This is a genomic window from Streptomyces sp. NPDC001796 (assembly GCF_042892355.1).
Lineage (GTDB): Bacteria > Actinomycetota > Actinomycetes > Streptomycetales > Streptomycetaceae > Streptomyces.
The window spans coordinates 201028-256309 of the sequence record NZ_JBIAUC010000006.1; the positions used below are offsets into that span (position 1 = coordinate 201028).

Consider the following 55282-nt stretch of genomic DNA (forward strand, 5'->3'; position numbering starts at 1 on the left):
CGTGATGACCGTCCAGTCGTCCGACAGGACCTCGGTCTTCGGGGTGCCGAGCGACACCATCGGCTCGATCGCCAGGCAGAAACCGGGCACCAGCTTCGGGCCCTTGCCGCGGCGCCGGTCGACGTAGTTCAGCAGGTGCGGGTCCATGTGCATCTCGGTGCCGATGCCGTGGCCGCCGTAGTCCTCGATGATCCCGTACCGGCCGCCGCCCGGCTTCGGCTGCCGGCGGATGTACGTCTCGATGGCCCGGGAGACGTCGACGAGGCGGTTGCCCTGCTTCACCGCGGCGATGCCGGCCCACATGGACTCCTCGGTCACCCGGGACAGCTCGATGAGTTCGGGGGCGTGGCCGGAGCCGACGAACGCGGTGAACGCGGCGTCGCCGTGCCAGCCGTCCACGATCGCGCCGGCGTCGATGGAGATGATGTCGCCGTCCTTGAGGACCACCTCGTCGGAGGGGATGCCGTGGACGACGACCTCGTTCACCGAGGTGCAGATGGTCGCGGGGAAACCGCCGTAGCCCAGGAAGTTCGACTTCGCCCCGTGCTCGGCCAGCACCTTGCGGGCGACCTCGTCCAGGTCCTTCGTCGTGGCGCCCGGCACGGCCGCCTCGCGCGTGGCCGCGTGCACGGCGGCGACGACCAGCCCCGCCTCACGCATCTTGGCGATCTGCTCGCGGGTCTTGATCTGCACCATGGGGGCTGCGGCCTTTCTGGACCGGGGAGAGACGGACACCAACAAAGATACGGGGCCGCACGTCCAGCCCGTCCGGCGCTTCAGGACGGGCCGTCGGGCGGCACCCGCGTCCGGGGGCGCACCCCGGAAGCAGCGGCACCCCACACGACGGCCGCGGCCCCCGTCAGGGAACCGCGGCCGTGAAGCGCCCGGCGGGAGCGACTACCTGTTGCCCGCCTTCTGCTGGAGCGCCTCCATGGCGCGTGCCGTGACCTCTTCCACCTTGCCGAGGGCCGAGATCGTGACCACCAGGCCCTGGGCCTTGTAGTAGTCGATGATCGGCTCGGTCTGCGTGTGGTAGACCTCGAGTCGCTTGCGGACCGTCTCCTCGGAGTCGTCGTCCCGCTGGTACAGCTCCCCGCCGCAGACGTCGCACACGCCTTCCTGCTTCGGCGCCTTGTACGACACGTGGAACACGTGCGACGAGTCGTTGCGGCACACGCGGCGGCCCGCGATGCGCTTGACGACCTCGTCCTCGGGGACCTCCAGGTCGAGCACCGCGTCCAGCTTCATGCCTTCGCTCTCGAGCATGTCGTCGAGCGCCTCGGCCTGCGAGACGTTGCGCGGGAAGCCGTCCAGGAGGAAGCCGCCCTGGGCGTCCTGCTGCTCCATGCGGTCCTTGGCCATCGCGATGGTGACCTCGTCGGGCACCAGGTTGCCCGCGTCCATGTAGGACTTCGCGAGTTTCCCGAGCTCCGTCTGCCGGCTGATGTTGGCGCGGAACAGGTCGCCCGTGGAGATGTGCGGGATCGACAGGTTCTTGGCGAGGAACGCGGCCTGCGTTCCCTTGCCGGCACCAGGCGGCCCGACGAGCACGATTCGCATCAGCGGAGGAACCCTTCGTAATTGCGCTGCTGGAGCTGGCTCTCGATCTGCTTCACCGTCTCGAGGCCGACACCCACGATGATCAGGATGCTGGTGCCACCGAACGGGAAGTTCTGGCTCGCCCCGAAGCCCACCAACGCCATTGTCGGTACGAGAGCGATCAGACCCAGGTACAGCGAACCCGGCCAGGTGATCCGGTTGAGCACGTACGACAGGTACTCAGCCGTGGGCCGACCGGCCCGGATGCCCGGGATGAAGCCACCATACTTCTTCATGTTGTCCGCGACTTCCTCGGGGTTGAACGAGATCGCCACGTAGAAGAACGCGAAGAACACGATCAGCAGGAAGTAAAGGGTGATGTAGATCGGGTGGTCACCCTTGGTGAGGTTCTGCTGGATCCAGGACTTCCACCCGGAGTTGCCCCCGGCGAACTGCGCGATCAGCGCCGGGATGTAGAGCAGCGACGACGCGAAGATGACGGGAATCACACCCGCCTGGTTGACCTTGAGCGGGATGTACGTGGACGTGCCGCCGTACGAACGGCGGCCGATCATCCGCTTGGCGTACTGCACGGGGATGCGCCGCTGGGCCTGCTCGACGAAGACCACCAGGCCGACCATGACCAGGCCGACCAGGATGACCGTGCCGAACTCGATCCAGCCGCCGGCCAGGGTGCCCTGCTTCTTGATCGCCCACAGCGCGGACGGGAAGGTCGCGGCGATCGAGATGAACATGAGGATGGACATGCCGTTGCCGATGCCGCGGTCGGTGATCAGCTCGCCGAGCCACATGACGACGGCGGTACCGGCGGTCATGCAGATGACCATCGTGATGGTGGTGAAGATCGACTGGTCGGGCACGATCGAGGACGCCACCGGGCAGCCCGAGAACAGGGCGCCGCTGCGGGCGGTGGCCACCAGACCGGTGCCCTGGAGGATCGCCAGGGCCACCGTCAGGTAACGGGTGTACTGCGTGATCTTCGTCGTACCCGCCTGGCCCTCCTTCTTCAGGGCCTCGAGGCGCGGGATGACCACGGTCAGCAGCTGGAGAATGATGCTCGCCGTGATGTACGGCATGATGCCCAGCGCGAAAACCGTGATCTGCAGCAGCGCGCCGCCGCTGAACATGTTGACCAGTCCGAACAGGCCCTGCTGTCCCTTGGCCACGTCGATACAGGTCTGAACGCTCTTGTAGTCGACGCCGGGGATCGGAATGTGCGTACCGACCCGGTAGAGCACGATGATCCCGAGCGTGAAGAGCAGCTTCTTGCGCAGGTCGGGCGTCCTGAACGCCCGGGCGAACGCGGTGAGCACGGTGCCTCCTGCGACCCCCGCGCAACTGCGTCAAGGGTGACGGTCTGAGTTTCCGACTGAACAAGGACAACAACGACATACGTAACGGTCGACTGCCGCCCCGGGTGCCCGAACCGCGACACCCGGTGAAACTGGGCAGTGCAGGCCACCATACCGGCGAGACTGCCCCCCTTGGAACGACCGACCGGGGATACCCCTGTGTGAGGTATCCCCGGTCGGGATCGTTCAGGTCATCGAGACGCCCGAAAGTTTCAGACGAGCTCGGTGACGGTACCGCCGGCGGCGGTGATCTTCTCCTTGGCGGAGCCGGAGACGGCGTCGACCGTCACCTGCAGCGCCACGGAGATCTCGCCCTGGCCGAGCACCTTGACGAGCGCGTTCTTGCGAACGGCACCCTTGGCCACCAGACCCTCGACGGTGACCTCGCCGCCCTCGGGGTAGAGCGCGGCCAGCTTGTCGAGGTTCACGACCTGGTACTCGGTCTTGAACGGGTTCTTGAAGCCCTTCAGCTTCGGGAGGCGCATGTGCAGCGGCATCTGGCCACCCTCGAAGCGCTCCGGAACCTGGTAGCGGGCCTTCGTGCCCTTGGTACCACGACCGGCCGTCTTACCCTTCGACGCCTCACCACGACCGACACGGGTCTTGGCGGTCTTGGCGCCCGGGGCGGGACGGAGGTTGTGGACCTTGAGCGGGTTCTGCTCCGCCATGATCAGTCGACCTCCTCGACCGTCACGAGGTGGCGGACGGTGTGCACCATGCCGCGGAACTCGGGGCGGTCCTCCTTGACGACCACGTCACCCAGGCGCTTGAGGCCCAGGGAACGCAGGGTGTCGCGGTGGTTCTGCTTGCTGCCGATGTAGGACTTGACCTGCGTGATCTTGAGCTGCGCCATGATTACGCACCCGCCCCGGCACGCGCACGCAGCAGGGCCGCGGGGGCGACGTCCTCGAGCGGCAGACCGCGGCGGGCCGCGATCTCCTCGGGACGCTGCAGGCCCTTCAGGGCCTCCACGGTCGCGTGCACGATGTTGATCGCGTTGTCGGAGCCGAGCGACTTCGACAGCACGTCGTGGATACCGGCGCACTCGAGCACGGCACGCACCGGACCACCGGCGATAACACCGGTACCGGGCGAGGCGGGCTTGAGCAGCACGACGCCGGCAGCCTTCTCACCCTGGATCGGGTGCGGGATGGTGCCCTGGATCCGGGGGACCTTGAAGAAGTGCTTCTTGGCCTCCTCAACGCCCTTGGCGATGGCGGCCGGCACCTCCTTGGCCTTGCCGTATCCGACACCCACGGTGCCGTCACCGTCGCCCACCACGACCAGCGCGGTGAAGCTGAAGCGACGACCACCCTTCACAACCTTGGCGACGCGGTTGATCGCGACGACGCGCTCAACGTACGCGGTCTTCTCGGCGGCAGCAGCGCCGCCGTCACGGCCCTTCCGGTCCCGCCGCTCGCCGCCACCGGCACCGCTTCCGCGGCGCTGGGGTCCAGCCATTGGATTACCTCTCTCTTTCCGCTAGCTACAAGCGGCTCAGAACTTGAGCCCGGCTTCGCGGGCGGCGTCCGCCAGGGCGGCGATGCGCCCGGCGTACTGGTTGCCACCACGGTCGAACACGACGGCCTCGACACCGGCGGCCTTGGCACGCTCGGCGACCAGGGCGCCGACCTGCTTGGCCTGCGCGGACTTGTCGCCCTCGCCACCGCGGATCGAGCTGTCCAGCGTGGACGCCGACGCCAGGGTGTGACCCTTCAGGTCGTCGATCACCTGCGCCACGATGTGGCGGTTGGAGCGGGTCACGACCAGACGGGGACGCTCCGCCGTACCGGAGATCCGCTTGCGGATCCGGATGTGACGGCGCTTGATCGCGGCGCGCTTGTAGGCGTCGCCCTTGAGGATCTTCTGCCCGTATGCCATGGCTTACTTACCCGCCTTTCCGACCTTGCGGCGGATGACTTCGCCCTCGTACTTGACGCCCTTGGCCTTGTACGGGTCGGGCTTGCGCAGCTTGCGGATGTTGGCCGCAACCTCGCCGACCTTCTGCTTGTCGATGCCCTCGACCGAGAAGCGGGTCGGGGTCTCCACCTTGAAGGTGATGCCCTCAGGCGCCTCGACGGTGATCGGGTGGCTGTAGCCGAGCGCGAACTCGAGGTTCGAGCCCTTGGCCGTCACGCGGTAACCGACACCGCTGATCTCGAGCTTCTTCACGTAACCCTGGGTCACGCCGGTGATCATGTTCGCCACCAGCGTGCGGGACAGGCCGTGCAGGGCCTTGTTCTGACGCTCGTCGTTGGGGCGGGTCACCTGCAGGGTGCCGTCCTCGCCCTTGGCGATGTCGATCGGCGCGGCAACGGTGTGGGTCAGTTCGCCCTTGGGGCCCTTGACCGAGACCGTACGGCCGTCGATGGTGACGTCCACGCCGGCGGGAACCGCGATGGGGAGCTTGCCGATGCGCGACATAGCTGTTTCCTCCGTTCCCTTCTGCTACCAGACGTAGGCGAGGACTTCCCCACCCACGCCCTTCTTGCCGGCCTGCTTGTCGGTGAGGAGCCCGTGAGACGTGGAGATGATCGCCACGCCGAGGCCGCCGAGCACCTTCGGCAGGTTGGTGGACTTCGCGTACACCCGGAGACCGGGCTTGGAGATCCGCTTGATGCCCGCGATGGAGCGCTCACGGTTGGGGCCGAACTTCAGCTCGAGGACGAGGTTCTTGCCGACCTCGGCGTCCTCGACGCGCCAGCCCGTGATGAAGCCCTCCTGCTGGAGGATCTCCGCGATGTGCGACTTGATCTTGGAGTGCGGCATCGTCACGGTGTCGTGGTACGCCGCGTTCGCGTTCCGCAGACGCGTGAGCATGTCTGCGATCGGATCAGTCATGGTCATGAATTGGCCTTCGGCCTCTCTCGCCGGGGTTTCCTGGTGCGCCATCCCTCTCCCCGATCCGAGACGGGACGGGTGCGGCGCGGTGGACCTACGGCGTAGTAAGTCGTAAGGGCGGCGACAGACGCCCAACCCCACAAGCCTAAGGCATGTGAGCTGGGCGTCCTGCCGCCCCAGTTGCTTACCGAGAGCCCTGGGACATCCCCAATTGGGGGATTACCAGGAGCTCTTGGTCACGCCCGGCAGCTCGCCACGGTGAGCCATCTCACGAAGGCACACGCGGCAGAGGCCGAACTTGCGGTACACGGAGTGCGGACGGCCGCAGCGCTGGCAGCGGGTGTACGCGCGCACACCGAACTTGGGCTTGCGAGCAGCCTTCGCGATGAGAGCCTTCTTCGCCATCTCGCTCACGCCTCCTTGAACGGGAAGCCGAGGTGACGGAGAAGGGCACGGCCCTCTTCGTCGTTGGTCGCCGTGGTGACCACGGTGATGTCCATACCCCGGACGCGGTCGATCTTGTCCTGGTCGATCTCGTGGAACATGACCTGCTCCGTGAGACCGAAGGTGTAGTTGCCACGGCCGTCGAACTGCTTGGGGGACAGGCCGCGGAAGTCGCGGATGCGCGGCAGCGCGAGCGACAGGGTGCGGTCCAGGAACTCCCACATGCGGTCACCACGGAGCGTGACGTGGGCACCGATCGGCTGACCCTCACGCAGCTTGAACTGCGCGATGGACTTGCGGGCCTTGGTGACGGCCGGCTTCTGACCGGTGATCGTGGTGAGGTCGCGGATGGCGCCCTCGATCAGCTTGGAGTCGCGGGCGGCGTCGCCCACACCCATGTTGACCACGATCTTGACGAGGCCCGGAACCTGCATGACGTTCTCGTACTTGAACTGCTCACGCAGCTTCTGGACGATCTCGTCGCGGTACTTCTGCTTCAGACGCGGAGTCACGGTGGTGGTCGTCATCAGATGTCCTCACCCGTCCGCTTGGCAACGCGGATCTTGTTGCCGTTCTCGTCGAAGCGGTAGCCGACGCGGGTCACGACCTTGTTGCCGTCCTTCTCCACGACCAGCTGAACGTTGGACACGTGGATGGGGGCCTCGGTCGTGATGATGCCGCCGGCCTGCGAGCCGCGAGCGGTCGGACCAGCCTTGGTGTGCTTCTTGACCCGGTTGACACCCTCGACCAGGACGCGCTCCTCGCGCGGGTAAGCGGCAATGACCTTGCCCTGCTTGCCCTTGTCCTTGCCGGTGATGACCTGGACCAGGTCGCCCTTCTTGATCTTCATGCTTACAGCACCTCCGGCGCGAGCGAGATGATCTTCATGAACTTCTTCTCGCGCAGCTCACGGCCGACCGGGCCGAAGATGCGGGTGCCGCGAGGGTCGCCGTCGTTCTTCAGAATGACGGCGGCGTTCTCGTCGAAGCGGATGTACGAGCCGTCCGGACGGCGGCGCTCCTTGACGGTGCGAACGATGACCGCCTTGACGACGTCACCCTTCTTCACGTTGCCACCGGGGATCGCGTCCTTGACGGTGGCGACGATGACGTCACCGATGCCCGCGTAGCGGCGACCGGAACCACCGAGCACACGGATGCAAAGGATCTCCTTCGCACCAGTGTTGTCGGCGACACGCAGTCGCGACTCCTGCTGGATCACGTCTATCTCCTGATCGTCTGCCGGTTCCCTCCGGAGTCGAACCGGAGAGCCTGGCGGAACTGTCCTGCGAGGTCTGCCCCGCAGGAATTACTTGCGCCTCTACAGGCGGAAACCGACGCCGGGGGCCGGGCACCGGGCGGTGCGGCCCCCAGCGGGGGTCAGCGGGGGCTGGAGCCCCCGCTTGTTACTTCGCCTTCTCGAGGATCTCGACGACGCGCCAGCGCTTGGTCGCGGACAGCGGCCGGGTCTCCATCAGGAGGACGCGGTCGCCGACACCCGCGGCGTTCTGCTCGTCGTGCGCCTTGAGCTTGTTCGTACGGCGGATGACCTTGCCGTACAGGGCGTGCTTCACGCGGTCCTCGACGGCGACGACGACGGTCTTGTCCATCTTGTCGCTGACGACGTAACCCTCACGGGTCTTGCGGAAGCCGCGCGCCTCAGTGTTCTCAGTCACGTTGTTCTCGCTCATCAGGCGTTCTCCACCGTTTCGATGCCCAGCTCACGCTCGCGCATCAGGGTGTAGATCCGCGCGATGTCCTTGCGGACCGCCTTCAGACGGCCGTGGTTCTCGAGCTGGCCAGTCGCCGCCTGGAAGCGGAGGTTGAACAGCTCTTCCTTGGCCTCGCGGAGCTTGCCCAGAAGCTCCTCGTTGCCCAGCTCGCGCAGCTCGGACGCCTTGGTACCGGCCGACATCACGCTTCACCTGCCTCGCGCTTGACGATCCGGCACTTCATCGGCAGCTTGTGGGCCGCACGAGTGAGGGCCTCACGCGCAATCTTCTCGTTGGGGTACGACAGCTCGAACATCACGCGTCCGGGCTTGACGTTGGCGATCCACCACTCCGGAGAACCCTTACCGGAACCCATGCGGGTCTCGGCGGGCTTCTTGGTGAGCGGACGGTCCGGGTAGATGTTGATCCAGACCTTGCCACCACGCTTGATGTGACGCGTCATGGCGATACGAGCGGCCTCGATCTGACGGTTCGTCACGTACGCCGGGGTGAGCGCCTGGATGCCGTACTCGCCGAACGCGACCGTCGTGCCACCCTTGGCCGCACCGTCGCGCTTGGGGTGGTGCTGCTTGCGGTGCTTGACCCTACGGGGGATCAGCATGTCGGTCAGGCCTCCGTTCCGGTGCTCTCAGCCGGAGCGGCAGGGGCCTCGGCCTTGGGGGCCTCGGCGCCGGCAGCCTGCTGCGGCTTGCGACCGCGCCGCTCGCCACCGCGGCCACCACGGGCCGGGCGGTCGGCACCACCGCGGGCCGGGCGGTTGCCCGCACGGGCGGCGGCGTTCTCGGCGCGGACCTCGGCGATGTTCTTGACGTCGCCCTTGTAGATCCAGACCTTCACACCGATGCGGCCGAAGGTCGTCTTGGCCTCGAAGAAGCCGTAGTCCACGTTCGCGCGGAGCGTGTGCAGGGGCACACGGCCCTCGCGGTAGAACTCCGAGCGGGACATCTCGGCGCCGCCGAGGCGGCCACCGCACTGGATCTTGATGCCCTTGGCGCCCGCCTTCATCGCCGACTGCATGCTCTTGCGCATGGCGCGGCGGAAGGAGACACGGGAGGACAGCTGCTCGGCAACGGCCTGGGCCACGAGCTGAGCGTCGGTCTCGGGGTTCTTGACCTCGAGGATGTTCAGCTGGACCTGCTTGCCCGTGAGCTTCTCGAGGTCGCCGCGGATGCGGTCGGCCTCGGCGCCACGGCGGCCGATGACGATGCCCGGACGCGCGGTGTGGATGTCCACGCGGACGCGGTCACGGGTGCGCTCGATCTCCACCTTGGAGATGCCGGCGCGCTCCATGCCGGACGTCATCATCCGACGGATGGCGACGTCTTCCTTGACGTAGTCCTTGTAGAGCTTGTCGGCGTACCAACGCGACTTGAAGTCGGTCGTGACACCGAGCCGGAACCCATGCGGGTTTACCTTCTGGCCCATTACCGGGTTCCTTCCTTGCTGCTGACGACCACGGTGATGTGGCTGGTCCGCTTGCGGATCCGGTAGGCACGGCCCTGGGCACGCGGACGGAACCGCTTCAGGGTCGGGCCCTCGTCGACGTAGGCCTCGGAGATGAAGAGGCTGTCGACATCGGTGTGGTCGTAGTTGTGCGCGGCGTTGGCGATGGCGCTGTCCAGCACCTTGCCGACCGGCACGGAGGCTGCCTGCGGAGCGAATCGCAGGACGGCCTGGGCCTCCGTGGCGTCCATGCCACGGATGAGGTCCACCACGCGGCGGGCCTTCATGGGCGTGACGCGGATGTACCGCGCCTGGGCCCTGGCTTCCATGGTTGTCCCTTCAGTTACTTACGTGTCTGAATGCGATCCGCTTAGCGGCGCTTCGACTTCCGGTCTTCCTTGACGTGGCCCCGGAAGGTGCGGGTCGGCGAGAACTCGCCGAGCTTGTGGCCGACCATCGACTCGGTGACGAACACCGGGATGTGGGTCTTGCCGTTGTGCACCGCGATCGTGTGGCCCAGCATGGCCGGGACGATCATCGAGCGACGGGACCAGGTCTTGATGACGTTCTTGGTGCCGGCTTCGTTCTGCGAGTCCACCTTCTTCATCAGGTGGTCGTCGACGAAGGGCCCCTTCTTCAAGCTACGAGGCATCTCAACCCGTCCTTAGCGCTTCTTGTTCGTCTTGCGGCGGCGGACGATGTACTTGTTGCTCGCCTTCTTGGGAGAACGCGTACGACCTTCCTTCTGGCCCCACGGGGACACGGGGTGACGGCCACCGGAGGTACGGCCCTCACCACCACCGTGCGGGTGGTCGACCGGGTTCATGACGACACCACGGACGGTCGGGCGAACGCCCAGCCACCGCTTGCGGCCCGCCTTGCCCCAGTTGATGTTGCTCTGCTCGGCGTTGCCGACCTCGCCGACGGTGGCGCGGCAGCGGACGTCGACCAGGCGGATCTCACCGGACGGCATGCGCAGGTGGGCGTAGGCGCCCTCCTTCGCGAGCAGCTGCACGGAGGCACCGGCGGAGCGGGCGAACTTGGCGCCGCCACCGGGACGGAGCTCGATCGCGTGGATCGTGGTACCGACCGGGATGTTGCGGAGGGCCAGGTTGTTGCCCGGCTTGATGTCGGCCCCGGGACCGTTCTCCACGGTGTCGCCCTGCTGCAGGTTGCGCGGGGCGAGGATGTAGCGCTTCTCGCCGTCGGCGTAGTGCAGCAGCGCGATGCGCGCGGTGCGGTTGGGGTCGTACTCGATGTGCGCGACCTTCGCCGGCACGCCGTCCTTGTCGTGACGACGGAAGTCGATCACGCGGTAGGCGCGCTTGTGGCCACCGCCCTGGTGGCGGACGGTCACACGACCGGAATTGTTACGGCCGCCCTTGCTGTGCAGGGGACGGACCAGCGACTTCTCCGGCGTGGACCGCGTGACCTCGACGAAGTCGGCGACGCTGGCGCCACGACGGCCCGGCGTAGTCGGCTTGTACTTGCGGATACCCATTTCTCAGTCCTCGTCCGATATCGGACGATCCGGACCGCCCTTAGGCGGTCGGACCGCCGAAGATGTCGATACGGTCGCCCTCGGCGAGGGTCACGATCGCGCGCTTGGTGGCCGCACGCTGACCGAAGCCGGTGCGGGTCCGCTTGCGCTTGCCCTGGCGGTTGATCGTGTTGACCCCGGTGACCTTGACCGAGAAGACCGCCTGGACGGCCTGCTTGATCTGGGTCTTGTTGGCGCTCGGGTCCACGACGAACGTGTACTTGTTCTCGTCGAGGAGCGCGTAGCTCTTCTCGGAGACGACCGGCTTGATCAGGACGTCACGGGGGTCCGTGTACGACTTGCTCAGCGGGGTCTCGACGGTGTTCTTGCCCTCGGCGGCGTGACGGCGCGCCTTGGCGACGCGCGCGGCCTTGGCGGCCTTGGCGGCCTTCGAGGCAATGGCGGGGTGACGGATAGCCATCAGACCTCGCTCCCTTCGGTGTCAGTGGCCTTCGGGCCGGACACGAAGGACTCGAAAGCGGCCTGGGTGAAGACCACGTCGTCGGAGACGATCACGTCGTACGTGTTCAGCTGGCCCGGCTCCAGGATGTGGACCTGGGGCAGGTTGCGAGCGGACAGCACGGCCTTCTCGTTCTCGCGGTCGACGACCAGCAGCACGTTCTTGCGCTCGCTGATCTTGGCGAGGAGAGCCTTGGCGGCCTTGGTGGAGATGTCCGACTCGACCACGTCGGTCACGACGTGGATGCGGTTGTTGCGGGCCCGGTCGGTGAGGGCGTGGCGCAGGGCCGCGGCCTTCATCTTCTTCGGGGTCCGCTGCGAGTAGTCGCGCGGCACGGGACCGTGCACGACGCCACCACCGGCGAACTGCGGCGCGCGGGTCGAACCCTGGCGGGCGCGACCGGTGCCCTTCTGGCGGTACGGCTTCTTGCCGCCACCACGGACCTCGCCACGCGTCTTCGTCTTGTGCGTGCCCTGGCGGGCAGCGGCCAGCTGCGCGACGACGACCTGGTGGATCAGCGGAATGCTGACCTTCTCAACGCCGAAGATCTCCGCGGGGAGCTCGACGGAACCGGCCTTCTCGCCCGCCGGCGAAAGGATGTCAACAGTGCTCATCGGTTACCTCAGGCCCCCTTGGCCGCGGTGCGGACCAGGACGAGGCCGCCGTTCGGACCGGGAACCGCGCCCTTGATGAGCAGCAGACCCTTCTCCGCGTCAACGGCGTGGACGGTCAGGTTCTGGGTGGTGACCCGCTCGTTGCCCATGCGACCCGCCATGCGGAGGCCCTTGAACACACGGCCCGGGGTGGCACAGCCACCGATGGAGCCGGGGGAGCGGTGCTTGCGCTGGGTGCCGTGACCGGCGCCGAGGCCCTTGAAGTTGTGACGCTTCATGACACCGGCGAAGCCCTTGCCCTTGCTCTTGCCGGTGACGTCGACCTTCGTACCGGCCTCGAACACCTCAGCGGTGATCTCCTGGCCGAGCGTGTACTCGGAGGCGTCCGCGGTGCGGATCTCGACGAGGTGACGACGGGGGGTGACGTCGGCCTTGGCGAAGTGACCCTTGAGGGGCTTGTTCACCTTGCGCGGGTCGATCTCGCCGAAGGCGATCTGGACGGACTCGTAGCCGTCGACGTCGTTCGTACGGACCTGGGTGACGACGTTCGGCCCGGCCTTGACGACGGTGACCGGGACAACGCGGTTGTTGTCGTCCCACACCTGCGTCATACCGAGCTTCTCGCCCAGGATGCCCTTGATCTGCTTAGCCATCTCTTCAGATCACCGGCCTCAGAGCTTGATCTCGATGTCGACGCCGGCCGGGAGGTCGAGTCGCATCAGAGAGTCAACGGTCTTGGGGGTCGGGTCGAGGATGTCGATCAGGCGCTTGTGCGTGCGCATCTCGAAGTGCTCGCGCGAGTCCTTGTACTTGTGCGGCGACTTGATGACGCAGTACACGTTCTTCTCAGTGGGCAGCGGCACCGGGCCCGCGACCGACGCACCAGTGCGGGTCACCGTCTCGACGATCTTCTTCGCCGAGGAGTCGATGACCTCGTGGTCGTAGGCCTTGAGCCGGATGCGGATCTTCTGTCCCGCCATGGCTACTTCGTAGTCCTGTCTCTCTTACGCTCTGGAACCCGGCGTTCTCTACCTCGGTCTCCGACCCACGCGGTCGGGCGTGTCGCGCTCCCGCTGACACAGATGTCCCTTGTTCGAACATCCCTGCGGGATTGCGCACGGCCCTGCGAACCGCACCGACCGGGACCGAAAGGCCCACCGGGCGCCTGGTCGGCGCCGCGCCCACGCTTCCCGGAAGATTCCCGTACGTCCGCCCCAGCGCTGCCGTGAGGCAGTTAGGACGACGAGTACTGTGGGACTCGCTTCCGGTCCTCCCGGCGGGAGGCGCGCAGCATCAACACTCGACCGAGCAACTCCGACAGTTTGCCATATGGGGCGGGGGCCTGGCCAATCGGGCCGGAGAGAATACCCCCGGGGTGACGTGGGTCAAACCCACGTGCCTTGACCGCCCCCTCGAAGCAGCCTCCCAGGTGCCACCAGCCGCTCTCACCTCGGTAACGGTGTCCCGGCCGCAGTGGAGCCCTACTCATCTCCGCTCTACTCTGTGCCGGCTGCTGAACACGGAGCGCATGGGGATGCGCTGGGGTGGGGGTACAACATGACATCGAGGCTGCGCGGATCCGGCAGATGGCTGCCGCGTACCAGTATGGTCATCGGCACTGCCGTACTGATGCTGGGGCTGCTTCCGGTCACGGCCGAGGCACACCGCGATGGATGCCACCGCTGGCATTCGTGTCCTTCGGACACCGGCTCGTACGTGTGCGGAGATCTGGGGTACGACACGTACTGCGGCGGGTCGGACGGTAGCGATCCTTCCGCCTCCGTGGACATCACGGCCCCCCGTCAGCCCGAGGTCGCCCGGCCGCACGCAGGCAAAGGCGGCAGGGTCAGCCTGACGGTCACCGCCGAGCGGGGGGCGCGGATCGAGGTCACGGAGACCGACGAGTACGGCACCGCCGGTCGCACCGTCGCGAAGGCCACGGCGACCGGAAGCGCCCAGACGGTCACTTTCACTGCCGCCAGCGGCTCACACACGTACACCGTCACGGCCACCGACGCCGCCGGCAACACCAGCGACGAGTCCGACGACATCGCGATCGACATCGACGCGGACGCTCCGGCCATCAGTGGCTTCTCCGTCGCGGATCCGGACGCGGCGACCGCGACTTCTCGGGTCGCGTTCGCTTCCGAGGCGGGTGCGGCGTACGAGCTCACCGTCTCGGGCCGCAAGGAGCGGATCACCGGCACCGTAGGCAGCGACGGGCATCTCTCGGACGCGGGTCTCGTCCTGCCGAACGGCAGCTACACCGCCCGGCTGGCAGTGACCGACGAGGCGGGCAACGTCCGTCGCGCGGAGCGGAGCGTGCGCGTCGACCTCTATGCCCTCACCCCGCGCCTGAGCGCCGACCGGGCACGCGGCTCGGACCAGGTGCGGTTCACGGTCACGGCCCCGCCGCGCAGCAAGGGCCGCCTCACGGTCGGTGACGCAGTGGACCGCGTCTTCACGACGGACGGGGACGGCCTGGCCACGATCAGCACACCGATGGCGGACGGACGGTACCCGGCACCGGTCGTCACGGTCGCCGACCCATACGGACGGACCGGCCGTACGGTGGGCCGGAACCTGGTCGTCGACACCGCTTCCCCGGCGGTGAAGGTCACGTCGGACAGCGATCGCGCAGCTCACGGCGACCTGTCCCTCACCGTGACCACCGAGGAACATGCCGAGGTCACGGTGGCGTACGGCTCCGGCGCTCACGACGGTTTCACCTCGACCGGGCACGCGGCGACCGTCATCAAGGCGCTCACCGCGGGCACCTACCGGGTCAGGGTCACCGCCACCGACGCGTACGGCAACACCACGACCAAGCAACTGAACGTCGCGGTGGACGACCAGCTGACCACGGCCGAGTGGCTGGTGCTGCTGGTGAAGGTGCTCCTCGTCCTCGCACTGCTCGTTGCGGCCTGGTACGTCCACCGCCGCACTCGACCCGCCCGTGAGGCCCGGAGGGCGAGGCGCGCGGCAGAGCAGTACGAGCGCGAGCTGCGGGCATGGGAGCAAGAGCGCGAGAGGCTGGTCGAACTCGCCGAGTTCGCGGCGGAGTTGGGGGACGGCGAAGGAACCGGCAGTGGATGGCCGGCGGACTGGGGCAAGCGGAAGCGCGGCGAGTCGGCGTGGTGGGTGATCGACGCCGAGATGGTGGAGCGTTCCGCAGGCGGTCAGGACGTCGCCGTACGCGACTCCGGAACGCTGGTGGTCACCGCCCAGCGGGTGCTGTTCGTCGGCAGGAGCAGGCGTGAGTGGCTCTTCGGCAAGCTTCTGCGGGTCGAGCACTCGGGCCAGGACATCACGTGGATGCAGGTGGCCAACCGCGCCAACGTCTCCGGCGTCCGCTACCGACGAGAGCCCGAGAAGACGCGCATCGCCGTCGAGTCGGCCATCGCCGAGGCCCCGTCCGGCCAGGCCCCCGAACTCGGCGCGGGCCGCGGAGCCCTCCTGGCCCGGCTGCGACAGGCCATCACGGCCCACGACCGGAAACGGCCGTCTCAGCCCGAGCCGCCCACACCGACGCCGCGGACCGGGGCGGCGCCATCGGTCACGACGAACGCCGTGCCCTGACCTCGGTAACCGACACCGTCCTCACGGTTGCTCCAGGCGCACGGCTCAGCCTCTCGAGGCGTACATCACGAAGCCGGTCCAGGCGGACGGCGTGAGCGCGAGCTGGGGGCCGCCGAGGTTCTTGGAGTCGCGGACGTGGATGGTGAGCGGGGCTATGGCGATCTCGACGCAGGAGTCGCCCTCGGTCCCGTCGCTGTAGCTGCTCTTGAACCACGCCAGCTTGGAGGTGTCTCCGGCGGAGGCTTCGGGGATCATGCTTCTCCTAGTACTTGCTCGATGAACGCGAGCGACTCGTCTGGCGTGAGAGCCTGGGCCCGGATGATGCCATAGCGCAGTTCCAGGATCCGGAGCTGTTTCGGGTCGGAGATCGGGCGGCCGTTGAACGCGCCGTCCGAGCGTCCCACGGCCGTTCCGTCAGCGAACTTCAACACCTCGATCTTGCCGTCCACTCCGGGGTGGGCGTCCGTGTCCGTCGGCATCACCTGGAAGGTCACGTTGCGCAACTGCGCCACCTCCAGCAGGTGTTCGAGTTGGCGACGCCGCACCATTGTGCCTCCGACGCGGCGTCGCAGCAGGGCCTCTTCCAGCACGAAGCTGAGCGACGGACCAGGAGAGCGCTCGAAGATCGTCTTCCGTGCCATGCGAGCAGCCACCATGCGCTCCACCTCGTCTTCCGAGTAGGGAGGCTGGCGCGCCTCGAACAGTGCTCTGGCATGCTCCTCGGTCTGCAACAGGCCGTGAACGCTCAGCCCGACGTACGCCCCGATCTCGACGGCCTGCGCCTCCAGCTTCGCCAGCTCCCGCACCTTCTTCGGGTATCGGACCTTGGCCACGTCCTCCTTCATCGCCGAGAGCAAGCCACCCGCCCCGAGCACCTCGTCCGCCCTGTCCAGATACTCGGGCCGAGGAATTCGCTTCCCGCCCTCGATCTTGTAGACCAGGTCCTCGCCGTACCCGACGGCCTTCCCGAAGTCGGCAGCTCGCATCCCCACCGCCTCGCGCCGCAGCTTCAGCTGCCTCCCCACGGTGGCGATCACCGCCAGGCCCCACTCGTCGTCCGGATCCACCTCCCACCCAGGCTCGTCGGCCTCCCCCTTGAGCCGACCGGCTTCACCGTCCACGAGCATCCCGCGCCCCTCCCTCTCCCGACAGCCCGGACACCACCGGACAACCTCCGGACAGTCACCGTACGCAACGGCGTCGTCACTGTTCACAGTAGGCAGGTACGGCCACTCTGAGTGATGTGAATCAGGAAACCGCCGAATCCACCGCCCAACTCGACTGCGCCATCCGCAACTTCACCGTGCTGCTTTCCTCGACCCCGCGCGGGGCCCGTCTCGCCCGGCTCCTGGCAACGGAGCAACTGCGGACCTGGGGAATGCCGTTGGAGGCACCGGGCCATGTCGTCGCCGAGCTGGCGGCCAACGCGGTCACCCACGGCCGCGTCCGGGGACGGGACTTCCGCCTCACCCTCTACGTGGTCGGCGACACGCTCCGCATCGAGGTCACCGACACCCGCTGTGAACGGCTCCCCCAGCTCCGAGAGCCGGCCGCCGGCTCCGAGTCCGGCCGGGGCCTGGTCCTCGTGGACGCACTCGCGGACCGCTGGGGCGTACGGGAGGACCGCTTCCCGCGCAAGACCGTATGGGCGGAACTGCGCTGCTCAGAGCCGGAACCCGCCCCTACGGGCCGCGGTGGCGCAGGCGATTCCCACTCAAAGAACCCGGGGTAGAAACGACCCCGCCAAGCCCCACCCCTCCGCCCGAGGCTCACGCTCACTCGGGCGGGTGAACATCCCCGGCTCGGCTGGAATTCGCGGCCCCCAACTCCCCTACTCTCAGCGCAAACAGCCGCACACATGCATCGGCCCCCGGCCGGGAGTAGCGATCCCGATCGAGGGCCTGGCCACCGAGGAAGTAGGGCTTCCCGATGGGTACCCCCGACCCTAGCGTGCCCCCGCACGCCCAGTCAGCCGTTGCCGCGAACGAACCCCACTCCCGGGCGAATGCACGCACGCGTGCCCGCCGCAGCGCCTACGGCGTCATCCACGAGAACACCCGCCACACCACCCGCTTCACGGTGATCGGCAACCACCTCGCCCAGCACCCGGAACTGTCGCTGGTCGCCATCGCGCTGGCCGTGCACATCCAGTCCCTGCCGAGCAACGCCCCCGTGGACATCAAGACGCTCGCCGAACGCTTCCCGGAGGGACGCGACCGCATCGCCGCCGGACTGCGCGAGCTGGAGACCCACGGCTACCTGCGCCGCGTACGCGAACGCACCCCCACCGGCCGGATCGTCACCCGCACCATCAGCTGCAACCAACCGAAGGCCCCGCAACACCGGAAGCCCGCCCAGGCACCCGTTGCGGTCGCCTCCACAGGGATGGTGGACCCGCCGAACTGCAACACTCCCGGGAAATCTGTCGCACCTGCGGAGTCGGCCCCCGCGGAGCACACCTCCCACAGCAAGCCCCGCGAACCACGCAAGAAGCACCCCCTCCCGCCCGTCCCCCAGCCGGCGTACCCCTCCCCCACCCTCCTCCGGACGGCCACCGACCTCCTCGCCACCTTGCATCAGCAGGACCCCCGCCTGCTGCTCAGCGCCTGCGACACCACTCACCTGGCCCCGGGAGTCGCCGCCTGGCTGCAACGCGACGTACCCCCCACCGCCGTACGCCACGCGCTGACCACCGACCTCCCACCCGAGGGCCTGCGCCGCCCGGCCGCCTTCCTGGCCCACCGCCTCGCCGTCCAGCTGCCGCCCCCACCCCCGTTCCGCGCACCAACCGAGCCGCTACCCGCCCGGCATCCCCTCCAGAACTGCGAGGGCTGCGACCGCGCCTTCCACGCACCCGAGCCCGGAGCACGCTGCCGCGACTGCCGCACAGCAACAGCCGACTCGACTGGCACTCCAACCGATACCGACCCCTCGTCCATCCCCTGACCAGGAGAAATGAGCGTCAATGTTCGCGCCCCAGTACCGCAGGCGTCCCGGCCGACTAACCTGGCCAATGCACTCCCGGGAGGACTCCATGAGCACGCAGGCCGATCACGGACACGAGCTGGTCCCGCGCCCCGAGCAGACCCCGGACGCCCTGCGGGCCGCCCTCTCCGTCGTCGATCCCGGGCGTCTGCCGGAGATGCAGCGCACGAAGGACGAAGCGTTCGCCAAGGCCGTTGAGTGGCAGTCCCTTAGCCCGGTGCGGAGCTGGGTTCTGGCCTGGGCCAGGGACATCGAGATCGCTCGCCGCCCCGACCTCGCCGCCCGGCACTCCCGCGCCAAGGGCAACCTGGAGCATGAGGACGCTGCCGTCGCCCGTGAGGCCCTGCGGGAGCTGAGCGCGGTCCTGGACGAGGCGATGAAGGCAGTACGCGGTTGAGCTGGAGCTGGGAGTATGCCTTCGGCGCTGAGGAATCCGCCCGCACTGCCCCGCCCGCGTTCCTCGCCGAGGTGGAACGCGAGGCCGCCGAGGTGCTGAGAGCGGCGGAGGCACTGTACGTACACGGCCGAAGCCATGAGGAAGACGATCCGAAGGGTGGGGACGTCGCCGTTCCCGGCGGCATGTTCACGTACCAGATCGTCGTGCGGAGCGAACGGGTCTACGTCGTGCAGCTCACTTACCTCGGCTGATGAGCAGCGGCCCACCCGAGCTCCCCGCTCTGACACTCCGGCCCCTCGTCGCAGCAACCGCCCGGCCAAGCACCTCTGGAGGAACCTGGTGGCCGTGGACCTCTCCTTCTACAAGTCCTACATCTCCGAAGAGATCCGCGACGAGGGCCGCGTCCAGGGCCGCGCCGAAGACATCCTGGTCGTCCTGGAACAACGCGGCCTCGACGTCTCCGACGACGTTCGCAGGCGCATCACGGACTGCACCGACCCGGACGTCCTCCGCCGCTGGCTCATCCGCGCCGTCACCGCTGCGAAGGCCGAAGAGATCTTCGAAGAAGAGTGACCGAACCCGTTCCGCGTCCCGAGCAGACCCCGGACGCCTAGCCTCCCGCCAACCTCTCCCCCAGCCAGTCGAACACCACTTCGCAGTGCTGCCGCGGAGCCATCGGTGAGCAGTGAAGTTGGGCGCCCGTCGCCGCCGCGAGCTTCACGTAGTCCTTGGGTGCCCTCAGCCTGTCGTACATCTGGGCCGCCTGGCCCGGGTAGAACTGCTCGTCCTGGTAGTCGAGGACCAGGGTGGGGGCCTTGATGCGGCCCACCACGTCCGTGATCGTCAGGGATCGGATGAGGCTCGCCGGGGTGTGGAAGTCCGTGAACATCCTTCCCTTGCGGGCCGCCAGCATCGCCGGGGCCGAGAACGGCTCGAAGCGTTTCTTCAACGTCGCCGCGTCAGCCGGGGACAGCTCCGGTACGACCTGCTTGTTCCAGACCGCGTCGGTCTCCGCCTTGTTCGGGGTGAGGATCTTCCGCAGCTCCGGGGGGAAGCCGAGCCAAGGCTCCAGGCAGCCGGGCATCGCCACCAGGGCCGCGATCCGCTGCTCGAAGGCCGCCGCGCGGGGAGCCAGACAGCCACCCATGCTCAGCCCGGTGAGGGCGATTCTGCGGGTGTCCACGTCGGAGCGGGCGACCAGCCAGTCGACGAGCGGCCTGACCACGTTCTCCCAGCGCGGGGTGAACACCACCTGGTCGATGAAGATCAGCCGGCCCTGGCCCGGTCCTTCGTACACGAGGGCGTTCCACCCCCGGTCCAGCGCGGTGGACACGCCGTAGGTCCACATGTCGACGTTCTGTCCGTCGCTGCCGTTGGTGAGGATCACGGTGGGGCGGGGCCGTCCCGATGCGTCCGGGCGGAACAGCCACACGGGCAGCGGGGTCCTTCCGTACGGGACGTTCGCCGTCACCGGTGCCGGGTCGCACAGTCCGCAGAAGGTGTCCCAGGCGCCGCGCCCGGCCCGGTACAGCGCCTCCTCGCTGCCGGGGTCATTGGAACCGAGGACGAAGAACAGCGCCTGGGCGTAGTACTGCGAGGCCCGCAGGGCACGGAAGCACCGGGTCTCCCGGTCGGGTCTGCCGCCCTCGGGCGCCTTCATCAGCTGGTCGCCGAGGTTCCTGAAGGTCTGGACGTACGTCTGTGCGGAGAGGCCGGCCTTGTTGATCGCGTTCACGGCGGTGAGCACCTCGCCCACCTCGCTGCTGCGCTGACCGGCCGCGCCGAGCGCCAGGAGTCCGCTGAAGTTGAAATCCGGGTTGTCGAAGAGCGTCATCGCACCAGGGGCCGGGACCTCGGCCGTCGCGGAGGCCGACGCCCCCGCCACCGGCGCGCGCCCGGACGAGGTGTCCTTGGCCGTGCATCCGGCGGCCAGCAGGACCCCCGTCGCTCCGGCGAGCCCGGCCAGGGTGCTGCGCCTGCTGGGTCCGGTCCCCGGGGCAGCCATTGGGTTCTCCATGCCGCAGGAAGGTAGGACCGCGCCCGTCCCGCCTCTCCGTACGACACCTGCCGTTCCCCCGAACAGCCTCGGGGATCAGCTCCGCCAGGGCACCGTCGAGGCGAGGGCGACCGGGCGGGGTCGTGCTGCGCACGCAACGCGAAGAGGCCCGCACGACCGAAGTCGTGCGGGCCTCTTCAGGTCAGCTGACCCAGGGGGTCAGACCATCGAGCAAGCGGAACTTACTTGACGATCTTGGTGACCTGGCCGGCGCCCACGGTCCGACCACCCTCACGGATGGCGAACTTGAGGCCCTCCTCCATGGCGACGGGCTGGATGAGCTCCACCTTCATCTCGGTGTTGTCACCCGGCATGACCATCTCGGTGCCCTCGGGGAGGGTCACGACGCCGGTCACGTCCGTCGTACGGAAGTAGAACTGCGGGCGGTAGTTGTTGAAGAACGGCGTGTGGCGGCCACCCTCGTCCTTGGACAGGATGTAGGCCTGCGCCTCGAACTCGGTGTGCGGGGTGACCGAGCCCGGCTTGATGATGACCTGGCCGCGCTCGACGTCCTCGCGCTTGATGCCGCGGAGCAGCAGACCGACGTTCTCACCGGCCTGGCCCTCGTCGAGCAGCTTGCGGAACATCTCGATGCCGGTGACCGTGGTGGAGGTCTTCTCCGGCTTGATGCCGATGATGTCGACGGTCTCGTTGACCTTCAGGACACCGCGCTCGATACGGCCGGTGACGACCGTACCACGACCGGTGATCGTGAAGACGTCCTCGATCGGCATCAGGAACGGCTTGTCGACGTCACGCTCGGGCTCCGGGATGGAGGTGTCGACGGCGTTCATGAGGTCCAGGACCGACTGGGTCCACTTCGGGTCGCCCTCGAGCGCCTTCAGAGCGGAGACCTGGACGACCGGAACGTCGTCGCCCGGGAACTCGTACTCGGTGAGGAGCTCACGGACCTCGAGCTCGACGAGCTCCAGGATCTCCTCGTCGTCCACCATGTCGGCCTTGTTCAGGGCGACAACGATGTACGGCACGCCGACCTGGCGGGCCAGGAGCACGTGCTCCTTGGTCTGCGGCATCGGGCCGTCGGTGGCGGCGACCACCAGGATGGCGCCGTCCATCTGCGCCGCACCGGTGATCATGTTCTTGATGTAGTCCGCGTGACCCGGGCAGTCGACGTGGGCGTAGTGACGCGACTCGGTCTGGTACTCGACGTGCGCGATGGAGATGGTGATACCGCGCTGGCGCTCCTCAGGAGCCTTGTCGATGTTGTCGAACGGGGTGGCCTCGTTCAGGTCCGGGTACGCGTCGTGCAGCACCTTGGTAATGGCGGCCGTGAGGGTCGTCTTACCGTGGTCGATGTGACCGATGGTGCCGATGTTGACGTGCGGCTTAGTCCGCTCGAACTTCGCCTTCGCCACTGGGGTCCTCCTGTGGAGTGGTTCTGTACGCCTTACTCATCGGCGCCAGGTGATCTTTGCTGGGGTGCCGGCCGCCGGGGTCGCTCCCACCCGGGTGAATCGGGGGTTTGAAACCCCGGCGGTCGGTGTCAAGCCTAAAGCGTGTGAACGGGGTGCGTTACTCGCCCTTGGCCTTCGCGATGATCTCCTCGGCGACGTTCCGCGGAACCTCGGCGTAGGAGTCGAACTGCATCGAGTAGCTCGCGCGACCCGACGTCTTGCTGCGGAGGTCGCCGACGTAGCCGAACATCTCCGACAGCGGAACCAGGCCCTTCACGACACGGGCGCCGGCACGCTCCTCCATGGCCTGGATCTGACCACGGCGGGAGTTGATGTCACCGATGACCTCACCCATGTAGTCCTCGGGCGTGGTGACCTCGACGGCCATCATCGGCTCGAGCAGCACGGGCTTGGCCTTGCGCGCGGCCTCCTTGAAGGCCTGCGAACCGGCGATCTTGAAGGCGAGCTCGGAGGAGTCGACCTCGTGGTAGGCACCGTCGAGCAGGGTGACGCGGACGCCGGTCATCTCGTAGCCCGCGAGGATGCCGAACTGCATGGCCTCCTGGCAGCCGGCGTCGACCGAAGGGATGTACTCCTTCGGGATACGACCACCGGTCACCTGGTTCACGAACTCGTACGACATGTCGCCGCTCTCGATCGGCTCGATCGAGATGATGACGCGACCGAACTGGCCGGTACCACCCGTCTGCTTCTTGTGGGTGTACTCGACCTTCTCGACCTTCTGGCGAATGGTCTCGCGGTACGCGACCTGCGGCTTGCCGACGTTGGCCTCGACCTTGAACTCGCGGCGCATACGGTCGACCAGCACCTCGAGGTGAAGCTCGCCCATACCGCCGATGACGGTCTGGCCGGTCTCCTCGTTGGTGTGCACCTGGAAGGAGGGGTCCTCCTCCGCGAGACGCTGGATGGCGACACCCAGCTTCTCCTGGTCACCCTTGGACTTGGGCTCGATCGCGACCTCGATGACCGGCGCCGGGAAGTCCATGGACTCCAGGATGACCGGGTTCTTCTCGTCGCAGAGCGTCTCACCGGTGGTGGTCTGCTTCAGGCCCATGACGGCGACGATGTCGCCGGCGCCCACCGACTCGATCTCCTCACGCTTGTTGGCGTGCATGCGGTAGATCTTGCCGATGCGCTCCTTGCGGCCCTTGACGGAGTTCAGCACGGCGGTGCCGGACTCCAGGCGGCCGGAGTACACGCGGACGAAGGTGAGCTTGCCCAGGTGCGGGTCGCTCATGATCTTGAACGCCAGCGCGGACAGCGGCTCGTCGTCGGACGGCTTGCGCTTGATGACCGTCTCCGAGTCCTTGACGTCGTGGCCCTCGATGGCCTCGATGTCGACCGGGGACGGCAGGTAGCGCACGACCGCGTCGAGCAGGGGCTGGACGCCCTTGTTCTTGAACGCGGTGCCGCAGAACACCGGGGTGACGGTGGTGCCGGTGCCCTTGCCGGACGCGATGGTGATACGACGGATCGCCGCGTACAGCTGCTCCTCGGTGGGCTCCTCGCCCTCGAGGTACAGCTCCATCAGCTCCTCGTCGTTCTCCGCGACGGCCTCGAGCAGCTTGCCGCGCCACTCCTCGGCGGCCTCGGTGTGCGTGGCCGGGATGTCGACGACGTCGTACATCTCGCCCTTGGTCGCCTCCGCGGACCAGACCAGGGCCTTCATGCGGACCAGGTCCACAACGCCCTTGAAGTCGGCCTCGGCACCGATCGGCAGCTGCATGACCAGCGGCTGCGCGCCCAGACGGTCGGAGATCATGTCGACGCAGCGGTGGAACTCGGCACCGGTGCGGTCGAGCTTGTTGACGAAGCAGATGCGGGGAACGCCGTAGCGGTCCGCCTGACGCCACACCGTCTCGGACTGCGGCTCAACGCCGGCAACGCCGTCGAACACCGTCACGGCACCGTCGAGCACGCGCAGGGAGCGCTCCACCTCGACCGTGAAGTCGACGTGGCCCGGGGTGTCGATGATGTTGATGGTGTGGTCGACGTTCTCCAGCGGCCAGTGACAGGTGGTGGCAGCAGAGGTGATCGTGATGCCACGCTCCTGCTCCTGCTCCATCCAGTCCATGGTGGCAGCGCCGTCGTGGACCTCACCGATCTTGTACGAAACGCCGGTGTAGAACAGGATCCGCTCGGTGGTGGTCGTCTTGCCCGCGTCGATGTGGGCCATGATGCCGATGTTGCGCACCCTGGCCAGGTCAAGCGAAGTGGTAGCCATAAGGCTTCAGTCTTCTCTCGGTTCTCGATGGGGTAGCGACTACCAGCGGTAGTGCGCGAAGGCCTTGTTGGACTCGGCCATCTTGTGCGTGTCCTCGCGCTTCTTCACAGCGGCGCCGAGGCCGTTGGACGCGTCGAGGAGCTCGTTCAGCAGACGCTCGGTCATGGTCTTCTCGCGACGGGCGCGGGAGTAACCGACCAGCCAGCGCAGCGCCAGGGTGTTGGCGCGGCCGGGCTTGACCTCGACCGGGACCTGGTAGGTGGCGCCACCGACACGGCGGGACTTGACCTCGAGGGTCGGCTTGATGTTCTCGAGAGCGCGCTTGAGCGTGATGACCGGGTCGTTGCCGGTCTTGTCGCGCAGGCCCTCCATGGCGCCGTAGACGATGCGCTCGGCGGTGGAGCGCTTGCCGTTCAGCAGCACCTTGTTGATCAGGGAGGTCACCAGAGGAGAGCCGTAGACCGGGTCGATGATGACCGGACGCTTCGGGGCGGGGCCCTTACGAGGCATTCTTACTTCTCCTTCTTGGCGCCGTAACGGCTGCGGGCCTGCTTGCGGTTCTTGACACCCTGGGTGTCGAGGGAGCCGCGGATGATCTTGTAGCGAACACCCGGCAGGTCCTTCACACGGCCGCCGCGCACGAGCACGATGGAGTGCTCCTGCAGGTTGTGTCCCTCACCCGGAATGTAGGCCGTGACCTCGATACCGCTGGTCAGACGCACACGCGCGACCTTGCGGAGGGCCGAGTTCGGCTTCTTCGGGGTGGTCGTGAACACACGCGTGCAGACGCCACGACGCTGAGGGGAACCCTCGAGTGCGGGCGTCTTGTTCTTCTCGACCTTGTCCTGCCGGCCCTTGCGGACCAGCTGCTGGATCGTAGGCACTACTTCTCCGGTTTCTGTGTGCCGATGGGTACAGCTAACCTGGAACGTCGCCGACCCACGCGGTCGGGTGTGTCGAATCCCGCAGATTCCCGCCGCGAGGCGAAAAGGGCGCAGATTACGGTGGCCGGTCACGGCTCCCGGTGCGGTGTGAAGGCACGCACGAGAGCCAGGGCACACCCCAGGCACAAGGTCTGAGCGTACCTATCGCACGGACTTCGGTCAAAACAAATGGAGTGCCTCACGACACGCCGGATTTCTCACCTCGCCGCCTGCGATTCCTCCCGGCTTGTCCGGTGGTGCGAGGACGACCCTTCAACGATGTCCCCGGCCAGGTCGGAGGCCGTGCGCAACGCTCCGGACACCGATGGCCGAATCGCGCTCTTTCACGCCCCGCGGTCTTGCGCTTTCAGTACGTTGATCCGTCCGCCGCGGCGCATGGTGAACGGGCGGAGTGATGGGGGGTGGGCATTGACAACGACCTGGACGGCGGCGTACTCGCCGGACGACGGCGGGCTGGACGACAGGGTGCCGTTCCTGGCGCGGCTGGAGGCCGAGGACCGGTCTGCGCTGCTGTCGCTCGGGCGCGAGCTGACGTTCACCCCGCGAATGGTTCTGATCCATCAGCACGAGCCGTCGTCCCACGTCCTCTTCCTGGTGAACGGCTGGACCAAGGTCACCGCCTCGGCGGCCAACGGCTACGAGGCGCTGCTCGCGCTGCGCGGGCCCGGCGACGTGGTCGGCGAGTCGGCGGCGCTGACGGGGCGGCCCCGGTCGGCGACGGTGACCGCACTGGAGGCGGTGCGGGCGGTGGCGGTGGAGCACGAGAAGTTCAGGGGCTTCCTGGGCGACCGGCCGGCCGTCTCGTTCGCGCTGCTCGGCCTGACCGCGGACCGCACGCGCGCGGCGGACCGGCGCCGGCTGGAGTTCGCGTCGATGAGCGTGCGGGAGCGGTTCGCCGTGCTGCTGCTGGACCTGGCCCGGATGCACGGCCGGCGCACCGCCGAGGGCATCGAACTGTCCGTCCCCCTGAGCAAGCAGGAGTTGGCGGGCTCGGTGGGGGCGTCGCGGGAGATGGTGCAGCGGCTGCTGCGCGAACTGCGCGACAAGGAGGCGGTGGCCACGGGGCGGCGGACGCTGCTGATCCTCCGGCCGGACGTCCTGCGCAGGATCGCGGCGGCGGGCCCGGCGACGGGGGTCCCCTCGCCGCCGGGGCCGCGGGAGCAGTGAGGGAGGGGTTTCGCCCCCGCCGCCCCTACCCGTCCCTCCCCCAGGGGCTCCGCCCCTTCGACCCACCAGGGGCTCCGCCCCTGGAACCCCGGCGGGGACTCGTCCCCTACACCCTTCACGGGCTCCGTCCCTCCACCCTCGGGGCTCCACCCCGCGCCCCGTTGGGGCTCCACCCCCGCAACCCCGTTGGGGCTCCCCTCCAGACGCCCGTTTCGGGGGCCGGCCCTCGGACCCCCGCTCCTCAAACGCCGGAGGGCTGGTTCTTCAGCGCCGGAGGCGCCGATTTCCAGCCCGGTCGGCATCAACCAGCCTGTCCGGCGTTTGAGGACGAGGCCGTTCAGGCCGACAGCGGGGGTCTGGGGACGGCAGCCCCCAGGGACGGGACGGGTAGGGGCGGCGGGGGCGAGAAACATGCCCGGCACCCGGAGCCCGCCGCGCCCCCGCCACCCCGGCAAGCCCTTCTGTGCATACGGTCACACTTCTACTGCGTCATCCGCCCTCACCGCGGTGCTGCGCGGGCCGCCACGCTGCTGCCCTGCACGGCGATCCCCCTCGAGAGGCGACCATGACCGACCCCGTCAGCCGCACCATCCTTCTGTTGGACATCGAGAGGTTCAGCGACCGGGACGACGTGGAGCAGGCGTATCTGCGCCGGATGCTCCACGACATCACCGACCGCACCCTCGACGGCGCCGGCATCGACGAGACCCGGCGGCTGCGGGCCGACCGCGGTGACGCCGTCATGGAGCTCATCGACGCGAACGCCCCGGTCACCGCCCTGCTGCGGGCCCTCCTCAACGACGTGCCCGCGCACCTGCGCACGGTCAACCGCATGGCCTCCAGCTCCGCGCAGATCCGTCTGCGCGGGGTCCTGGCCACGGGATACGTCGCGGTCGACAAAGACGGCGGCTGGGTCGGCTCCGACCTCAACCACGCCTGCCGACTGCTGGACGCCGGCCTGTTGCGCGACGCCCTGCGCGAGCGGCCGGACGACTTCGCGCTGTGCGTGTCCGACGGGCTGTACCTGGGCGTCGTACGCCACGACCACGCCGGCGTCCCGGCCGACGCCTTCCACCCGGTGACGGTGGACAGCAAGAACGGGCCCCTCAAGGCATGGCTGCACGGCCCGCTGCCCGGCGGTGCGGCCACGCCGCACCAGGAGGACCACGGTGACACGGGGGCGGGGGAGGCGCCGGGCGGTTCGGGGGACCGCCCGGCGCCGCGGGTGCCCCCGCAGGGCCGCCCGGCGCCGGCCGGATCAGGGGGAGCCCCGGCGCCGGGCCCCGTCATCAACATCCACGGCGGCACCTTCAGCGGCGGCCTGATCGGCGGCGCCCAGTACGGCGGCATCAGCGGCGGCCACTTCTCCGGCGACGTCTTCCTCGGCGAGGGCGGCGGCGACCGCGAACGGGGTGAGCGCCCATGAGCAGCCCCGAGGCCGAGGCGCCCGCGCGTCCGGCCCCCGCGAACGGGCCTTCGGCAGATCACCCCCCGGCCGAGTCCGCAGCCGCGGACGACACCGGACAGGCCCCCGAGGGCGGTGAGGCGGAGGACCGCGACCAGCCGCAGACCGCCTGGTCGGCACGGCGCGACCTGGTCGACCACAGCCCGCGCACCATGAACGTCGGCGCCCAGGCCCGCTTCAGCGGCGGCGTCGTCGGCGACCAGCACGGCGGCATCAGCGGCGGCCACTTCTCCGGCGACGTCTTCCTCGGCAGCAAGACCGAGGTCTACCAGCTCGCCGTCCCCGGCCCCACCGCGCCCGCGGCCGCCTCCGGCGAGGTCCCGCGCGCCGCCCTGGAGGAGCTGGCCGGGTGCTTCGTCGCCGAGGAGCAGATCATGGACCGCCTCCTCGACCGGCTGCGCCGCGACCGCGTCCTGGTCCTGTCCGGCGCCCGCTTCTCCGGCCGCCGCACGGCCGCCCTCATGCTGCTGCACCGCCTCGGCGCGCTCCCCGTGCGCACCCTGGTGCGCGACACCAGCCCGAGCGCGCTGGCCGATCAGTTCGGCGAGCGGCACCCGGCCCGCGGCCACGTGCTGTGCGACCTCACCACCCGCGGCGACCAGCCCCTGCGCGAGCCCCATCTGCTGGCCGCCCGCGACCGCCTCGCCGAGCGGGACGCCTACCTCGTGGTCACCGTCGGCCCCACCGCAGCGCTCGAGGACGTGACCGTCGAGCAGTGGCGCCCGCCGGCCCCGGCCGACGTGCTCGCCGCCCGTCTGCGCGCCCTCACCGACGAGGAGACCACCGCCAAGCTCCTCGGGCTCCCCGCCGTGACCGACTTCCTGGACCGCGGCCACCAGCCGCGCGAGGTCGCCGCCTTCGCCCGCCTGCTCGCCCGGTACGCGGCGGGAGAGGTCACCGAGGACGCGATCGACGGCTTCTCCCTCGTGTCGCTGGAGAACCAGGTGCAGGAGTGGTTCGAGGAGGACGAGTCCTCCCTGCACCTGCGGGACAAGGCGTTCCTCGTCGCCCTGGCCGCGTTCGACGACGGCCCGTACGCGCTGACCGCCGAACTCAGCGACCTGCTCTACCGCTTCCTCCAGGAGACCGAGAACCCGGCCCGTGTCCCCGAGGTCCCCGTCTTCGGCACGCATGCCGGCAAGCGCCTCCAACTGGCCCGCGCCGAGTTGTACTTGGACGACGAGCACACCGAGTGGGGGCCTGTCACCCAGCAGAAGGCAAGGTTCCGCGACGAGCGGGCCCCGCTCGTGCTGCTGCGCGAGGTGTGGACCGGACATCCGTCCTCCCGGCCCGCCCTGATCCGCTGGCTGCGCCGGCTCGCCGACGACGGCCGCCCACTGGTCCGTACCCGCGCCGCGTCCACCGTCGCCGTCCTCGCCCGCACCGACCTGCCCTCCGCGATGGCCCTCGTCATCGAACCCTGGGGCACCTCGAAGCTGTTCCGGCACCGGCTCGTGGCCGTCAACGCGCTCACGCTCGCCCACCTGGTCGGCACCCCCAACATCCCGCGCATCCTGGACGCCTGGTGCGCGGGCGACGACCCGCGGCTGCGCTGGGTGGCGGTACGGGCGTACGGGCTGGTCGGGCCGGAACGCCCGGAACAGGCCCTGGCGGCGCTGCGCGGCGCCGTACGGCGGCTGTACGAGGACACGCCGCACGACACGGACGGCGCACTCGCGCAGGAGCTCGCCCAGTCCGTGGAGCTGCTGCTGCTGTCCGCGGCGAGCGATCGCGTCCTGACCGAACTGCGCCGCCACCTCGATGACGACCAGGCGGTGCGGGACCTCACGCTCGGCGGCTTCGTGGGGGCCTGCCGACGCACCGAGGACGACGAGCGGTACGGCACCCCGCTGGTCCTCGGCTGGTACGCCCGCGCGGCCGGCGAGGGCGGGCCCGCCGCGCGGGGCCTGCCCTCCTTGTGGCGGCACGCCCTGGCCGACCCGCACACCACCCGGCAGGCGCTCGTCGTCCTGCGCGACTGGGTGCTGATCGCCGACCGGTCCACGGCCGTCGAGTGGGCGCTGGCCGCGCTGCTGCCCACGCTCGTCACCACGGCCGCCGAGCACCAGCGGCTGAGCCACCTGCTGCGGACCATGCCCGGCGAGGACGGCAACCCGCCACCGCCGGTCGCGGCCCGGCTGCTGACCACGCTTCCCGCCCGCTGAGTTCCGTCCCGAGGGGAAACACACCATGCCCACGTTCCGTCAGCCCGACTGGCAGCAGTCGGCGGACCGGCACACCCAGCTGATCGACCCGGTGCTCACCGTGCGCCAGCTGTCACGCTTCGACTTCAACCTCAGATCGTTCGTCCGCATCGACCACGCGCTCGTCTTCTCCACCCCCAAGGGCACCTACGAGCCGTATCTCCCGCCCCGGCGCCCGACCCGCGCGGAGGTGCTGGCGAACCGGTACACCGCCGTCTACGAGGTGGACATGGGGGTGCACCCCCACACCTCCGAGCTGGCGCTGCCCAGCGACAACGACGCGTTCGAGTTCACGGCCGAGGTCGACCTGTCGTGGCAGGTGCTGGATCCGGCGCGGTTCGTGGCGAGCGGGCACCGGGACGTGCCGGGGCTGCTGCTCAGCGAGCTCCAGCAGGCGGCGCGGCCGGTGACCCGGCGCTTCGGCATCGCGGACAGCGCGCAGGCCGAGCGGGAGCTGCTGCAGGCGATGAACGGTCTGGGGCCGCTGGGGGCGCCCGCGGGGCTGCAGGTCACCTGGACGATGCGACTCAAGCGGGACAAGGCCAACATCCGCCACCAGCACCGGCTGCAGGCCATCGACCACTCCGCCGCCGAGCAGATGCACGCGGCCCAGCGCGGCATGGAGGTCGACGTGGAGGTGGACCGCCGCCAGCGACAGCAGGACGCCCTCCAGATCGAACGGGCCATGGCGTACGGGGAGCAGCAGCAGGCGCTCCTGCTCCAGCAGCAGCGGTGGCAGCACGACCAGGCGATGCTCGCGAGCGGACAGCAGCACCAGCTCGCGCTGCAACAGGGGCAGCAGGACCTGGAGTTGCAGCGGATCGAGGCGGAGAAGGTCGACTTCTATCAGTGGCACCTCCAGCAGGGCGGTGTGCACGCGTGGGCGCTGCACCTGGCCCAGCACCCGGAGGACTCGCACCTCGTGATGTCCACCATGCGCGACGACCAACTCCGCATGATCCAGGCGCAGATGGACCTGGTGAAGCAGCTGCTCGGCAGCGACGCGGCGGAGAGCTACGAACTGGAGGGCCCCAAACAACTGGCCCTGCGCACGGTCAACGACATCCTCAACCAACGCCTCCCGGGGGTCCCGCAGAGCCCGCCCCCACTCGCCGAGGGGGCGGGGCCCGTGTACCCGGGGCCCGTGCAGCAGACGGCCGGGCAGGCGGGCGTGGTGCAGGGCGAGGCCGTGCAGGGCGACGGTACGGCCGCCGGGGCGGCGCCGGGCGCGGGTGCCGTGCACACGCCGTCGATTCCGGCCGTGCCGCCGCTCCCGGGCATGCCGCCTTCACCGCCCGGAACCGCCGGACCGTACGGAGTCGCGGCCTCCCTGGCCGCGCCGCCCGCCGGCCAGTCGCCGGTGCCCGGGCAGCCGCCGGTGCCCGGGCTGCCCGGGTGGCAGCCGCCCGCCGGTCCGTATGTCCCGCCGCCCCCGGCCTGGCAGCCACCGCCCGGCTACGGCAGCATCCCGACGGAGCCCGGGCGGCCCGAGCCCGGGCGGCCCGAGGCCGTGGTCAGAGCCCCCGTCGATGACACCGACGGGGGCGGAGAGAAGAGCGCCACATGACCGCCCTCGACCCCTCGGCGGCCCCGGCCGTCGGCGAACCCGGCGCCGATCCTGATCCCGCCGACCGGGCCCGGCTCTGTGAGCGGCTGCTCTCCGAGCTGCGGGCCGAGATCGCGCGGGCCGACAGCAAGGCCTCCGTTCTCGTCGCCGCGCTCGGCATGACCGCGGGGGTCTTCAGCGGGCTGCTCGCCGGGCGGAAGTGGACGCCGGCCGCGCTGTCCGGGCCCGGGACGCTGATGTGGTGGGCCGGGGCCGTCTCCCTCGCGTTCTCCCTGTTCGCCCTGCTGCTCGCCGTACTCCCCCGCTACCGCTCCGGCGCCTGGGCGCCGGGGCAACCCCTGTCGTACTTCGGCGACATCCAACAGGCGTTCCGCCAGGGCCACTTGGAGCGCGCTCTCGCCGACACCGAGCGCCGGCCCACGGACGGCCTGACCCGGGCGCTCACCGAGACCAGCCGGATCGCCGCCCGCAAACACCAGTGGATCCGGGCCGGCCTCGTCGCCTTCTGCGCCGGCACGGTCCTGCTCCCCGCCTCCCTGCTGATCGGCTGACCCGCCGTCGCACATCAAGGAAAGAACGAGAACCGCCATGACCGCACCCCAACCGTCCCCACCGGAGTACCCGGGGCCTCCCACCCAGGCCGCAGGAACCGTCCCGCAGCAGCCGGCGCCGCCCCCGTACCCGCAGGCCCCGCCCCCGACGTACCCCCGGCACCAGCAGATCCCCCAGCAGCCCCCGCCCCACCCGGAGACCGGCGCCGCCCCGCCCGCGCACCCCGAGAGTCCGCAGCAGCCACCGGCGTACCCCGGCCCACAGCAGCCACCCGCGTACCCCAGCCCACAGCAGCCACCCGCGTACCCCCAGAGCCCGCTACAGCCGCCCGCATACCCGCAGACCGCCGCCGCCCCACCGACACCCACGCCCCAGTACCCCCACACTGCGCCGACGGCGGTCCCCCCGCCCCCGGCCTCACCGCCGACGGCCGCGCTCTCCCCCGACGACCCGGCGCACCCCCACCACATCAGTACCGACCACGGCCGGGTGCACATCTCACGGGACCAGCGCCGTACCGATGTCACCGCGGTCGGGAACCTCCTCCTGCACCTGCCGAACTTCCTGTGCAGCCTCTTCGTCGTCGGCCTGGTCTCCCTCTTCTTCGGCGGATTCGGCATCGTGGTGGTGCTCGCCTGGCTGGCCAGCGGCGCACTCGTCTTCCATCGCCCCACCGAAAGCGCCCTCGCGCGCCATCTGCTCCGTCTGCGCTACCCCACTCCACAAGAACGAGCCAAACTCGAACCGGTCTGGCGGGAGGTCACCGCCCGCGCCGGCATCGACGGCCGTACGTACGAACTGTGGGTGGAGGACAGCGACAGCCTGAACGCGGTCGCCGCGGCCGGCCACATCGTCGGCGTCACCCGTTTCGCCATGAACCAGCTCCCCAACGGCGAGCTGGCCGCCGTCATGGCGCACGAGCTGGGCCATCACGTCGGCGGCCACGCCTGGTCCTCGCTGCTCGGCTACTGGTACGCGCTGCCCGGCCGCGTCGCCTGGCGCTTCCTGAAGGCGTTCTCCGGTGTGGTGTTCAAGGTGTCACGCGCTTTCGGTTGCCTCGGCGTCGCCGTCGTGGCGGTGACCATCGGCTGCGTCGCCCTGGCCACGATCAGCACCCTCTACGGCCTGCCGCTGCTGATCCTGGGCGTGCCCTACGCCCTCGCCGCCGTCGGCCGCCGCGCCGAGCTGCGCGCCGACGAGCACGCGGCCGCCCTCGGCTTCGCCCCGATGCTGGCCGCCGTCCTCGACAAGCTGCACCAGCAGGAACAGCGGCAGACCGCCGAACAGAGCGCTCGGAGCGGCGGCGCCCCCGTCGAGGAGAGCGCGCTCAGCAAGCTGCTCTCCTCGCACCCGGACTACCACACCCGCCTGCACCACCTGCAGCCGTACCTCCAGCCACAGCGCCACTGAGCCGGACACGCCGAAGGGCGGCCACCCCACTCGGGGTGACCGCCCTTCGGTTCAGGCTGCTCGCTTACTGGTTGTACGGACCGTAGTCGTAGTCCTCCAGCGGCACGGCCTGGCCGGAGCCCGTGCCGAACGGCGAGTAGTCGATGTCGTCGTAGCCCACGGCCGAGTACATCGCGGCCTTGGCCTCCTCGGTCGGCTCGACCCGGATGTTGCGGTAGCGGGCGAGGCCCGTACCGGCCGGGATGAGCTTACCGATGATGACGTTCTCCTTGAGGCCGATCAGGGAGTCGGACTTGGCGTTGATCGCCGCGTCCGTGAGGACCCTGGTCGTCTCCTGGAAGGACGCCGCCGACAGCCAGGACTCGGTCGCCAGCGAGGCCTTGGTGATACCCATGAGCTGCGGACGACCGGAGGCCGGGTGACCGCCCTCCTGGACCACGCGACGGTTCTCCTGCTCGAACTTCGAGCGCTCGACCAGCTCGCCGGGCAGCAGCTCGGCGTCGCCGGACTCGATGATCGTCACGCGGCGGAGCATCTGCCGGATGATGATCTCGATGTGCTTGTCGTGGATCGACACACCCTGCGAGTTGTACACCTTCTGGACCTCGCCGACCAGGTGGACCTGGACGGCACGCTGGCCCAGGATGCGCAGCACGTCGTGCGGGTTGGTGGCACCCACGGTGAGCTTCTGGCCCACCTCGACGTGCTCGCCCTCGCTCACCAGGAGTCGGGCGCGCTTCGAGATCGGGTACGCCGTCTCGTCGCTGCCGTCGTCCGGCGTGATGACGATCTTCTTCGTCTTCTCCGTCTCCTCGATGCGAACGCGGCCGCTCGCCTCGGAGATCGGGGCGACACCCTTCGGGGTACGGGCCTCGAAGAGCTCGACGACACGCGGCAGACCCTGGGTGATGTCGTCACCGGCCACACCACCGGTGTGGAAGGTACGCATCGTCAGCTGGGTGCCGGGCTCACCGATGGACTGGGCGGCGATGATGCCGACCGCCTCACCGATGTCGACCAGCTTGCCGGTGGCCAGCGAACGGCCGTAGCACATCGCGCAGGTGCCGACCGCGGACTCGCAGGTCAGGACCGAACGGGTCTTGACCTCCTCGACGCCGCGCGAGACGAGCTCCTCGATGAGCACGTCGCCCAGGTCGGTGCCGGCCGGGGCCAGGACCTGACCGTCGACGACGATGTCCTCGGCGAGGCAGCGCGCGTACACGGACGTCTCCACGTTGTCCGCCTTGCGCAGGACGCCGTCGGCGCCGCGCTCCGCGATGTGGAGCTTGAGGCCGCGCTCGGTGCCGCAGTCCTCCTCGCGGATGATGACGTCCTGCGACACGTCCACCAGACGACGGGTCAGGTAACCCGAGTCGGCGGTACGCAGAGCGGTGTCCGCGAGACCCTTACGGGCACCGTGCGTGGAGATGAAGTACTCCAGCACGGACAGACCCTCACGGAAGGACGCCTTGATGGGCCGCGGGATGGTCTCGTTCTTCGCGTTCGACACCAGACCACGCATACCGGCAATCTGACGCATCTGCATCATGTTGCCTCGTGCACCCGAGTTCACCATCATGAAGATCGGGTTGGTCTTCGGGAAGTTCTCGTTCATGGCCTCGGCGACCTCGTTGGTCGCCTTGGTCCAGATCGCGATCAGTTCCTGGGTGCGCTCGTCCTTGGTGATCAGACCGCGCTCGTACTGCTTCTGGACCTTCTCGTCCTGCGCCTCGTAGCCCTTGACGATCTCCTTCTTCGCCTCGGGAACGACGACGTCGGAGATGGCGACGGTGACGCCGGAACGGGTGGCCCAGTAGAAGCCGGCCGTCTTCAGGTTGTCGAGCGTGGCCGCCACGACGACCTTCGGGTAGCGCTCGGCGAGGTCGTTGACGATCTCGGAGAGCTGCTTCTTGCCGACCTCGTAGTCGACGAACGGGTAGTCCTCGGGCAGCAGCTCGTTGAAGAGGGCACGGCCCAGCGTGGTCTTCAGCGTGAAGCTGTCACCCTGCTGCCACTCCGGCTCGCCCTCCTCGCGGACCGGCGGGGTCCAGCCGCGCGGCGGGATGGTGCCCACCGGGAAGCGGATGTCCACGCGCGACTGCAGCGAGAGCTCACCGGCGTCGAACGCCATGATCGCCTCGGCCACGGACGCGAACGAGCGGCCCTCGCCCTTGACGTCGCGCATCTCGCCGTCGGTGGTGAGGAAGAACAGACCGAGGACCATGTCCTGGGTCGGCATCGTCACCGGACGGCCGTCGGCCGGCTTGAGGATGTTGTTCGAGGACAGCATCAGGATGCGGGCCTCGGCCTGCGCCTCCGCGGACAGCGGCAGGTGCACGGCCATCTGGTCACCGTCGAAGTCCGCGTTGAACGCGGTGCAGACGAGCGGGTGGATCTGGATGGCCTTGCCCTCGACCAGCTGCGGCTCGAAGGCCTGGATGCCGAGGCGGTGCAGGGTGGGCGCACGGTTCAGCAGAACCGGGTGCTCCGCGATGACCTCTTCCAGCACGTCGTACACGACCGTGCGGCCGCGCTCGACCATGCGCTTGGCCGACTTGATGTTCTGCGCGTGGTTCAGGTCGACCAGGCGCTTCATCACGAACGGCTTGAACAGCTCCAGCGCCATCGCCTTCGGCAGACCGCACTGGTGCAGCTTCAGCTGCGGACCGACGACGATCACGGAACGCGCCGAGTAGTCGACACGCTTACCGAGCAGGTTCTGACGGAAGCGGCCCTGCTTGCCCTTCAGCATGTCGCTGAGGGACTTCAGCGGGCGGTTGCCCGGACCGGTCACCGGGCGGCCGCGACGACCGTTGTCGAAGAGGGCGTCAACAGCCTCCTGAAGCATGCGCTTCTCGTTGTTGACGATGATCTCCGGGGCACCGAGGTCCAGGAGCCTCTTCAGACGGTTGTTGCGGTTGATGACACGGCGGTACAGGTCGTTCAGGTCGGAGGTCGCGAAGCGGCCACCGTCCAGCTGCACCATCGGACGCAGGTCCGGCGGGATGACCGGCACGCAGTCGAGAACCATGCCCTTGGGGCTGTTGGACGTCTGCAGGAACGCGGAGACGACCTTCAGGCGCTTGAGGGCGCGGGTCTTCTTCTGGCCCTTGCCGGTACGGATGATCTCGCGGAGCTTCTCGGCCTCCTCCTCGAGGTCGAAGGACTCCAGGCGCTTCTGCAGCGCCGCGGCACCCATCGAGCCGTCGAAGTACGTGCCGAAGCGGTCACGCAGCTCGCGGTAGAGCAGCTCGTCGCCCTCGAGGTCCTGGACCTTGAGGTTCTTGAACCGGGTCCACACCTCGTCGAGGCGGTCGATCTCGCGCTGCGCACGGTCGCGCAGCTGCTTCATCTCGCGCTCGGCACCCTCACGCACCTTGCGGCGCACGTCGGCCTTGGCGCCCTCGGCCTCCAGCTCGGCGAGGTCGGCCTCGAGCTTCTTGGCGCGCGCCTCCAGGTCGGCGTCGCGGCGCTGCTCGATCTGCTGGCGCTCGACGGAGACGTGGGCCTCCAGCGAGGGCAGGTCGCGCTGACGGCGCTCCTCGTCGACGTACGTGATCATGTACGCCGCGAAGTAGATGACCTTCTCCAGGTCCTTCGGAGCCAGGTCGAGCAGGTAGCCCAGGCGCGACGGGACGCCCTTGAAGTACCAGATGTGCGTGACGGGCGCGGCCAGCTCGATGTGGCCCATCCGCTCACGACGCACCTTCGCGCGCGTGACCTCGACGCCACAGCGCTCACAGATGATGCCCTTGAAGCGGACGCGCTTGTACTTGCCGCAGTAGCACTCCCAGTCCCGGGTGGGGCCGAAGATCTTCTCGCAGAAGAGGCCGTCCTTCTCGGGCTTGAGGGTGCGGTAGTTGATGGTCTCGGGCTTCTTGACCTCGCCGTGGCTCCACTGACGGATGTCGTCAGCGGTGGCCAGGCCGATCCGGAGCTCGTCGAAGAAGTTGACGTCGAGCACTATGCGTCAATCCCTCTCAGGGTCGTTAAGTCTTTGGTCTGAAACGGGGGCCTGGGGGTCGGCGGGCCTCCTGGTCAGGAGGCCCGCCGGACTCCCGTCAGACCTCTTCGACGCTGCTCGGCTCGCGCCGGGACAGGTCGATGCCGAGCTCCTCCGCAGCGCGGAAGACGTCCTCGTCGGTGTCGCGCATCTCGATGGACATGCCGTCTGAGGACAGCACCTCCACGTTGAGGCACAGGGACTGCATTTCCTTGATGAGCACCTTGAAGGACTCGGGAATGCCGGGCTCAGGGATGTTCTCGCCCTTGACGATGGCCTCGTAGACCTTCACGCGGCCGGTGACGTCGTCGGACTTGATGGTCAGCAGCTCCTGGAGGGCGTACGCGGCGCCGTAGGCCTCGAGGGCCCACACCTCCATCTCGCCGAAGCGCTGGCCACCGAACTGGGCCTTACCACCCAGCGGCTGCTGGGTGATCATCGAGTACGGACCGGTCGAGCGGGCGTGCAGCTTGTCGTCGACCAGGTGGTGCAGCTTCAGGATGTACATGTACCCGACCGAGATCGGGTCCGGGAACGGCTCACCGGAGCGGCCGTCGAACAGCCTGGCCTTGCCGGACGGGAGGACCATGCGGTCGCCGTCGCGGTTCGGCAGCGTGTGCTGCAGCAGACCGGCCAGCTCGTCCTCGCGGGCACCGTCGAACACCGGGGTGGCCACGTTGGTGCGCGGTTCGACCTGGTCGGCGCCGATCGCCTGCAGGCGCTGCGCCCACTCGTCCGCCAGGCCGGAGACGTCCCAGCCCTGGCTGGCGAGCCAGCCGAGGTGGATCTCCAGGACCTGTCCCGGGTTCATTCGGGACGGCACACCCAGCGGGTTGAGGATGATGTCGACCGGGGTGCCGTCCTCCAGGAACGGCATGTCCTCGATCGGCAGGATCTTGGAGATGACGCCCTTGTTGCCGTGACGGCCGGCGAGCTTGTCACCGTCGGTGATCTTGCGCTTCTGCGCCACGTAGACGCGGACCAGCTGGTTCACGCCCGGCGGCAGCTCGTCGCCCTCCTCGCGGTCGAAGACGCGCACGCCGATGACCTTGCCGGTCTCGCCGTGCGGCACCTTCAGCGAGGTGTCACGGACCTCACGGGCCTTCTCACCGAAGATCGCGCGCAGCAGGCGCTCCTCCGGCGTCAGCTCGGTCTCACCCTTCGGGGTCACCTTGCCGACGAGGATGTCGCCGGCGATGACCTCGGCACCGATGCGGATGATGCCGCGCTCGTCGAGGTCGGCGAGGACCTCCTCGGAGACGTTCGGGATGTCCCGGGTGATCTCCTCGGGGCCGAGCTTGGTGTCACGGGCGTCGACCTCGTGCTCCTCGATGTGGATCGAGGAAAGGACGTCGTCCTGGACCAGGCGCTGGCTGAGGATGATCGCGTCCTCGTAGTTGTGGCCTTCCCAGGGCATGAAGGCGACCAGCAGGTTCTTGCCGAGCGCCATCTCGCCGTTCTGGGTGGCCGGGCCGTCGGCGAGGACCTGGCCCTCGATGACGCGGTCGCCCTCGTTGACGATGACCTTCTGGTTGACCGAGGTGCCCTGGTTGGAACGGGCGAACTTGGCCAGGCGGTACGTGATGTACGTGCCGTCGTCGTTGGCGGTGGTGATGTAGTCCGCGGAGACCTCCTGGACCACACCGGCCTTCTCGGCCTTGACGACGTCGCCGGCGTCGACGGCGGAGCGGTACTCCATGCCGGTGCCGACGAGCGGGGACTCGGACTTAATCAGCGGCACGGCCTGACGCATCATGTTCGCGCCCATGAGGGCACGGTTGGCGTCGTCGTGCTCGAGGAAGGGGATCATGGCGGTCGCGACCGACACCATCTGGCGCGGCGAGACGTCCATGTAGTCGACGTCCTCGGGGCTGACGTAGTCGACCTCGCCGCCACGGCGGCGGACGAGCACGCGGCTCTCCTCGAAGCGGAGGTCGCTGGTCAGCGGCGCGTTGGCCTGCGCGATGACGAAGCGGTCCTCCTCGTCGGCGGTCAGGTAGTCGACCTCGTCGGTGACCTGGCCGTCGATGACCTTGCGGTACGGGGTCTCGACGAAACCGAACGCGTTGACGCGGCCGTAGGAGGCGAGCGAGCCGATCAGACCGATGTTCGGGCCTTCGGGCGTCTCGATCGGGCACATGCGGCCGTAGTGCGAGGGGTGCACGTCACGGACCTCGAAGCCGGCCCGCTCACGGGAGAGACCACCCGGGCCAAGAGCCGACAGACGGCGCTTGTGGGTGAGACCCGACAGCGGGTTGTTCTGGTCCATGAACTGCGACAGCTGGCTGGTGCCGAAGAACTCCTTGATGGAGGCGACGACCGGCCGGATGTTGATCAGGGTCTGCGGCGTGATCGCCTCGACGTCCTGGGTCGTCATGCGCTCGCGGACGACACGCTCCATACGCGCCAGACCCGTGCGGACCTGGTTCTGGATGAGCTCGCCGACGCTGCGCAGACGACGGTTGCCGAAGTGGTCGATGTCGTCGGTCTCGACGACGACCGTCTCGCCGTTGTCACCGGTGGTCTCGGTCTCGCCGGCGTGCAGCTTCACCAGGTACTTGATCGTCGCGATGATGTCCTCGACGGTCAGGATGCCCGCGTCCAGCGGGGTGTCCGTACCCAGCTTCTTGTTGACCTTGTAGCGGCCGACCTTCGCGAGGTCGTAGCGCTTGGGGTTGAAGTAGAGGTTCTCGAGCAGCGTCTGCGCGGCCTCACGCGTCGGGGGCTCGCCCGGGCGCAGCTTGCGGTAGATGTCGAGCAGCGCGTCGTCCTGGCCCTGGGTGTGGTCCTTCTCCAGGGTGGCGCGCATGGACTCGTACTCGCCGAACTCCTCGAGGATCTGCTCGGTGGTCCAGCCGAGCGCCTTCAGGAGGACGGTGACGGACTGCTTGCGCTTGCGGTCGATGCGGACACCGACCATGTCGCGCTTGTCGATCTCCATCTCCAGCCAGGCACCCCGGGACGGGATGATCTTGGCGGAGAAGATGTCCTTGTCGGACGTCTTGTCGATGGTGGAGTCGAAGTAGACACCGGGGGAACGGACCAGCTGAGACACCACGACACGCTCGGTGCCGTTGATGACGAAAGTGCCCTTGTTCGTCATGAGCGGGAAGTCGCCCATGAAGACGGTCTGGGACTTGATCTCACCGGTCTCGTTGTTGGTGAACTCGGCCGTGACGAAGAGCGGGGCGGCGTACGTGAAGTCGCGCTCCTTGCACTCGTCGATCGAGTTCTTCGGCGGCTCGAAGCGGTGGTCCCGGAACGTCAGCGACATCGACCCGGAGAAGTCCTCGATCGGGGAGATCTCCTCGAAGATCTCCTCGAGGCCGGACTTGGTGGGGACGTCCTGACCGTTCTCCAGAGCCTCCTCGACGCGAGCCTTCCACGCGTCGTTGCCGAGCAGCCAGTCGAAGCTCTCGGTTTGCAGCGCGAGAAGGTTCGGAACCTCGAGGGGCTCCTTGATCTTTGCAAAGGAGATGCGCAGCGGGGCGGTGCTGGCGCCGTTGTTCGTATTCGCGGTCGAGGCGTTGCGCGAGGCGGCCAAGAGGGGGTCCTTCCGAGGGCTCGGACTCACTACGCGCGTCCCGGTCCACGCCGGGCACAGAGATGGAAAGCCTCAGGTCAGAGACTCTTGTCCTCGGTGCTCAAGCGTGGGGCGTGCTCCTGGTGACGGGCAGGAGGCAGCTAACAGGCAGCGCAAAGGGTCAGTGTAGCCACAAGGCACACTGATGTCCAGTGCGGGTTTACAGGCTTCCACTGGAGGCCCTCGTTGTCCCTCAACACCTGCGGCACGCCACGCCTTCGATGCACATCGATACTGCCCTCTTCGTCGTCGATCCATGCCTCGGATCCGGATCGTAGTGACGACGCGTCCTGAGAATTGCGCGCTGCGTGCGGTTCGTCAAGGCCCCCCTTGCCCAAACCGGGTGCTGCCATCGTCACGTTCGACCTGTCACCGGGGCCCTCGGGAGGCACGACCGAAGATCACCATACCCCCCACGGCGACGCACGCAAGGCAGCCGCCACCGGACCCCCCGGAACGCCGAAGAGCGACCACCCGGATGGATGATCGCACCTCGGCGCGTCCGCGTTACAGCCTTGAGGGTGAGGCGTGCGGGAGATCGGGGGTGGGGGGTTACGGCGTCCGGGTGACGGGTGTCCGCAGGGGCCGGGCGAAGGGTGTCCGCAGGGGCCGGGCGAGGGGCGCGCCGCATCCGGGCGGGCGTCCGGGCGACTCCGGCCCCGGGCCCCGGCGCCGCCTCGCAGAGGCCCCTGGCGCCCGGCTCCGGGGCCGGACCCCTCCCGGACCCCCGACCCGGCCGGGCAGCGGCAGCCGTCGCCGTCGGCGGGCTTCACCGGCAGCAACCGGTCCCGGCACATGCGAAAGGGGGCCGTACGGAGCGTCGCTCCGTACGGCCCCCTCGGGTCCTGTGCGGACCCGGAGCCCTGGTGGACCCGCGGGAGGTCTTACTTGACCTCGACCGAGGCGCCGGCGCCCTCGAGGGACTCCTTGGCCTTGTCCGCGGCCTCCTTGTTGACCTTCTCGAGAACCGGCTTCGGCGCACCGTCGACCAGGTCCTTGGCCTCCTTCAGGCCCAGGGAGGTCAGCTCGCGCACGACCTTGATGACCTGGATCTTCTTGTCGCCGGCACCGGTGAGGATGACGTCGAACTCGTCCTTCTCCTCCTCGGCCTCGGCGGCGGCGCCACCAGCGGCACCACCGGCGACGACGACCGGCGCGGCAGCGGCGGCGGTGACGTCGAACTTCTCCTCGAAGGCCTTCACGAACTCGGAGAGCTCGATGAGGGTCATCTCCTCGAACTGGGCAAGCAGCTCGTCCTGGGTGAGCTTCGCCATGATGGCGGTCCTTCCACTCAAATCGGCAGGTGCCGGATGTACTGGATAAGGCGGGCGTACGTCGGCCCGCTGCGACCCTCGCCGTGTCAGACGGCCAGGATCAGAAAGCGAGCCGAATTACTCGGCACCGCCCTGCTCGGCCTGCTTGGCGCGCAGCGCGTCCACGGTGCGGACGAGCTTCGACGGCAGCGCCTGGAAGACGGAGGCAGCCTGGGACTGCTTCGCCTTGAAGGCACCGGCCAGCTTGCTGAGCAGAACCTCGCGGGACTCGAGGTCCGCAAGCTTCTTGATCTCGTCGGCGGACAGCGCCTTGCCGTCAAGGACACCGCCCTTGATGACGAGATTCGGGTTGTCCTTGGCGAAGTCACGGAGACCCTTCGCCGACTCCACCGGGTCACCGGTGACGAAGGCGACGGCCGTCGGACCAGCGAAGAGCTGGTCGTCCAGCGTGATCCCGGCCTCGTTGGCCGCAATCTTGGTCAGCGTGTTCTTCACCACGGCGTACTGGGCGTTCTCACCGAGCGACCGGCGCAGCGTCTTGAGCTGCGCCACGGTGAGACCGCGGTACTCGGTCAGCACGGCGGCGTTGGAGCTGCGGAACTTGTCCGTCAGCTCCGCAACCGCGGCAGCCTTGTCGGGCCTCGCCATAGAGCCTCGGCCTCCTTCCGGGTGATTCGGACCGCGCGGACCCGAAGGAGGACTGGGGAAAACGAAACGCCCCGGCGCAGGCGCACGGGGCGGACTCGACCGGCCGCACGCACGTCACGACGCGCGTACTCCGGGAGCTCTTCCACTGTCACCTGCGCGGGTCGTCCGCAGTTCAGCGGATCCTTCGGCCACCGCGCCCTCGTTCGAGCGCACGGCAACGACCAGCGGTCTTTGGCTTCTGTAGGAGAGTACGGGAACGGATCGCCGTCGAGCAAATCGGCCCCCGCGGCTCGGCTCCCCGGCGCGCCTCATGAGCCCTGCGTCTTCATCAGGTCCTTGAAGTCGGCCGTGTCCGCCTCCGGCGGCTTCGTCGCGGAGATCTTGGTGCCGTAGTCCCGGTAGTACGCCGTCGAGGACATCCGGCCACTGGACAGCTCGCCCCGCTCGGTCTTCTTGACCAGCAGGTCGTGGTCGTCGACCCAGATGTCGACCGTCTCCTCGGTGACGCCGGCCTGCTCCAGTTGCTCCCTGAGGCCGCCCGTGAGGGACGCCGGGGTGACCGTGCCCGAGTAGTGCGTCGTGCGGCGGCCACGCACCGTCTCCTCGCCGACCCTGCGCACGTCCCCGGCGGCCAGCAGCAGCCTGACCGGCTGAAGCGGCGCGGTGTTGCGCAGCTGGCCCGTCAGTTGGGCCCCCGAGCCGCCCGGCAGGGACGCCAGGTCGTCGTAGGCGTACCTGATCCAGTGCCGCCCCTGCAGGCGCCGCGCGAACGCGTCGCCCACCTTCGCGTAGTAGGCGTCGGGCAGCAGCCGGGCCTCCATCGACGTACTGCCCAGCGCGCGCATCGTCTCGGCGAGCTGCCCGCCCGTGTAGGTGATCCGGAGCGTGCCCACCGACTCGCCGGCCCACCCGAGCAGGCCGCCCGTCTCCAGGTCGAGCATGCCGCCCATGGACGTGGTGGACTCGACCCGCGCGGAGCCGGCCTTCTCGGTGGCCTTCTCGACGGCTCGCAGGGCCGCCAGTGACCGCGGGTCGATGTGGGCGGCCCGGCCGCCGGACGGCTCCGCGGAGCGCCGGGAGGAGTCACCGTCACCGATGTGGCCGCACGCCGTCGGGGCGAACAGGGCGAGGGCCACCGCGACCGGGAGTATCCCGCGCCTGAAGATGCCGTCCTTCATACGTCCCCCCTGGTGCGCTCCGTGATCTTCACGCTAACTCCGGCCCAGGGGGTTCGGCACGCACCTCCGGCGAAACGGCATGTGCCCCATCTCTCAGACGCCGACGGGCCCCGCACCTCGAAGGTGCGGGGCCCGTGACCGACTGGGTGAGCCTGGGGCTCAGACCGCGGCCGGGTCCTCCTCGACGAGGAGGTTGCGGGTGCGGTTCGGGTCGACCGGGATGCCGGGGCCCATCGTGGTGCTGACCGCGGCCTTCTTGATGTAGCGACCCTTGGCGGCCGACGGCTTCAGACGGAGGATCTCGTCCAGCGCCGCGCCGTAGTTCTCCACCAGCTTGGTGTCGTCGAAGGACGTCTTGCCGATGATGAAGTGCAGGTTCGAGTGCTTGTCGACGCGGAACTCGATCTTGCCGCCCTTGATGTCGTTGACGGCCTTCACGACGTCCGGGGTCACGGTGCCGGTCTTGGGGTTCGGCATCAGACCACGGGGACCGAGCACGCGGCCGAGGCGGCCGACCTTGCCCATGAGGTCCGGGGTGGCGACGACGGCGTCGAAGTCCAGACGGCCCTTCGACACCTCGTCGATCAGCTCGTCGGCGCCGACGATGTCGGCGCCCGCGGCACGAGCGGCCTCGGCACGGTCACCGGTCGCGAAGACCAGGACCCGGGCGGTCTTACCGGTGCCGTGCGGGAGGTTCACGGTGCCACGGACCATCTGGTCGGCCTTGCGCGGGTCGACGCCCAGACGCAGGGCGACCTCGACGGTGCCGTCGAACTTGGTCGTGGAGGTCTCCTTGGCGAGACGGACGGCCTCGAGCGGGGCGTACAGCTTCTCCCGGTCGATCTTGGCGTCCGCAGCGCGGAGAGCCTTGCTGCGCTTGCTCACAACTGCTCCTGTGGGTTCTGAAGGAGTCGTGGTACGGGCCGAGCAGGCCCTGCCACGTGCGGCCGTGGCCGCATGGTTCTACGAAGGTGGGGTTCAGCCCTCGACCGTGACGCCCATGGAGCGCGCGGTGCCGGCGATGATCTTCGCGGCCGCGTCCAGGTCGTTCGCGTTGAGGTCGGGCATCTTGGTCTGGGCGATCTCGCGGACCTGCGCCTCGGTGATCTTGGCGACCTTGGTCTTGTGCGGCTCGCCGGAGCCCTTCTCGATGCCCGCGGCCTTGAGGATCATCTTGGCGGCCGGCGGAGTCTTGGTCACGAAGGTGAAGGAACGGTCCTCGTAGACCGTGATCTCCACCGGGATGACCCAGCCACGCTGCGACTCGGTCGCGGCGTTGTAGGCCTTGCAGAACTCCATGATGTTGACGCCGTGCTGACCCAGCGCCGGACCGACCGGCGGAGCCGGGTTGGCGGCACCGGCCTGGATCTGGAGCTTGATGAGCCCCGTGACCTTCTTCTTCTTGGGAGGCATAGCTCTCTCCGGGTCCTTAGTGAGAGTTTTTCGCCGCCATCCTTGTCCATGATCGCCCGGATCATCCGGATGGAGGCATACCGCACAACGATAACGGGTACCGGTGCGCGGCCAAAAACCGACAGGTCAGACGGCCCCACAGCGGGAGCCGGTCTGACCTGGCCGGTGGCTGGTGTGCCAGAGGAACCAGACGGAACTAGTTCTTCTGGATCTGGTCGAAGGAGAGCTCGACCGGCGTCTCGCGGCCGAAGATCTCCACCAGGCCCTTGACCTTCTTCGAGTCGGGGTTGATCTCGTTGATGGTCGCCTGGAGCGTGGCGAACGGGCCGTCGGTGACGGTGACCGAGTCGCCGACCTCGAAGTCCAGCACCTGGACCTCGACCTTGCGCTGCGGGGCCGGCTTGCCCTCGGCCTCGGCGGCCTCGCGGGCGGCCTTGGCCTCGGCCTCCGGGGCGAGCATCTTGACGACCTCGTCCAGGGACAGCGGGTAGGGGTCGTAGGCGTTGCCGACGAAGCCCGTGACACCGGGCGTGTTGCGGACGACGCCCCAGGACTCGTTCGTCAGATCCATGCGGACGAGCACATAACCGGGCAGCTTGTTCTGCTTGACGGTCTTCCGCTCGCCGTTCTTGATCTGGACGATCTCTTCCTCGGGGACCTCGGCCTGGTAGATGTACTCCTCGACGTTCAGCGTGACGGCACGCTGCTCCAGGTTCGCCTTCACCCGCTTCTCGTAGCCGGCGTAGGTGTGGATCACGTACCACTCGCCGGGCAGCGAGCGCAGCTCCTCGCGCAGCTTCTCGACCGGGTCGAGCTCGGGCTCCGGCTCGCCCTCGGCGTCCTCGGACGCGGCCTCGGCGTCCTCGGAGGCGGCCTCGTCCTCGCCCGCCACGTGCAGGGCGGTCTCCTCGGCCGGCTCGCCCGCGGCGGCTTCGGCAGCCTCGGCCTCGTCGACCTCGTCCGCGCCCTCGACGATGTCGAGCTCGTCATCCACGGACTCGACGGCCTCCCCGCGAGGCTCCATGGCGTCGTTCAGGTTCGGGTCAGACACGGTGGCTGCTTCTTCCTGGATACATAGGGGTGGAACATGCGAAAGGGACGCCGGGCACGACGGCGTCCTTCGCTCTCGGCTCAGCCGAAGACGTACTTGGCGGCGTGGTTGAGCCCATAGTCAATCAGGGTCACCAGGGCGATCATGATCGCGACGAAGAAGATCACCACGGTGGTGTACGACGTCAGCTGGTTACGGGTCGGCCAGACAACCTTGCGGAGTTCCGCGATGATCTGGCGGTAGAAGACGGCAAGGCGCTTCAGCGGGCCCTTCTTGGCTCGCTTGCCACCCTTACGGGCCTTCTTCTTCGACTCCTGCACCTCGTCCTGGGCGTCAGGCATGTCGATGGAGCCCACGGCGTCCGTCACTCGTCCTCACCTGATTCCCGGGTCGTGGCCGTGCCGCGCCCGGTGGAGCCGCACGGCGAGTGCAATACGTACGTACTGTCCGCACACTTCCTGGTGAAGGAGTGTGTAGCAGGGCCGGAGGGACTTGAACCCCCAACCGCCGGTTTTGGAGACCGGTGCTCTACCAATTGAGCTACGACCCTTCGTGTGTACCCCAACGTACCGCATCCAGCCGGGTGCTCGGTGTGCACCGCCCGGTCGCGACCGCTGAAGGCCAACGAGGTGAGAGTGTACGTGTTCCGCGGCCGGGCGTCGAACAGAAAGCGCCCGTAGGTGTCTTGCCCGTGAAAGATCGGCCGGTCCGGGGCACGGATCCGGACAGTTGTTCAGCCGTCGATCCGATCCTGTTCAGTCTGTGAAACCCGCGTGCCGGGCGCGTTTCCTGTCTGAAACCATGGGCCTCATGAGCGCTGCAACCCCTCCCACCGAGCGCCGGGTCTCCGCCCGCATCGGGGCGATCTCCGAGTCCGCCACCCTCGCCGTGGACGCCAAGGCGAAGGCCCTCAAGGCCGCCGGGCGCCCGGTGATCGGCTTCGGCGCCGGTGAGCCCGACTTCCCGACGCCGGACTACATCGTCGAAGCGGCCGTCGAGGCCTGCAAGAACCCGAAGTACCACCGCTACACGCCGGCCGGCGGCCTGCCCGAGCTGAAGGCCGCGATCGCCGCCAAGACGCTGCGCGACTCCGGCTACGAGGTGGACCCCTCGCAGATCCTCGTCACCAACGGCGGCAAGCAGGCCATCTACGAGGCGTTCGCCGCGATCCTCGACCCGGGGGACGAGGTGATCGTCCCGGCGCCGTACTGGACGACGTACCCGGAGTCGATCCGGCTGGCCGGCGGTGTCCCGGTGGAGGTCGTCGCGGACGAGACGACCGGCTACCGCGTCTCCGTCGAGCAGCTGGAGGCGGCCCGCACCGAGAAGACGAAGGTCGTCCTGTTCGTCTCCCCCTCCAACCCGACCGGCGCGGTCTACACCGAGGCCGAGACCGAGGCGATCGGCCGCTGGGCCGTCGAGCACGGCCTGTGGGTGCTGACGGACGAGATCTACGAGCACCTGGTCTACGGCGACGCGGCCCGCGTGTCGCTGCCCGCGCTCCTGCCGGAGCTGCGCGACAAGTGCATCGTGGTCAACGGCGTGGCGAAGACGTACGCCATGACCGGCTGGCGGGTCGGCTGGATCATCGGCCCGCAGGACGTCGTGAAGGCGGCGACGAACCTGCAGTCGCACGCCACGTCGAACGTGGCGAACGTCTCCCAGGTGGCCGCCCTGGCCGCCGTGTCGGGCGACCTGGACGCGGTCGCGAAGATGCGCGAGGCCTTCGACCGGCGCCGCAGGACCATCGTGCGGATGCTGAACGAGATCGACGGCGTGGTGTGCCCGGAGCCGGAGGGCGCGTTCTACGCGTACCCGTCGGTGAAGGCTCTGATCGGCAAGGAGATCCGCGGCAGGCGCCCGAAGGACACCGTGGAGCTGGCCGCGCTGATCCTCGAGGAGGTCGAGGTCGCGGTGGTCCCGGGCGAGGCGTTCGGCACGCCGGGCTATCTGCGGCTGTCGTACGCGCTCGGGGACGAGGACCTGGTCGAGGGCGTGAGCCGGATCCAGAAGCTGCTGGCGGAGGCGCGGGACTGACGTCCCCGCGTTCTTCACGCGCGTGTGCGGGCCGTTTCCCTTCAGGGAGGCGGCCCGTTCGCGTGTGCGAGCAAGACCACGTTCGGGGAAAGCGCTACCGGGGTGGCGGGGGCGTACGGCAGGATCCTGGAATGGAGCACGTACGTGATGCTGCTGAGCGTGATCTTTCTCGGCTGCCGAAGGCCCATCTGCACCTGCACTTCACCGGGTCGATGCGGCCCGCCACCCTGCTGGAACTGGCCGACAAGTACGGCGTGCGCCTGCCCGAGGCGCTCACCGAAGCGCTGACCAGCGGGGAACCGCCGAGACTGCGGGCGACGGACGAGCGGGGCTGGTTCCGCTTCCAGCGCCTGTACGACGCGGCGCGCTCGTGCCTGCGGGAGCCCGAGGACATCCGGCGACTGGTGCGCGAGGCCGCGGAGGAGGACATCAAGGACGGCTCCGGCTGGCTGGAGATCCAGGTCGATCCGACGTCGTACGCGCCGCGCCTCGGCGGTCTGATCCCGGCGCTGGAGATCATTCTGGACGCGGTGGAGACGGCCATGCGGGAGACGGGCCTCGGCATGCGGGTCCTGGTCGCCGCGAACCGTATGAAGCACCCTCTGGACGCGCGCACGCTGGCCCGTCTGGCGGTCCGCTACCGCGACCGGGGCGTGGTCGGCTTCGGCCTGTCGAACGACGAACGGCGGGGCATGGCGCGGGACTTCGACCGCGCCTTCGCCATCGCCCGCGACGGCGGCCTGCTGTCGGCCCCGCACGGGGGCGAGCTGACGGGCCCGGCCTCGGTCCGCGACTGCCTGGACGACCTGCACGCGAACCGTGTGGGTCACGGCGTACGGGCCGCGGAGGACCCGCGCCTGCTCCGGCGCCTCGCCGACAGGGGCGTGACCTGCGAGGTGTGCCCGGCGTCGAACGTGGCTCTCGGGGTGTACGAGAAGCCGGAGGACGTCCCGCTGCGGAGGCTCTACGAGGCGGGCGTCCCGTTGGCCCTGGGCGCCGACGACCCCCTGCTCTTCGGCTCCCGTCTGGCGGCCCAGTACGAACTGGCCCGCCGCCACCACGCCTTCACGGACGAGGAACTGGCGGAACTGGCCCGCCAGTCGGTACGGGGCTCGGCGGCCCCGGAGGACGTGAAGGCGAAACTGCTGGCCGGCGTCGACGACTGGCTGAGCACACCCGGCTCGTCCGGGGCCTGAGAGGGCGAGCGGGAGCGGCGGCCCGGGACGGGGAGGGTAGGGGCGGCGGGGCGAGCACCGTCATCGGGCCGCCACCCCGTCGTCCCACCGCGGCCCATCGGGCCGACCGGTCGGCTCAGAGGCGCACGCCGACCGTCACCGGCTCGTTCACCAGGGTGATCCCGAAGGCCTCACGCACCCCCGCAACGACCTCGCGAGCCAGCGCGAGCAGGTCCTCGGTGGTGGCGCCGCCCCGGTTGGTGAGGGCCAGGGTGTGCTTGGTGGAGATCCGGGCGGGCCCGGTGCCGTACCCCTTGGTGAAGCCCGCCTTGTCGATCAGCCAGGCCGCCGACGTCTTGGTGTGCCCCTCCCCCGCCGGGTACGCGGGCGGCTCCGCCTCCTCGCCCAGCCGCTCCTTCACGCGGGTGCGGAACGCGGCGAAGTCCTCGTCCGTGAGGATGGGGTTGGTGAAGAACGAGCCCGCCGACCAGGTGTCGTGGTCCTCCGGGTCCAGGACCATGCCCTTCCCCGAACGCAGCTTCAGCACGGTCTCGCGGGCGTCGGCCAGCGGCACGCGGTCCCCGGGCTCGACGCCGAGGGCACGGGCGGTCTCGGCGTACAGGATGGGCGCGGACAGTCCGTCCGCGTCCTGGAGCTCGAAACGGACCCGCAGAACGACATGCCGGTCGAGGTCGGCCTTGAAGCGGCTGTGGCGGTACGAGAACGCGCACTCGGCGTTCGAGATCGTGACCGTCTCGCGGGTCCTGCGGTCGTAGGCGATCACCTCGGTGATCGTGGAGGAGACCTCCTGGCCGTACGCCCCGACGTTCTGGATCGGGGTCGCACCCGCGGAGCCCGGGATTCCGGCCAGGCACTCGATACCGGCGAGCCCGGCCTCGACCGTGCGGGCGACGGCGTCGCTCCACACCTCGCCCGCGGCCAGCTCCAGTCTCGTGCCGTCGAGGGAGAAACCCTTCGTCGCGATGCGCAGGGCGGTGCCGTCGAAGCCCTTGTCGCCGATGACCAGGTTGGATCCGCCGCCGATCAGCAGCAGCGGCGTACCGGAGTCGTCGGCCTCGCGGACGGCTTCGATCACCTCGGCGTCGGTGGTGGCGGTGATCAGGCGGTGCGCGGGGCCGCCCAGTCGGAAGGTGGTCAGCGGGGCGAGCGGGGCGTCGTGGAGTTCCTGCACGCGCCCAAGACTACGAGACGGCACCGGCAGCCCCGGACAACGTAAGGGGCGCCCGCAATGGCGAACGCCCCTCACCAAGTTCTTCGGCCTCGGGTCAGGCCAGCCGTACGACCGCTCGCGACATGCCCAGCACCTTCTGGCCGCCGCTGGTCGCCGTGAGGTCGACGCGGACCGTGTTGTCGTCGAGCTTGGCCGCGACCTTGCCGCTGACCTCGACGAGGGCGCCCTGGTCGTCGTTGGGGACGACGACGGGCCTGGTGAAGCGGACGCCGTACTCCACGACCGCGCCCGGGTCGCCCATCCAGTCGGTCACCACACGGATCGCCTCGGCCATGGTGAACATGCCGTGCGCGATGACGTCCGGCAGGCCGACCTGCTTGGCGAACTTCTCGTTCCAGTGGATCGGGTTGAAGTCCCCGGAGGCGCCCGCGTACCGCACGAGCGTGGCGCGGGTCACGGGGAAGGTCTGGGCCGGCAGTTCGGTGCCGACCTCGACGGTGTCGTACGCGATCTTCGCGGTCATCCGGGTCACTCCCCCTCTTCCGGCGCCCTGGCGACGAGCTTGGTCCAGGCGGTCACCACGTGCTCACCGACCTCGTCGTGGACCTCGCCGCGGATGTCCAGGACGTCGTTGCCGGCCAGGCTCTTGATCGACTCGATGGTCGAGGTGACGGTCAGCAGGTCGCCCGCGCGCACCGGGCGGGTGTAGACGAACCTCTGGTCGCCGTGCACCACCCGGCTGTAGTCCAGGCCGAGCTGCGGGTCCTCGACGACCTGGCCCGCGGCCTTGTACGTGATCGCGAACACGAACGTCGGCGGGGCGATCACATCGGGGTGACCGAGCGCTTTGGCGGCCTCCGGGTCCGTGTAGGCCGGGTTGGCGTCCCCGATCGCCTCCGCGAACTCACGGATCTTCTCCCGGCCGACCTCATAGGGGTCGGTGGGCGGGTAGGACCGCCCCACGAAGGACTGGTCGAGCGCCATGGGCTCGGCACCTCCTGGTGTGTGCTGTGGTTGACCGCGCTGGACGAGCCGCCCGGTCCGGAGACGGTCCGGGCCTGCGGACCGCCCACATCGTCGCATCTGACAACGACCGTGCGCCGCGCGGGCCGAAACGACACGAGGCCGCCCCCTGCTGTAGGGGGCGGCCTCGCTGATGAGTCTTGATCAGCGCGTCTCGCGGTGCGCGGTGTGCGCGTTGCAACGCGGGCAGTGCTTCTTCAGTTCAAGACGATCCGGGTTGTTGCGCCGGTTCTTCTTGGTGATGTAGTTCCGCTCCTTGCACTCCACGCAGGCCAGCGTGATCTTCGGGCGGACGTCGGTGGCAGCCACGTGAGTGCTCCTTGACGAACGGGTAGACGAAATTAACGCAAGAAAGAGTAGCCGATCGAAGGACCGACCCCGCAATCGGCTACTGTGAGTAGCGGTGACCGGACTTGAACCGGTGACACAGCGATTATGAGCCGCTTGCTCTACCGACTGAGCTACACCGCTGCGATGCGATCGGACCCCGCCTCGCGGCGGGAACCTCTCCCATCAGAGCCCCAATACGGAATCGAACCGTAGACCTTCTCCTTACCATGGAGACGCTCTGCCGACTGAGCTATTGGGGCGAGCGATGAAGACATTACACGGTCGCCTGCCGTTCGCCCAAATCCGTTTCGCGCCACCCCATCCGTACTGTTCCCGGTGCCCCCACGCACCACACCCCCGGTATGACTATTGCGCTCCTCCCCGCCCCGGCCGGGTCGCAACCCTAGGCTCGACCCACCCTGCGTGATCTTGCCTTTGGTGCCGTGAACCACAGGAGCGCGATGCCCGACAGCCGGCCGCAGCAGCCCCGCTTCCCGCCCTCACCGTCGGTACCCGCCGACTCGGCCGCCCTGCTGCTGTGCGGGGCCCTGCTCACCGACGGCCGGACGGTGGACGTGCGGCTCGGGGGCGGTCGTATCGAGGCCGTCGGCACGCCCGGCAGCCTGGCAACGGGTGCCGTCGGCGCCCGCGTCGACCTGCGCGGCTATCTGCTCCTGCCGGCCCCCGCCGAGCCGCACGCCCACTGCGACACGGCCCTGTCCGCCGACGGCACCGGCGCCTCGCGGGGTCCGGGCGGCGCCGGCCCGCAGTCGCCTCCTCCGGAGGAGGTCCAGCGTCGCGCCACCGAGGCCGCGCTGCTGCAACTCGGGCACGGGGCGACGGCCCTGCGCTCGCACGTGCGCATCGGTGACGTACCGGGGCTGGACGCGCTGGCCGCCGTTCTGCGGGCGCGGCGCTCGCTGTGCGGGCTCGCCGAGCTGACGGTGGTGGCGATGCCGGGGGCGCTGACCGGGGTCGCCGGCGCGGACGGGCTCGCGATGCTGCGGGACGCGGTGAAGATGGGCGCGACGGCGGTGGGCGGCTGCCCGGACGCGGACCCCGATCCCACCGGGTACGCGGAGACGGTCCTGCAGATCGCCTCGGAGTTCGGCTGCCCGGTCGATCTGCACACGGACGCCCGCGATCCGGTGCGATTGTCCCGGCTCGCGGCGATGGCGGGCGGTCTTGGGCCCGCGGTGACGCTCGGTCCGTGCGGCGGCCTCGGGCGCCTCCCGGCGGGGACGGCCGCCCGCGTCGCAGACCGGCTCGCCGCCGCCCGGGTCACCGTGGTGTGCCTGCCGCAGGGCGGCTGCGGCGGGGTCGGCCGGCGCGGCACGGCTCCGGTGCGCCTGCTGCGGTCGGCCGGGGTGCGGGTCGCGGCGGGCAGCGGGGCGCTGAGGGACCCGGCGAACCCGGTCGGGCGCGGCGACCCGCTGGAGGCGGCCTACCTGCTGGCTTCGCGGTACGGGGTGCCCGCCGAGGACGCGTACGACATGGTGAGCGCGTCGGCGCGGACGGCGATGGGGCTGCCGGAGGTGCGTGTGGAGGCGGGTTTCCCGGCGGAACTGCTCGCGGTGCGCGCCGACGGGCTGGCCGGCGCGCTGTCACTGGCCTACAGCCGGGTGGTGATCCACCGGGGGCGCCTGGTGGCTCGTACGAGCGCGGTGCGGGAGTACTGCGACTCGGCCGCGGTGGCGCTGGAGCTGCCACGGCAGGGCCGCGCGGAGCCGTCGTGACGGCGTTGGGGCAACTCGGCCCTGACGTGCGGTCGTTGCGCGCGGGTGGAAGGTGCGTTCCGGTGTGCGTGAAGTCGTGGGAGTCGCGGGGCAAAAGCCCCCGTCGGGGCGTACGGTCGGAAACATGCGCATTGTCATCGCTGGAGGTCATGGTCAGATCGCGCTGCGGCTGGAGCGGCTGCTCGCCGCGCGTGGTGACGAGGTCGCGGGGGTCATCCGCCGGGCGGAACAGGCCGACGATCTGCGGGAGGCTGGCGCCGAGCCGATCCTGTGCGACCTGGAGTCGGCGTCGGCGGAGGAGGTCGCCGCACACCTGCGGGGAGCCGACGCGGCCGTCTTCGCGGCGGGCGCGGGCCCGGGCAGCGGCGCGGACCGCAAGCACACGGTGGACCGGGACGCGGCGATCCTGTTCGCGGACGCGGCGGAACGGGCGGGCGTGCGCCGGTTCGTGGTCGTGTCGTCGATGGGCGCCGACCCCGAACACCCGGGCGACGAGGTCTTCGACGTGTACCTGCGCGCCAAGGGCGAGGCCGACGCCTACGTACGCGCCCACAAGTCCCTGGACTGGACGATCCTGCGCCCCGGGTCCCTGACGAACGACGCCGGCAAGGGCCTGGTCCGCCTGGAGGCTCACACGGGACGCGGCGCGATCCCGCGCGACGACGTG

General features: G+C 69.0%; 59 protein-coding genes, 3 tRNA genes and 1 pseudogene (2 of these 63 running past the window's edge). 16 read left to right on the forward strand and 47 right to left on the reverse strand.

The window, feature by feature from the left end:
- The 24 genes from map to rpsJ form a co-directional block, all read right to left on the reverse strand.
- Window positions 1-696, reverse strand: the 5' portion of a protein-coding gene (gene map / locus ACFYZE_RS15010) for a type I methionyl aminopeptidase (RefSeq protein ID WP_388992883.1). Its footprint begins 141 nt before the window's first position; the window shows 696 of its 837 coding nt (coding positions 1-696); its start codon is at window positions 694-696; its stop codon lies beyond the left edge, outside the window.
- A gap of 201 nt (window positions 697-897) precedes the next feature.
- A complete protein-coding gene (locus ACFYZE_RS15015; protein WP_388992886.1) occupies window positions 898-1560 on the reverse strand; it encodes an adenylate kinase in 663 nt (220 codons plus the stop codon).
- The gene (gene secY / locus ACFYZE_RS15020; protein WP_200418831.1) at window positions 1560-2873 is read right to left on the reverse strand and encodes a preprotein translocase subunit SecY; all 1314 of its coding nucleotides are present in this window, start codon (window positions 2871-2873) and stop codon (window positions 1560-1562) included. The genes ACFYZE_RS15015 and secY overlap by 1 nt, the downstream gene beginning before the upstream one ends.
- Before the next feature lie 251 nt (window positions 2874-3124).
- Window positions 3125-3580: a 50S ribosomal protein L15 gene (gene rplO, locus ACFYZE_RS15025; protein WP_388992889.1), complete on the reverse strand. Its 456-nt coding sequence runs from the start codon at window positions 3578-3580 to the stop codon at window positions 3125-3127.
- Window positions 3581-3582: 2 nt separating this feature from the next.
- Window positions 3583-3765 (reverse strand): 50S ribosomal protein L30, encoded by a 183-nt coding sequence (gene rpmD / locus ACFYZE_RS15030; RefSeq protein WP_030174559.1) that lies wholly within the window; start codon window positions 3763-3765, stop codon window positions 3583-3585.
- A 2-nt stretch (window positions 3766-3767) separates the two neighbouring features.
- The gene (gene rpsE / locus ACFYZE_RS15035) at window positions 3768-4373 is read right to left on the reverse strand and encodes a 30S ribosomal protein S5 (RefSeq protein ID WP_019753099.1); all 606 of its coding nucleotides are present in this window, start codon (window positions 4371-4373) and stop codon (window positions 3768-3770) included.
- Between the two features lie 36 nt (window positions 4374-4409).
- Window positions 4410-4793 (reverse strand): 50S ribosomal protein L18, encoded by a 384-nt coding sequence (rplR, locus tag ACFYZE_RS15040; RefSeq protein ID WP_028420764.1) that lies wholly within the window; start codon window positions 4791-4793, stop codon window positions 4410-4412.
- A 3-nt stretch (window positions 4794-4796) separates the two neighbouring features.
- Window positions 4797-5336 (reverse strand): 50S ribosomal protein L6, encoded by a 540-nt coding sequence (gene rplF / locus ACFYZE_RS15045; RefSeq protein WP_200418830.1) that lies wholly within the window; start codon window positions 5334-5336, stop codon window positions 4797-4799.
- 24 nt (window positions 5337-5360) lie between these two features.
- Entirely contained in the window at window positions 5361-5759 is a 399-nt protein-coding gene (rpsH, locus tag ACFYZE_RS15050) for a 30S ribosomal protein S8 (RefSeq protein ID WP_103837545.1), read from the reverse strand.
- Between the two features lie 213 nt (window positions 5760-5972).
- Entirely contained in the window at window positions 5973-6158 is a 186-nt protein-coding gene (locus tag ACFYZE_RS15055) for a type Z 30S ribosomal protein S14 (RefSeq protein WP_003956452.1), read from the reverse strand.
- A gap of 5 nt (window positions 6159-6163) precedes the next feature.
- Entirely contained in the window at window positions 6164-6724 is a 561-nt protein-coding gene (gene rplE / locus ACFYZE_RS15060) for a 50S ribosomal protein L5 (RefSeq protein WP_103837547.1), read from the reverse strand.
- A complete protein-coding gene (rplX, locus tag ACFYZE_RS15065) occupies window positions 6724-7047 on the reverse strand; it encodes a 50S ribosomal protein L24 (protein WP_263231445.1) in 324 nt (107 codons plus the stop codon). The genes rplE and rplX overlap by 1 nt, the downstream gene beginning before the upstream one ends.
- A gap of 2 nt (window positions 7048-7049) precedes the next feature.
- Window positions 7050-7418, reverse strand: coding sequence for a 50S ribosomal protein L14 (rplN, locus tag ACFYZE_RS15070; RefSeq protein ID WP_003998823.1), 369 nt, complete (start codon window positions 7416-7418; stop codon window positions 7050-7052).
- A gap of 184 nt (window positions 7419-7602) precedes the next feature.
- Window positions 7603-7887: a 30S ribosomal protein S17 gene (rpsQ, locus tag ACFYZE_RS15075; RefSeq protein ID WP_317435898.1), complete on the reverse strand. Its 285-nt coding sequence runs from the start codon at window positions 7885-7887 to the stop codon at window positions 7603-7605.
- On the reverse strand, window positions 7887-8111 hold the full coding sequence (gene rpmC, locus ACFYZE_RS15080; RefSeq protein ID WP_018564811.1) for a 50S ribosomal protein L29: 225 nt from the start codon (window positions 8109-8111) through the stop codon (window positions 7887-7889). The genes rpsQ and rpmC overlap by 1 nt, the downstream gene beginning before the upstream one ends.
- Complete coding sequence (gene rplP / locus ACFYZE_RS15085) at window positions 8111-8530, reverse strand: 50S ribosomal protein L16 (protein ID WP_103837549.1); 420 nt, start codon at window positions 8528-8530, stop codon at window positions 8111-8113. The genes rpmC and rplP overlap by 1 nt, the downstream gene beginning before the upstream one ends.
- 5 nt (window positions 8531-8535) lie before the next feature.
- The gene (gene rpsC, locus ACFYZE_RS15090) at window positions 8536-9354 is read right to left on the reverse strand and encodes a 30S ribosomal protein S3 (protein WP_055706471.1); all 819 of its coding nucleotides are present in this window, start codon (window positions 9352-9354) and stop codon (window positions 8536-8538) included.
- Complete coding sequence (rplV, locus tag ACFYZE_RS15095; protein WP_006130776.1) at window positions 9354-9701, reverse strand: 50S ribosomal protein L22; 348 nt, start codon at window positions 9699-9701, stop codon at window positions 9354-9356. The genes rpsC and rplV overlap by 1 nt, the downstream gene beginning before the upstream one ends.
- Window positions 9702-9742: 41 nt before the next feature.
- Window positions 9743-10024, reverse strand: coding sequence for a 30S ribosomal protein S19 (rpsS, locus tag ACFYZE_RS15100; RefSeq protein WP_039656232.1), 282 nt, complete (start codon window positions 10022-10024; stop codon window positions 9743-9745).
- 12 nt (window positions 10025-10036) lie between these two features.
- The gene (gene rplB / locus ACFYZE_RS15105) at window positions 10037-10873 is read right to left on the reverse strand and encodes a 50S ribosomal protein L2 (protein ID WP_200418827.1); all 837 of its coding nucleotides are present in this window, start codon (window positions 10871-10873) and stop codon (window positions 10037-10039) included.
- Window positions 10874-10913: 40 nt separating this feature from the next.
- Window positions 10914-11333 carry a 50S ribosomal protein L23 gene (gene rplW, locus ACFYZE_RS15110; protein WP_200418826.1) on the reverse strand — a complete coding sequence of 140 codons (420 nt, stop codon included), beginning with the start codon at window positions 11331-11333 and terminating at the stop codon, window positions 10914-10916.
- Entirely contained in the window at window positions 11333-11986 is a 654-nt protein-coding gene (gene rplD / locus ACFYZE_RS15115) for a 50S ribosomal protein L4 (RefSeq protein WP_200418825.1), read from the reverse strand. The genes rplW and rplD overlap by 1 nt, the downstream gene beginning before the upstream one ends.
- Window positions 11987-11994: 8 nt before the next feature.
- The gene (rplC, locus tag ACFYZE_RS15120; protein WP_200418824.1) at window positions 11995-12639 is read right to left on the reverse strand and encodes a 50S ribosomal protein L3; all 645 of its coding nucleotides are present in this window, start codon (window positions 12637-12639) and stop codon (window positions 11995-11997) included.
- Window positions 12640-12657: 18 nt separating this feature from the next.
- Window positions 12658-12966: a 30S ribosomal protein S10 gene (rpsJ, locus tag ACFYZE_RS15125; RefSeq protein ID WP_003948644.1), complete on the reverse strand. Its 309-nt coding sequence runs from the start codon at window positions 12964-12966 to the stop codon at window positions 12658-12660.
- Between the two features lie 802 nt (window positions 12967-13768).
- Here rpsJ and ACFYZE_RS15130 point away from each other — a divergent pair.
- Window positions 13769-15565 (forward strand): Ig-like domain repeat protein, encoded by a 1797-nt coding sequence (locus tag ACFYZE_RS15130; RefSeq protein WP_388992897.1) that lies wholly within the window; start codon window positions 13769-13771, stop codon window positions 15563-15565.
- A 45-nt stretch (window positions 15566-15610) separates the two neighbouring features.
- On the opposite strand, the gene ACFYZE_RS15135 is transcribed toward ACFYZE_RS15130, so the two are convergent.
- The gene (locus ACFYZE_RS15135) at window positions 15611-15820 is read right to left on the reverse strand and encodes a DUF397 domain-containing protein (protein ID WP_388992900.1); all 210 of its coding nucleotides are present in this window, start codon (window positions 15818-15820) and stop codon (window positions 15611-15613) included.
- Entirely contained in the window at window positions 15817-16692 is an 876-nt protein-coding gene (locus tag ACFYZE_RS15140; RefSeq protein ID WP_388993469.1) for a helix-turn-helix domain-containing protein, read from the reverse strand. The genes ACFYZE_RS15135 and ACFYZE_RS15140 overlap by 4 nt, the downstream gene beginning before the upstream one ends.
- 107 nt (window positions 16693-16799) lie before the next feature.
- Here ACFYZE_RS15140 and ACFYZE_RS15145 point away from each other — a divergent pair, with 107 nt between their 5' ends.
- The 5 genes and pseudogenes from ACFYZE_RS15145 to ACFYZE_RS15165 all read left to right on the forward strand — a co-directional run.
- Window positions 16800-17297, forward strand: coding sequence for an ATP-binding protein (locus tag ACFYZE_RS15145; RefSeq protein ID WP_388993472.1), 498 nt, complete (start codon window positions 16800-16802; stop codon window positions 17295-17297).
- A gap of 197 nt (window positions 17298-17494) precedes the next feature.
- Window positions 17495-18511: a helix-turn-helix domain-containing protein gene (locus ACFYZE_RS15150; RefSeq protein ID WP_388992903.1), complete on the forward strand. Its 1017-nt coding sequence runs from the start codon at window positions 17495-17497 to the stop codon at window positions 18509-18511.
- 88 nt (window positions 18512-18599) lie between these two features.
- On the forward strand, window positions 18600-18947 hold the full coding sequence (locus ACFYZE_RS15155; protein ID WP_388992906.1) for a hypothetical protein: 348 nt from the start codon (window positions 18600-18602) through the stop codon (window positions 18945-18947).
- Window positions 18944-19198, forward strand: coding sequence for a hypothetical protein (locus ACFYZE_RS15160; RefSeq protein WP_388992909.1), 255 nt, complete (start codon window positions 18944-18946; stop codon window positions 19196-19198). Before ACFYZE_RS15155 ends, ACFYZE_RS15160 begins: the two co-directional genes overlap by 4 nt.
- Before the next feature lie 55 nt (window positions 19199-19253).
- Window positions 19254-19520: pseudogene (locus ACFYZE_RS15165) on the forward strand (hypothetical protein); the annotation flags it as partial.
- 37 nt (window positions 19521-19557) lie between these two features.
- Here the strand turns inward: ACFYZE_RS15165 and ACFYZE_RS15170 are convergent.
- The 5 genes from ACFYZE_RS15170 to rpsL form a co-directional block, all read right to left on the reverse strand.
- The gene (locus ACFYZE_RS15170) at window positions 19558-20952 is read right to left on the reverse strand and encodes an alpha/beta fold hydrolase (RefSeq protein WP_388992911.1); all 1395 of its coding nucleotides are present in this window, start codon (window positions 20950-20952) and stop codon (window positions 19558-19560) included.
- Between the two features lie 233 nt (window positions 20953-21185).
- On the reverse strand, window positions 21186-22379 hold the full coding sequence (tuf, locus tag ACFYZE_RS15175; protein ID WP_103841183.1) for an elongation factor Tu: 1194 nt from the start codon (window positions 22377-22379) through the stop codon (window positions 21186-21188).
- A 157-nt stretch (window positions 22380-22536) separates the two neighbouring features.
- The gene (fusA, locus tag ACFYZE_RS15180) at window positions 22537-24663 is read right to left on the reverse strand and encodes an elongation factor G (RefSeq protein WP_388992914.1); all 2127 of its coding nucleotides are present in this window, start codon (window positions 24661-24663) and stop codon (window positions 22537-22539) included.
- Window positions 24664-24702: 39 nt separating this feature from the next.
- On the reverse strand, window positions 24703-25173 hold the full coding sequence (gene rpsG / locus ACFYZE_RS15185; protein ID WP_009330725.1) for a 30S ribosomal protein S7: 471 nt from the start codon (window positions 25171-25173) through the stop codon (window positions 24703-24705).
- Window positions 25174-25175: 2 nt separating this feature from the next.
- Window positions 25176-25547, reverse strand: a complete 372-nt coding sequence (rpsL, locus tag ACFYZE_RS15190) for a 30S ribosomal protein S12 (RefSeq protein ID WP_003948652.1) — start codon at window positions 25545-25547, stop codon at window positions 25176-25178.
- A gap of 468 nt (window positions 25548-26015) precedes the next feature.
- On the opposite strand from rpsL, the gene ACFYZE_RS15195 reads away from it, so the two are divergent.
- The 6 genes from ACFYZE_RS15195 (at window position 26016) to ACFYZE_RS15220 (ending at window position 33972) form a co-directional block, all read left to right on the forward strand.
- Window positions 26016-26774, forward strand: a complete 759-nt coding sequence (locus ACFYZE_RS15195) for a Crp/Fnr family transcriptional regulator (RefSeq protein WP_388992917.1) — start codon at window positions 26016-26018, stop codon at window positions 26772-26774.
- A 565-nt stretch (window positions 26775-27339) separates the two neighbouring features.
- Window positions 27340-28200, forward strand: coding sequence for a hypothetical protein (locus ACFYZE_RS15200; protein ID WP_388992919.1), 861 nt, complete (start codon window positions 27340-27342; stop codon window positions 28198-28200).
- Window positions 28197-30404, forward strand: coding sequence for a hypothetical protein (locus ACFYZE_RS15205; RefSeq protein WP_388992922.1), 2208 nt, complete (start codon window positions 28197-28199; stop codon window positions 30402-30404). The genes ACFYZE_RS15200 and ACFYZE_RS15205 overlap by 4 nt, the downstream gene beginning before the upstream one ends.
- A 25-nt stretch (window positions 30405-30429) precedes the next feature.
- Complete coding sequence (locus ACFYZE_RS15210) at window positions 30430-32010, forward strand: hypothetical protein (protein WP_388992925.1); 1581 nt, start codon at window positions 30430-30432, stop codon at window positions 32008-32010.
- Window positions 32007-32561: a Pycsar system effector family protein gene (locus ACFYZE_RS15215; RefSeq protein ID WP_388992928.1), complete on the forward strand. Its 555-nt coding sequence runs from the start codon at window positions 32007-32009 to the stop codon at window positions 32559-32561. The genes ACFYZE_RS15210 and ACFYZE_RS15215 overlap by 4 nt, the downstream gene beginning before the upstream one ends.
- Before the next feature lie 37 nt (window positions 32562-32598).
- Complete coding sequence (locus tag ACFYZE_RS15220) at window positions 32599-33972, forward strand: M48 family metalloprotease (protein WP_388992931.1); 1374 nt, start codon at window positions 32599-32601, stop codon at window positions 33970-33972.
- Window positions 33973-34036: 64 nt separating this feature from the next.
- On the opposite strand, the gene ACFYZE_RS15225 is transcribed toward ACFYZE_RS15220, so the two are convergent.
- The 10 genes from ACFYZE_RS15225 to ACFYZE_RS15270 form a co-directional block, all read right to left on the reverse strand.
- A complete protein-coding gene (locus ACFYZE_RS15225; protein ID WP_388992934.1) occupies window positions 34037-37936 on the reverse strand; it encodes a DNA-directed RNA polymerase subunit beta' in 3900 nt (1299 codons plus the stop codon).
- Window positions 37937-38033: 97 nt separating this feature from the next.
- Window positions 38034-41519, reverse strand: a complete 3486-nt coding sequence (rpoB, locus tag ACFYZE_RS15230) for a DNA-directed RNA polymerase subunit beta (protein ID WP_388992936.1) — start codon at window positions 41517-41519, stop codon at window positions 38034-38036.
- 923 nt (window positions 41520-42442) lie between these two features.
- The gene (gene rplL / locus ACFYZE_RS15235) at window positions 42443-42832 is read right to left on the reverse strand and encodes a 50S ribosomal protein L7/L12 (RefSeq protein ID WP_103841195.1); all 390 of its coding nucleotides are present in this window, start codon (window positions 42830-42832) and stop codon (window positions 42443-42445) included.
- A gap of 117 nt (window positions 42833-42949) precedes the next feature.
- The gene (rplJ, locus tag ACFYZE_RS15240) at window positions 42950-43480 is read right to left on the reverse strand and encodes a 50S ribosomal protein L10 (protein WP_030641169.1); all 531 of its coding nucleotides are present in this window, start codon (window positions 43478-43480) and stop codon (window positions 42950-42952) included.
- A 308-nt stretch (window positions 43481-43788) separates the two neighbouring features.
- Window positions 43789-44658: a hypothetical protein gene (locus tag ACFYZE_RS15245; protein ID WP_388992939.1), complete on the reverse strand. Its 870-nt coding sequence runs from the start codon at window positions 44656-44658 to the stop codon at window positions 43789-43791.
- Window positions 44659-44817: 159 nt separating this feature from the next.
- The gene (gene rplA, locus ACFYZE_RS15250) at window positions 44818-45543 is read right to left on the reverse strand and encodes a 50S ribosomal protein L1 (RefSeq protein ID WP_200418807.1); all 726 of its coding nucleotides are present in this window, start codon (window positions 45541-45543) and stop codon (window positions 44818-44820) included.
- A gap of 93 nt (window positions 45544-45636) precedes the next feature.
- Window positions 45637-46071: a 50S ribosomal protein L11 gene (gene rplK, locus ACFYZE_RS15255; protein ID WP_023547415.1), complete on the reverse strand. Its 435-nt coding sequence runs from the start codon at window positions 46069-46071 to the stop codon at window positions 45637-45639.
- A gap of 196 nt (window positions 46072-46267) precedes the next feature.
- Complete coding sequence (nusG, locus tag ACFYZE_RS15260; protein ID WP_388992944.1) at window positions 46268-47122, reverse strand: transcription termination/antitermination protein NusG; 855 nt, start codon at window positions 47120-47122, stop codon at window positions 46268-46270.
- Between the two features lie 80 nt (window positions 47123-47202).
- Window positions 47203-47490: a preprotein translocase subunit SecE gene (secE, locus tag ACFYZE_RS15265; protein WP_388992947.1), complete on the reverse strand. Its 288-nt coding sequence runs from the start codon at window positions 47488-47490 to the stop codon at window positions 47203-47205.
- Between the two features lie 109 nt (window positions 47491-47599).
- Window positions 47600-47672, reverse strand: a tRNA-Trp gene (locus ACFYZE_RS15270).
- A 260-nt stretch (window positions 47673-47932) separates the two neighbouring features.
- Here ACFYZE_RS15270 and ACFYZE_RS15275 point away from each other — a divergent pair.
- Complete coding sequence (locus ACFYZE_RS15275; protein ID WP_388992949.1) at window positions 47933-49159, forward strand: pyridoxal phosphate-dependent aminotransferase; 1227 nt, start codon at window positions 47933-47935, stop codon at window positions 49157-49159.
- A gap of 131 nt (window positions 49160-49290) precedes the next feature.
- Window positions 49291-50355: an adenosine deaminase gene (locus ACFYZE_RS15280; protein ID WP_388992952.1), complete on the forward strand. Its 1065-nt coding sequence runs from the start codon at window positions 49291-49293 to the stop codon at window positions 50353-50355.
- A gap of 115 nt (window positions 50356-50470) precedes the next feature.
- On the opposite strand, the gene ACFYZE_RS15285 is transcribed toward ACFYZE_RS15280, so the two are convergent.
- The 6 genes from ACFYZE_RS15285 to ACFYZE_RS15310 all read right to left on the reverse strand — a co-directional run bounded on the left by ACFYZE_RS15285 (window position 50471) and on the right by ACFYZE_RS15310 (window position 53139).
- Window positions 50471-51526 carry a UDP-N-acetylmuramate dehydrogenase gene (locus ACFYZE_RS15285; RefSeq protein ID WP_388992955.1) on the reverse strand — a complete coding sequence of 352 codons (1056 nt, stop codon included), beginning with the start codon at window positions 51524-51526 and terminating at the stop codon, window positions 50471-50473.
- 94 nt (window positions 51527-51620) lie between these two features.
- Window positions 51621-52049 (reverse strand): MaoC family dehydratase, encoded by a 429-nt coding sequence (locus ACFYZE_RS15290; protein WP_388992958.1) that lies wholly within the window; start codon window positions 52047-52049, stop codon window positions 51621-51623.
- A 5-nt stretch (window positions 52050-52054) separates the two neighbouring features.
- Complete coding sequence (locus ACFYZE_RS15295; protein WP_388992961.1) at window positions 52055-52510, reverse strand: MaoC family dehydratase N-terminal domain-containing protein; 456 nt, start codon at window positions 52508-52510, stop codon at window positions 52055-52057.
- Between the two features lie 183 nt (window positions 52511-52693).
- Window positions 52694-52858, reverse strand: a complete 165-nt coding sequence (rpmG, locus tag ACFYZE_RS15300) for a 50S ribosomal protein L33 (RefSeq protein WP_067397031.1) — start codon at window positions 52856-52858, stop codon at window positions 52694-52696.
- Between the two features lie 89 nt (window positions 52859-52947).
- A tRNA-Met gene (locus ACFYZE_RS15305) sits at window positions 52948-53020 on the reverse strand.
- 46 nt (window positions 53021-53066) lie between these two features.
- Window positions 53067-53139 (reverse strand) — tRNA-Thr (locus tag ACFYZE_RS15310).
- Window positions 53140-53340: 201 nt separating this feature from the next.
- Between ACFYZE_RS15310 and ACFYZE_RS15315 the strand changes: the two genes are divergently transcribed.
- Both ACFYZE_RS15315 and ACFYZE_RS15320 read left to right on the forward strand, forming a co-directional pair.
- Window positions 53341-54615 (forward strand): amidohydrolase family protein, encoded by a 1275-nt coding sequence (locus ACFYZE_RS15315; RefSeq protein ID WP_388992964.1) that lies wholly within the window; start codon window positions 53341-53343, stop codon window positions 54613-54615.
- Window positions 54616-54739: 124 nt separating this feature from the next.
- A protein-coding gene (locus ACFYZE_RS15320; protein ID WP_388992967.1) for an SDR family oxidoreductase crosses the window boundary here: on the forward strand, window positions 54740-55282 show its 5' portion. It continues 114 nt past the right edge of the window; the window shows 543 of its 657 coding nt (coding positions 1-543); its start codon is at window positions 54740-54742; the stop codon falls past the right edge of the window.

Coding starts and splice junctions, on each gene's coding strand:
- ACFYZE_RS15015 (WP_388992886.1), bottom strand. CDS start 1,560: ATGCGAATCGTGCTCGTCGGGCCGCCTGGTGCCGGCAAGGGAACGCAG.
- rplO (WP_388992889.1), bottom strand. CDS start 3,580: ATGGCGGAGCAGAACCCGCTCAAGGTCCACAACCTCCGTCCCGCCCCG.
- rpmD (WP_030174559.1), bottom strand. CDS start 3,765: ATGGCGCAGCTCAAGATCACGCAGGTCAAGTCCTACATCGGCAGCAAG.
- rpsE (WP_019753099.1), bottom strand. CDS start 4,373: ATGGCTGGACCCCAGCGCCGCGGAAGCGGTGCCGGTGGCGGCGAGCGG.
- rplR (WP_028420764.1), bottom strand. CDS start 4,793: ATGGCATACGGGCAGAAGATCCTCAAGGGCGACGCCTACAAGCGCGCC.
- rplF (WP_200418830.1), bottom strand. CDS start 5,336: ATGTCGCGCATCGGCAAGCTCCCCATCGCGGTTCCCGCCGGCGTGGAC.
- rpsH (WP_103837545.1), bottom strand. CDS start 5,759: ATGACCATGACTGATCCGATCGCAGACATGCTCACGCGTCTGCGGAAC.
- ACFYZE_RS15055 (WP_003956452.1), bottom strand. CDS start 6,158: ATGGCGAAGAAGGCTCTCATCGCGAAGGCTGCTCGCAAGCCCAAGTTC.
- rplE (WP_103837547.1), bottom strand. CDS start 6,724: ATGACGACCACCACCGTGACTCCGCGTCTGAAGCAGAAGTACCGCGAC.
- rplX (WP_263231445.1), bottom strand. CDS start 7,047: ATGAAGATCAAGAAGGGCGACCTGGTCCAGGTCATCACCGGCAAGGAC.
- rpsQ (WP_317435898.1), bottom strand. CDS start 7,887: ATGAGCGAGAACAACGTGACTGAGAACACTGAGGCGCGCGGCTTCCGC.
- rpmC (WP_018564811.1), bottom strand. CDS start 8,111: ATGTCGGCCGGTACCAAGGCGTCCGAGCTGCGCGAGCTGGGCAACGAG.
- rplP (WP_103837549.1), bottom strand. CDS start 8,530: ATGCTGATCCCCCGTAGGGTCAAGCACCGCAAGCAGCACCACCCCAAG.
- rpsC (WP_055706471.1), bottom strand. CDS start 9,354: ATGGGCCAGAAGGTAAACCCGCATGGGTTCCGGCTCGGTGTCACGACC.
- rplV (WP_006130776.1), bottom strand. CDS start 9,701: ATGGAAGCCAGGGCCCAGGCGCGGTACATCCGCGTCACGCCCATGAAG.
- rpsS (WP_039656232.1), bottom strand. CDS start 10,024: ATGCCTCGTAGCTTGAAGAAGGGGCCCTTCGTCGACGACCACCTGATG.
- rplB (WP_200418827.1), bottom strand. CDS start 10,873: ATGGGTATCCGCAAGTACAAGCCGACTACGCCGGGCCGTCGTGGCGCC.
- rplW (WP_200418826.1), bottom strand. CDS start 11,333: ATGGCTATCCGTCACCCCGCCATTGCCTCGAAGGCCGCCAAGGCCGCC.
- rplD (WP_200418825.1), bottom strand. CDS start 11,986: ATGAGCACTGTTGACATCCTTTCGCCGGCGGGCGAGAAGGCCGGTTCC.
- rplC (WP_200418824.1), bottom strand. CDS start 12,639: ATGGCTAAGCAGATCAAGGGCATCCTGGGCGAGAAGCTCGGTATGACG.
- rpsJ (WP_003948644.1), bottom strand. CDS start 12,966: ATGGCGGGACAGAAGATCCGCATCCGGCTCAAGGCCTACGACCACGAG.
- ACFYZE_RS15135 (WP_388992900.1), bottom strand. CDS start 15,820: ATGATCCCCGAAGCCTCCGCCGGAGACACCTCCAAGCTGGCGTGGTTC.
- ACFYZE_RS15140 (WP_388993469.1), bottom strand. CDS start 16,692: ATGCTCGTGGACGGTGAAGCCGGTCGGCTCAAGGGGGAGGCCGACGAG.
- ACFYZE_RS15150 (WP_388992903.1), top strand. CDS start 17,495: ATGGGTACCCCCGACCCTAGCGTGCCCCCGCACGCCCAGTCAGCCGTT.
- ACFYZE_RS15155 (WP_388992906.1), top strand. CDS start 18,600: ATGAGCACGCAGGCCGATCACGGACACGAGCTGGTCCCGCGCCCCGAG.
- ACFYZE_RS15170 (WP_388992911.1), bottom strand. CDS start 20,952: ATGGCTGCCCCGGGGACCGGACCCAGCAGGCGCAGCACCCTGGCCGGG.
- fusA (WP_388992914.1), bottom strand. CDS start 24,663: ATGGCTACCACTTCGCTTGACCTGGCCAGGGTGCGCAACATCGGCATC.
- rpsG (WP_009330725.1), bottom strand. CDS start 25,173: ATGCCTCGTAAGGGCCCCGCCCCGAAGCGTCCGGTCATCATCGACCCG.
- ACFYZE_RS15200 (WP_388992919.1), top strand. CDS start 27,340: ATGACCGACCCCGTCAGCCGCACCATCCTTCTGTTGGACATCGAGAGG.
- ACFYZE_RS15205 (WP_388992922.1), top strand. CDS start 28,197: ATGAGCAGCCCCGAGGCCGAGGCGCCCGCGCGTCCGGCCCCCGCGAAC.
- ACFYZE_RS15210 (WP_388992925.1), top strand. CDS start 30,430: ATGCCCACGTTCCGTCAGCCCGACTGGCAGCAGTCGGCGGACCGGCAC.
- ACFYZE_RS15215 (WP_388992928.1), top strand. CDS start 32,007: ATGACCGCCCTCGACCCCTCGGCGGCCCCGGCCGTCGGCGAACCCGGC.
- ACFYZE_RS15220 (WP_388992931.1), top strand. CDS start 32,599: ATGACCGCACCCCAACCGTCCCCACCGGAGTACCCGGGGCCTCCCACC.
- rplL (WP_103841195.1), bottom strand. CDS start 42,832: ATGGCGAAGCTCACCCAGGACGAGCTGCTTGCCCAGTTCGAGGAGATG.
- rplJ (WP_030641169.1), bottom strand. CDS start 43,480: ATGGCGAGGCCCGACAAGGCTGCCGCGGTTGCGGAGCTGACGGACAAG.
- ACFYZE_RS15245 (WP_388992939.1), bottom strand. CDS start 44,658: ATGAAGGACGGCATCTTCAGGCGCGGGATACTCCCGGTCGCGGTGGCC.
- rplK (WP_023547415.1), bottom strand. CDS start 46,071: ATGCCTCCCAAGAAGAAGAAGGTCACGGGGCTCATCAAGCTCCAGATC.
- ACFYZE_RS15275 (WP_388992949.1), top strand. CDS start 47,933: ATGAGCGCTGCAACCCCTCCCACCGAGCGCCGGGTCTCCGCCCGCATC.
- ACFYZE_RS15280 (WP_388992952.1), top strand. CDS start 49,291: ATGGAGCACGTACGTGATGCTGCTGAGCGTGATCTTTCTCGGCTGCCG.
- ACFYZE_RS15290 (WP_388992958.1), bottom strand. CDS start 52,049: ATGACCGCGAAGATCGCGTACGACACCGTCGAGGTCGGCACCGAACTG.
- ACFYZE_RS15295 (WP_388992961.1), bottom strand. CDS start 52,510: ATGGCGCTCGACCAGTCCTTCGTGGGGCGGTCCTACCCGCCCACCGAC.
- ACFYZE_RS15315 (WP_388992964.1), top strand. CDS start 53,341: ATGCCCGACAGCCGGCCGCAGCAGCCCCGCTTCCCGCCCTCACCGTCG.